The sequence below is a fragment of the Stieleria mannarensis genome, assembly GCF_014154935.1.
GTDB classification, from domain to species: Bacteria; Planctomycetota; Planctomycetia; order Pirellulales; family Pirellulaceae; genus Stieleria; species Stieleria mannarensis.
In genome coordinates, this window is record NZ_JACEHH010000029.1 from 1 (window position 1) to 57671 (window position 57671).

A 57671-nucleotide genomic window follows, 5' to 3' on the forward strand; every position below is an offset into this window, starting at 1 on the left:
ATCCGCCTGCACACGCAGGCACGGAGTCGGCGTCAATCGAAAACACAACGTCGTTCGCCGTGCCGCGGTGAACGGTGGACGTTCACGCTGCCAACCGACGCCTCGGCGCGAGCACTTCATCTTTCGTGTTTTTCGCGTCTTTCGTGGTTGCTCTCTTCTCCGCTGTTCGCATCCCGGTCCAACGCCTGGCATCCCGACTGCGATAGGTTCGCTGGAATTGCGCCCACCGGATTTCATCACGCACCTGTTTCCTGGGATTCGCTCCTGATATCGCGGCTCGATTGGTGCGCGGTCGACTCGGCCGAGGAAGACAAACCGACGCCTGAAACGGTGACCGTAGCGTGTTTGCCAAATCCAACGGGTGCGACGGATCGCATTTCGCTGGTCGGGCGATGTGTCTTAGGGACGGAGGGCCGGCAGAGTGTCTGCCGGTGGTGTCAGCCACCGGGGATTCGACCGGCCAACACGCGGTGGTGCTCGGAATCGGAAACGAAATACACGTCGTCTTGACCGGGCCGTGACAACACGGCGGTGCCGTGGGGGCGTTTCATCGGAAAGGGGATCTGCATCGTTTCGATCACGTTTCGCCCCAGGTCGACATAACGCATCGCTTGGTTCTCGGTGTCGACGACCAGCAGGTTGCCGGCCGAATCGACGGCGATGCCTTTGGGGCCGCGGAAGGTTGCCGACAATGGATCAGCCCCGTCGCCGTCGTGCCCCTTTTGCCCTGTGCCGGCGACGCGATTGATCCGATTCGTTTTGCGATCGATCTTCCAGACGCTGTTGCCTTCCCGCAGCACCAACCAAATCGCTTGTTCGTCGATGGCCAACGATCGCGGGCCGAACAGGGAGACGTCGGAAGCCGGCTTGCCCTCGACGGGCAATGCTCGCCGGCCGTCACCGGCGACGGTGGTCACGATCCGGGTTTCCAAATCGATCCGCCGCAAGCGATGATTGGTGGTGTCGGCGACCAGCAAGCCTCCGTCACCGTCGAGCACGATGCTGTGGGGCTGGCTGAAGCGTGCCTTGTCGCCGGTTTGGCCGTCGCCGCGAAACCCGTCGACGCCATCCCCGGCGATGGTCTCGATCACGCCCGTCGCCGCGTCGATCCGTCGGATGCAGTGGTTGCGGGTATCGGCGACGAACAAGTTGCCGTCGCGGTCGGCGCGGATTTCGTGCGGCGCGTTGAACGTCGCGTCGATTGCCGGCCCGCCGTCGCCGCGATGTCCTTGGTTACCGGTGCCGGCGATGCGTTGAATCTGTGTCCCGTCGTGGTCGCATTTCCAAATCGAGTGATCGTCGACCGTGCTGAAATAGATTCCGTCCGCGGTGACTTCGATCCCGTAAACGTTTTGCAGCGCGACCTGCGTGGGGGCCGATGGCTCGACAGCGATCGGTGAATCCGCTTTTCCGGTGCCGGCAAAAACGGACCAGGATCGGGCGTGGATGCCTTGGGCGTGTGTGGCAGCGATGCCGGCGGCGAGATGAATGGTGAAGGCCGATGCGAGAACAAGTGCAAGGGATGGAAAACGGTGGCGGGAGTTCACGGTGCAGCAATCCTGAACGCGGTGTGACGAATGGGGCCAAAGTGGCGACCATTCTAATCGTCCGCCGCTGCGCCGTCTTTGATCACAAATTTCGCTTTCAGCCGTGCCACTTCCTCAGCCAATCCCGCTTTGCGAACACTCCCGAGCACCTCGTCGAAATCCTTGTACGCATCGGGGGCTTCGTCGCGAGGATAAACACTGCAATTGCTGATCACGTCATGTTCTGCCAGCCCCCGATCGATCTCATCTTGCACCAGTTGCTTTTTGGCCTTGGTGCGGCTGAGCCGTCGCCCCGCGCCGTGGTTGACGCTAAAAGCGGCCGCCGAAGCGCCATCGCCGGCCACCATCACGCTGGACCCGTCGCGAGGATTTCCCGGCAACAGGATTGGATGCCCGGTCGATTCAAACCGCGTGCCGGCCAATTGCGGATGCCCAGACGGCAATGCGCGTGTGGCACCTTTGCGATGAACCCACTGGATATCCCCGTCGATCGGTTCTTGGCGGGCGATGTTGTGCGAGATGAAGTAGACCAATTCGCCACGGACACCCGGAAAGACTTCGCGAAACGCTTCCAAGACCAAGTCATTGATCAGCAGGTGATTGACGGTGGCAAAGTTGGCCCCCATCGCCATGTCACACAGGTAGTCGCGGCCTTCGGGCGAATCAACGCGGGCGTACACCAGTTGAGGATCGCCGGCGGGAAACGCCAACCCCTGTTTTTGAAACGCGGTCTTCAACGTGCGGAACTGTGCGACCGCCAAATCGTGTCCGAACCCACGCGACCCACAATGGGACAAAAAGGCCACGCAGCCATCTTTGAGTCCAAAGGCGTCTGCGATCGCACGCTGTGAGTCGAGGACGTGAACGACTTCGGCTTCACCGAAATGATTGCCGCCACCATAGCTGCCCAGCTGGCGATACTTGGATTCAATCCGATCCAATTTGTCGCGTGTCCGCCCCATCCATTCCAGCCGCGCCGCCAGGGTGTCGCTGGATCCGTCGGGCGCGGTGTGGGAGGCATCTTCGCAGGCATCGGCCCACGACTTGGGGATTCCGAGCTTCTTCAGCACCTGCTTGGATGCGCCTTCGGTCGCGATTTTAAAACCGAGCTTGCCGTCGACGCGTCGTGACTTGGGTGCGTGCCGTTGGCCGCGGCCGGCGCCGGTGGGAACGCGTTTGCAAATCGCGCGAATGATCTGTTTTCGTACGGCGAGCGCATCGATGGCTTCGGCGGGCAAGTCCGTCTGCAACAGACTCATGCTGCACTTGATGTCCACGCCGACCGGGCCGGGATAGATGTGCGTCGGTGAAACCATCACGCATCCGACCGGCGCGCCATAGCCGACATGGGCGTCGGGATTGAGCACCACACGCGAAACGCCCGGGGCGCGGCGACTGTTGATCGCCTGGGACAGCGTTTCGCCGCCGAAGGATTGACGAATCGATTCGGTTCCGATCACCGTGATCGGCGAAAGGTCCGCGCCGGCCGGCAGCGTCGCCAACGCCTCGCCGGTGACCGTCATCATCTCGTGTGTGGTGTCCAAAATTAATTCAATGGCGAAGCGTGAAGGTAGGTCGACCAGAAAAACGGCTCGTCCCCGGTCAGTGTCTCACGTTCTTGATCGGATCCGGACAGGGTAGGTTCGCCTAGCGGTGAAATTTCGCTTCGACGGAGCACGTTTTTGGCGCGGCTCAACGCAGCGGCGGCCCCCAAGAACGGCAGCTCTTGGACGTACTCACGCAACAGGATTGCCGTCGACTCTCCGCCCACCGCCCAGCGGCTGAGGATAACGTCGCGCACACCGCTGTATTGCAAGGCGGCGATCGCGTGCATGATTTCATGCCCCGAGACGCCTTGGCTGGTGTCCAGGTTGGATCGGAATCCGGCCAGGAAAACACTGCCCGGTGTGCCGGGGGGAAATCCCAACCAAGATCGCAGCCGACCTTGGCGGATCGACGCTTCATAGCCCGCTAGGGGCGAGTCGAGGACCGATGACGGGTTGGGCGTCGTCGGCTCGGCGACCACCAGATGTCCGGCGACGTTGCCGCTCTGGCTGGTCGGGATCATCGCATCGCCGGGCAGACGGACGGCGGCGCCGGCGTGGATCGAATCCAGGATCGTTTGCACCAGCATCGCGTTGCTTTCGGCCTCACGCGGTGCAAAGAACTTTCCGGCCGTCACGGCGATGGCGGGATGCGTGGTTTTGTCGGCCGTCGGGTAGATGGCGAGCGCCGGCGTCGCGGCATACACGACGTCGATGGAATCGCCCAGCAGCGGAGAGTCGCGCTCGTCGGTCGGCAACAATTCAAACGGCACGTACCAGAGCAACGCGTCGGGGATCACGATGAGCCGCTTGATACCGGCCAGGCGACCGGTCAGCAGCGCACCGGTTCCCATCGAGAGCAGACGGTCACGCAATTTCAGCGCTTCATCGCGCCAGCCGTCGTCCTCGGGCAGCCGGGCGCCGCGTGACGGGGCGGCGCCGATCCCGCGCGACAGCGCAGCGATCTCGCCGGCCACGCGACTGGCTCCCTTGATCGTCCAGTACGTCGATTTCTGCTTGGTGCACAACACCGCGTGGATCAAGCTTCCGTCTTGGCAAAACGCCAGGATGCCGGCGTCGTCCGGCAGCACCGACGCGGGTTGTTTGTCGTCCAGCGGGTGCGGCATCACGACGGGCAACTCCGTGCGATCCAGTGCGATCGCCCATGCGGCCGCCTCCAGTCGATCGATGCCGGCTTGGACCATTGCCGGATCGGCCCCGGCGGCGGGCTGGGCATCCAACTCGGCTTTGGCGGCGGTACGCAGATCGCGGATCGATTTGTCGGCGGCGTTGCGGAATTCGACGATCTTCTGTTCCAGCAATTTGCCCGGCATGCGAGCGAGGGCACGAACCTGCATCACGCGTCCGCCCATCGGCAGTTGGCTGCGAATTCGCCCTGCTTGCAGATCTTCGATCCGCGCCAGCACGTCCTGGCCGCTCTCGCGCGACGCCGCGGTTCGCAAGCGTGCCAGCCGCAACAAATCACGATCGGCGACCACGCCGGCGATCGCGTCGACCGGGTCGCGTCGCCAGACATCAATGCCCGGATCGTTCGCGTAGCCGGCCAGCAGCACGTCGGCGGATTGGCCGTCCAGATTTCGCCCCAAGGCCAAACGGACACGCTGCAATTGATACAGCCGCGGCATGGAAATCAGCGATCGTTTCCGAATCCGACTGTTGGTCGCAAAGTGAAAGATCTGGGACAGGGCGTCATCCCACGGGCCGGTCGCATTGGGGTTGCCGCCGGGGGGAGCGGTTCGGGTCGCCAGCCGTGCGGCGACATAAGCGCCATAAGCGTCCAGCCGGGGCTGCATCACATCGCGCCGCATCGCGAGCGCCTTGGCCTCGCCCAGCCGAGCCGATGCGGAGGCAAGATCGCCTGCGGTGACGGCGGCGTCGGCCGACGCGATCAAACAGTGCAACGCGGCCAGGCGGGATTTTCGCAACAGGTTGGTCGCGGCGACTTGACCGGCTTGTTGGATCACCGCCGCGTCTTTGGCGCTCGCACAACCGGCGGCCAGCTGCAACGCTTCGCCGACCCATTCAAAGTAGTCCATCGACGCGGCTTGGTTGGCCACCGCCAAGCACAGCGGGATCGCGGCGGCGGGCTTGTCCGATCCGGCCAGCGCCGACGCGGCACACAGCCCGGTGATCGGCGAGATCGGATGGACGCCGCCGTTGTACGTTGCGTTTGCCGATGCGTCGGAGACGGCGCGTTCGTCTTGCATCGCGCCGAACCGTTCGGCCGCACGCATCGCGCCGATCAGGTTTCGGGCGATCGGCAATTGCAGCCCCGCGGGGTACTTGGTGCTGTCGAGCAACTGGGTCGCCAAGGCGTCGCCTTCGGCAAGCGGCCCCAAGATGATTCGGCGGCGATACGATGCGATCGCCAGCCCACGCAGAATCTCGATCGCGTCAACGGGCTTGATGTTCAGCTCTTCGATCTGTCCGCCCTGGATCAATAGCTCCTCGGTCAGTTGTTCCCCCGAATAAAACTTGATGGTTCGAGTGACCGGCAATCGGTTGACCGCATTGGCTTCGGGCCACAAGTATTGCTTCGGTGAAAGTTTGGCCTGCGACATCAAGACTTCCGACCAAACCGGTCGCCCCAGCCAACCGCGATAGCGGATCGCAATTTTCAGCGACATGTCCAGGCTTTGCATCGCCCCTTCCAGATCGCCCAGCCGGTACTGGCATTCCCCCATCATTGCAAACACGGGAATCGCATCGATCCAGTGCCCGTTGATGTCTTTCCGCGTGCGGGCAACCGCGATGTCAAAGGCGTCCAGGGCCCTTTCCAAGTCTCCGCTGCGATACACGTCCAAGGCGAAGTAATATTCCGGTGACGGGTAGCCGCTGCCCATCGGTTCGCGGCCCAGGCTGGGACCTAAACCGGCACCCTGGCCGCGGACTGTCCCGGAATCGAACACGGACAAACCGACCAGCAATAGCAAGGGGGACAACAAACGGGGCCAAGGGGTCGCAGACGAGAATCGCGCCATCATTACGGGTGTGCCTATCGAGAGGTTGGCTGGGAGAGTTTTCGGCTCACCGATCCCAATCGGGGGCGAACCCCATTCAGCATCGGGGGGAATAGGAAAAAAGAGCCAGGTCACCGCGCGTGCGAGGCAACACGACACGAGGACCTTTAGTTTACGCCACGGTTAGGCCGCGGTCGAATCTTGGCGTGGCGGGGCAAGGACCAAGAGACGCGAAAAATGATTTGTGAAACCGGCGGGGCCCCGAAAAAATGCGGAGCGCGAAGAAAAATCCGGAGCGTTAAGAAAATGGCCCACGGATGGCAACGCGTCCCCACGGATCGTTCCTCGGACCGGCATCCGTGGATTCACGCTGCCACCCGTGGGGCTGTTTCGGCGTGGACGGCGGAGGGACGCCTGTTCCATTGCTTTCCCACATGGGTCCCTGCCCAGACCGGCGGGCGTCAGAGGGTGGGGCCGACGGTCCAGGGGACGAATTCGTGGTCCCCGAACCCGTTGCGTTCGCTGGCCGTTTTTTCTCCGCTGGCCACGCCGAGGGCGAACTCAAAGAACTCGTCACCGAGCTGCTGGATCGCTTTGCCGTCGATCGCTTGGCCGGCGTTTAGATCCATGTCGTCGCGCATCCGCTGAAACAGATCGCTGTTGGACGCGACTTTGATCACGGGCGAGGGTTTGCAACCGAAACAGCTTCCACGGCCGGTGGAAAACATCACCAGATTCGCTCCCCCGGCGACCTTGCCGGTCACACTGGCGGGGTCAAATCCGGGCGTGTCCATCACCACCAGCCCCTTGGCCGTGACCCGCTGGGCGTAATCGTAGACCGCCTCGAGCGCCGTCGAGCCGCTCTTGGAGACCGCGCCGAGAGATTTTTCGGTGATCGTGGACAGTCCCCCGGCCTTGTTGCCCACCGACGGATTGTTGTCCAGCTCGCCGCCGTAGTAGGCCACGTATTGCTGCCACCAGTGCAGCAGGTCGATCAGTTTTTGCGCCACCTCGGGCGAGCGACTGCGATCACACAACAAATGCTCCGCACCGTACAACTCGGTCGTCTCGGAGATGATCGACGTGCCCCCGCAGGCGACGATGCGATCGGAGACGACTCCGATGGCCGGATTGGCCGTGATGCCGGAGTAGCCGTCGCTGCCGCCGCATTCGACCGCCAGGCAAAGCGCCGACGCATCCGCCGTCCTGCGCGTCGCTTGGTTGGCAACGTCAAGGACCTGTTCCAGCATCCGTTCGCCGCGGGCGATGGTCGCTTGTGATCCGCCTTCGGATTGCATGGTCAGCGTGGGGATCGCATCATCGCGAGTCAGACGCTCCCCGTCGGCGGCATACAACGGGACGATGCCGTGTTGCTGGCCCAGATAGGCCGGAGTGTTTTGTTCACATCCCAGCCCGATCATCAGCCGACCGCCGACGTTGGGATGGTTGGCGTAGCCGGCCATCGTGCGTGCGAGCATCTGGTGTTTGCGGCCGTCGTATTGGAGTGCGCAACCGCCGCCGTGCGACGCGGCGAAGACACCGTCGACGTTGGGCCAGCGCCGCAGACGTTCGGCGTCGAATCGGGCAACAATCTTGTGACAAACCGTCGCGCTGCAGTTGACCGTTGACAGAACCGCGACGTAGTTGCGTGTGCCGATCCGCCCATCGGGGCGATGATAGCCCAGGAAAGATCGTCGCAGGGGCGGCGGATCTGCCGGCGGGTTGGTCGATGTGATCGTCTCGGCGACGCTGTGCTGATCGCGCAGGTTGTGGGTGTGGGCATGGCAACCGACCGCGATCGGCTGCGTCGCGATCCCGATCGGTTGTCCGTACTTCATCACCGGCGAACCGGCCGGGATTTCTCGGATCGCAACCTTGTGTCCGCTGGGAATCGGGCCGGCAACTTCGATCGGACGGCCGTCGATTTCCAAGACGGCACCGGCGGCCAGCGGCGCGGTCGCGATCGCGACATGGTCTTGAGCGTGCAGTCGAATGAAATCGGGCATGATGGAGGGGGGCTGGGGAGTTGCCGCAGGACAGATTCACGCTGCCTATGGTTCCGGCGCTAGCACTGCGGACGTATATTCGCGGACCCGTAGCCGGAGCACCAGGGTACAGCATTTGCAGGAATGTTCACCGCCGGGGCAGGCCTCCCGAAAGAAGTTCGGTTCGACATCAGCGCATCGGGCTGATCCGACGGCCAGGAGCCGGCTACATCGTCACAATCGTCTTCCACGCACGCGGATCGAAACCTCGATGAAAATCCACGAATATCAAGGCAAAGAACTTTTCCGAGAGGCCGGAGTGCCGGTCTTGGACGGCATCGTCGCCACCACGCCCGATGAAGCCGCCGCGGCGTACGAAAAACTTGGTGGTAAGATCGCCGTGGTCAAGGCACAGATCCATGCCGGCGGCCGTGGCAAGGGCACGATCATCGACAACCCCGAACAACACGGCGTGGTGCTGGCAAAAAGCGCCGACGAGGCGCGTGCGGCGGCCGAGGGATTGCTGGGCAAAAAACTGGTCACGATCCAAACCGGACCGGCCGGCCAGACCGTCGGCAAGGTGTTCGTCGAAGCCGGCTGCGATATCGCGCGTGAATTGTACCTCGGTATCGTGCTCGACCGCGCCGCCGCCAAACCGGTCCTGATGGTCAGCACCGAAGGCGGGATGGAGATCGAAACGGTCGCCGAAAAGACCCCCGAACTGATTCACAAAGAACACTTCGATCCCGCCGTCGGACTGGAAGCGTTTCAGGTCCGCAAGCTGTGCAAGAAGCTGGGCATCAGCGGTGCCGCGGCCAAGGCGGCCGCCAAATTCATGCCCGCGATGTGCCGCTTCTATGTCGATTACGACTGTGAATTGGCCGAAGTCAATCCGTTGGTGATCACCGGCGATGATCAAATGGTCGCCTTGGACGCGAAAATCAACTTCGACAACAACGCGCTGTATCGCCACCCCGGCTATGACGAGCTGCGTGATTTGGCCGAGGAGGAGGAGAGCGAGGTTCGGGCCAGTGCGGCCGGGCTGAGCTATGTCAAACTGGAAGGCAACATCGGCTGCCTGGTCAACGGCGCCGGACTGGCGATGTCGACGATGGACATCATCAAGTATCACGGCGGCCAACCGGCCAATTTCTTGGACGTCGGCGGCGGTGCCAACACCGAACAAGTCACCGAAGCGTTTCGGATCCTGTTGTCCGATCCCAATGTCAAAGGAGTGCTGGTCAACATCTTCGGCGGCATCGCCCGTTGCACGACCATCGCCGGCGCGTTGATCGAGGCCAGCAAGACGGTCGGGTTTGACGTCCCGCTGGTGGTCCGGCTGGAAGGCACCGAAGTCGAGGAAGGTCGCAAGATGTTGGCCGAAAGTGACGTCGACGTCATCACCGCCACCGACATCACCGACGCGGCCAAGAAGATCGTCGCCGCCACCGGGGTCTGATCCCGCAGAGACGACCTGGAATCTCGACGCCCCCCAAGACGCCGAGATCTAAAAAACCGAAGCGTTCACGCTTCACCATCCCCCCAACGCACACCAGACTCGACTGAGACGAACCTTCCGATGAGTATTTTGATTGACGCGAAGACAAAAGTCATCTGCCAGGGCATCACCGGCAGTGCGGGCAAGTTCCACACCCTGGGCTGTCGCGACTACGGCACCCAAATGGTCGGCGGCGTGACGCCCGGCAAAGGCGGCCAGGATGTCGAAGGCATTCCCGTGTTTGACACCGTCGAAGAAGCGGTCGCGGAAACCGGTGCCGACGCGACCATGATCTTCGTCCCCCCGCCGTTTACCGCCGACGCCATCCTGGAAGCCCTGGACGCCGGCATCAAGGTGATCGCGGCGATCACCGAAGGCGTGCCGGTCATTGATATGGTCCGGGTCTATGAAAAGATCCGCGCCAGCGATGCGGTCTTGATCGGCCCCAATTGCCCCGGCCTGATCACCCCGGGCCAATGCAAGATCGGGATCATGCCCGGCTACATCCACAACCCCGGCAAAGTCGGCGTGATGAGCCGCAGCGGCACGTTGACCTACGAAGCTGTCTGGCAAACCTCCGCACTCGGGCTCGGACAAAGCACTTGCGTGGGGCTGGGCGGCGACCCGATCGTCGGAACCAGTTTCATCGACTTGCTGAAGCTGTATCAGGCCGACGATCAAACCGAAGCGATCTTGATGATCGGTGAAATCGGCGGCTCGGCCGAAGAAGAGGCGGCTGCGTTCGTCAAGGAACACGTGACCAAACCCGTCGCCGCGTTCATCGCCGGACGCACCGCACCTCCGGGAAAACGCATGGGACACGCCGGCGCGATCATCAGCGGCGGCAAAGGCACGGCGACCGAAAAGGTGGCCGCCCTGGAAGCGGCCGGCATCACCGTCGCCCCGACCCCGGCCGACATGGGCCAAGCCGTCGTCGATGCGATGAAGGGCTAGACGCCGGCTGCAATTTAATCTCCCGGTCGCGAAACTCGCCGCGGGTTTCGCACCGGCGTGGTGACGCCGCACGGAGACCGAAAGCCTTGGCGGCTTCCGCTACGACACGAACCCGACGCCTGGCCTTGAGCGGTGCCCAAGGCCGGCGGGACCTCTGTCAAGATCAGCCCAGGATTTCGCGGCGGAGCCGGGTGAGCAACTCGATCGCGCCACCGATCTCTTGCTTTTGCCGCACCGGATCTTCGGGGATTTCGCGTTCGATCGTCAGCGGTCCCTGGTACCCGATTTCGTGCAAGGTTTCCAGGTACTTGCGCATGTCGACGTCGCCTTCGCCCAGGGGCACTTCGCAGCCCCAGGTTTCCCCCGGCTTGTCGCTCCAGGTGCCGTCCTTGCAGTGGATGCTGCGGACATGCTTGGCGACGACCTTGAGGGCTTCAATCGGTTCACCGGTGCCGTAGAGAATCATGTTGGCCGGATCGAAGTTGATTTTCAGATTCTCGCGGCCCACCGCGGCGATGAACTCCAGCAACCCTTCGGCCGTCTCCTGCCCGGTTTCCAGGTGCAGGAATTGGCCGTTGGTGGCACAGTGATCACACAGCTCGGCGGTCACCGCAACGATTTCGGCGTACTGCGGATCCGAACTGTCATGGGGGATAAAGCCCAGGTGCAGCGCGACGGCGTCGCAACCGAGCCAGTTGGCGAAATCGGCGATGTCACGCATCTCGGCCAATCGGCTTTGGCGGGTTTCTACGGGAACCAGCCCGATGGTTTTCACGACGGTCGGGATGTCGGCGTAGCTTTCGCCCTCGAATCCACCGAACACGGCCGTGCAACGCACGTTCATCGCGTCTAATTGTTTCTTGAGTTCCTCGGCGGTCGCCCGATCACGCTTGGACGGGTGCGGGGCGTGCAGCTGGATGGTGGGCAGTCCCAATTCTTTGATGACGTCCCATTTGACGCCGAGTCCGGCGTCGACGGAAGCGAACACACCGATGGGCCAAGATTCCATGTCTGATATCCGTAAAAGTGTTGGAGTGAGTTTGGTGGGAGGGGGCCGGCGGAGAGCATGTTGAGCGATCGCTCAAACGACGTAATTGCGGAGAAAGTTATAGGACTGGTTCAAGGCACGCAAACAGTCCACGTCGGAACCTTCGTAGGCGCGGTCCTCGACTTCCACGCACACCGGGCCGTTGTACCCGGTGTCCGTCAATGCCCCGAAAAACTGGCCCCAATCGACATCGCCCATGCCCGGCAATTTCGGGGAATGCCACTCGTTGGGAGCGGCCAGAACGCCGACGCGGTCAAGCTTTGCCCGGTCGACACGCACATCCTTGGCATGGACGTGGAACAGTTTATCGGCAAATTCCGCCAGTGGTGCAAGGTAGTCGATGTGCTGGAAAATCAGATGCGAGGGGTCGAAGTTCAGCCCAAAGTGGTCGCTGTCGATGTCGTCAAACATCCGTTGCCAGATGGCCGGTGAATGGGCCAGGTTCTTTCCCGCCGGCCATTCGTCGTTGGTAAAAAACATCGGACAGTTCTCGATCCCGACCCGCACGTTGTGCCTTTCGGCCAACTCGATGATCGGTTTCCAGGTCTCCAAAAAACGTGGCCAATTGTCATCGACGTTCTTGGTCCAGTCGCGACCGATGAAGGTATTCATCGTGCCGATGCCCAAGTGGGCGGCAGCGCGAATGACAGCCTGAATGTGCTCGACCGCCAACGCCGCCTCCTCGCGATCGGGGGACAGTGCGTTGGGGTAGTACCCCAAGCCGCTGATCGCGACTCCGCTGGTTTGCTGCAGATCGTGAATCGACTGGACCGCCGCGTCGTCCAGATCGTGAACATCGATGTGGGTGATGCCGGCATAACGACGCGTCGCCTTGCCCTTGGGCCAACACATCACCTCGACACAGTCGTAGCCGATTTGGGCGGCCGTTTGAAAAACTTGCTTCAAATCCGCGTCAGGAAGAATCGCGGTGACATAACCGAGTTGCATGACAGATCTATTCTTCGAGTTTGGTGTCGGGGACGGTTTCACCCGTGCCATCCCAATTGGGGGCGCGATACCGAGTCGTCGGCCGGCGGACGGTCGGTTTGTTCGTCAGCAATCGCAGCTGATCACCCGAATAAAGTTTGGGAACCAACTGATCGCCACGCCGCAATCGGTACAAGATACAGCCTTTGCGTTGGACGTAGTACATGCCCCAGACCTTTGCGACGAACCGCTCACGTTCCAGCCCCACGCCTTTGGTTTCGACTTGATCGCCGATTTCAACGCCTTCGCTGCGGACGGCCAGCCACATCGTCGGTCGCAATCGAAACCGCAGCCGACCGTAGACATAGTGGTAATAGACGCCATCAAATGAGATTCGCTTGAGCACCCGCGGGCTGGGGATCACTTGCGTCGCGATCGGGGTGTCGTCGGGATGGATGAACCCTTGGCCGTTTTCCGGCCATCTCAGAAAACATCCGTAATCGGGCAACTGTGGCCATTGCATGGGCAATTAACATTTCACGAGGCGGAAAATCGGGAAACGCTCCAATGCGTTTGACTTCGTCGAAGGACAGTGTAACCGAATCAACACCCTCCGTTTTTTGCCCCAATCCGACGGCGGTCCGACCGCATGCCGCGCCCGACCGAAGTGGCATCTTTCGTCACACCCTCGGCGTGTACAATCGGCGACGTTTGGCGTTCTTCCGACAAACTGTTCCCGGCCTCCTCCCGTTTGACCGACTCATCGTTCCTTATGCCAGATCACAAGACGCAACCTCCGGTCGGAATCGACCTCGGCACCACCTTTTCTGCGGTCGCCTACCTGGATGCCGACGGTCGGCCGGAAACGATTCGCAACTCCGAAGGCGACCTGACCACGCCCAGTGCCGTCTTTTTTGATCAGAAACGACCGATCGTGGGCATGGAAGCCGTCGAGGCGGGATTGCTGGAACCGGACCGCTTGGCCCAGTTCGCCAAACGCAACGTCGGCGAGCAGTACTATGAAAAATCAATTCGCGGCAAACACCTGCCGGCCGAAGTCATCCAGGCGCTGGTGTTGCGAAAGTTAAAAACCGACGCCGAATTAAAACTCGGCCGCATCAGCGAAGCAGTGATCACGGTCCCCGCGTTCTTTAATGAACCCTGTCGCAAAGCGACCCAGGACGCCGGACGGCTGGCCGGGCTGGACGTGCTGGACATCATCAACGAGCCCACCGCCGCGGCGATCACCTATGGCGTCCAACAAGGCTTCTTAGGGGGCGTTCGAAACGCTGAACCGCTGACCAGTCGTGGCCGCGAATTGGTGCTGGTGTATGACCTCGGCGGCGGCACCTTTGACGTCACCGTGATGGAAATTGAAAAAGGAAACTTCAACACGATCGCGACCGCCGGTGATGTTTATCTGGGAGGCATCGATTGGGACAACCGAATGGTCGACCTGATCGCCGAAGCCTTTCTTGCCCAGCACGGGCACGACCCCCGCCGGGACCCGCAGGCTGAACAGGAACTACTGCGCAAGGCCAATCAAACCAAACACGCACTGACCCAGCGTGAATCGGTCACCGTCGCCTTCGCCAGCGACGGCCGGCGGTTGCGGACCGAGATTTCCCAGCAAGCGTTTTCCCAGCGCTGCGTGGACTTGGTCGAGCGAACGATCATGACGGTGCATCTGGTGCTCGATGATGCCGGGATCGATTGGCCCGACCTGACACGATTGATCCTGGTCGGCGGTTCGACACGGATGCCGATGATTCGCGACGAACTGCAACAACTCAGCGGCATGGAACTCGATCGGTCGCTGTCGCCCGACGAGGCGGTCAGCCACGGTGCGGCGTTGTACGCCGGCATGTTGTCCGCCGGGGCGAAGGACAAAACCGGCATCTCGGTGACGAACGTCAATTCGCACGATCTGGGCGTTTTGGCCGTCGACCCCAAATCGAACAAGCCACGCCGCAAAATCATGATCCCGCGGAACAGCAAATTGCCGGCACGCAAAACGGTGCGGTTTCGCACCCACGTCAACAACCAAGCCAACGTCAAAATCCAAATCGTCGAAGGCGGGGACAAACGCGGCATCAATGCCACGCCGATCGGCAAGTGCGTCGTCGCCGACTTGCCCAAAGGCACCCCCAAAGGCACCAATGTCGACGTGCGGTTTGATTACCGCGCCGATGGGCGTCTGACAGTCCACGCCTCGCTGCCCGAAATCGAGCGGAAAATCACCATGACGCTCAATCGGGCGGCCGGATTGTCCGACCAGGAGATCGGAACGTGGACCAAACGCCTGGACGAGGGGCTGAGCGACGCCATGCTGGCCGGCATGGTCGAAGGCGACGACGGCCCGGCCGACGATTCGATTTCTGGTGCCGGCGACGTGCTGCCCGACGATGGCCCCGTCGCCGAGGACACCGCGGTCGGGAATGCCGCGGTCGGGAATGCCGCAGCGGAGAACGTTGCCGCCGAGGTCCCCGGAAACGTCCAAGGGTTCGCCGCACTGCAACACGTCGAATCCGAACCGGAACTGCCGGAAACGCCAGCCGCCCCGGTCCCACCGGCCAGCGCCGCGGCCATCCTGGGCGTGCCGGCCTCGCCATCCCCCCAGCCCTCGACGCCCCATTCGCCGGCTCCATCAGCCCCCAACACTCAGGCCCCCAACACTCAGGCGTCCAGTTCTCCTGCCCCCGGCGGTCCCGCCGAACCGGCAGGCGCGGTGCGTGAGCCGAAGCCGAAGTTTTCGGTCGATGCGGGCGATGCGATCAAGATCGAAACCGACCAGGCCGCCGCGCCGGCGGCGAAATTGTCAACCCGCGACGCCCAGAGCTTGGCCGCCGCGACCGGATCGACCAAGCCGACGATCTCCGAAAAACCGCAATTGGAACTCGACCCCAAAGACGCCGCCCCGGCGGTCAAGGCCGACGCGAACGACTTGGCGATGCTCGCCGCCTTGAGCGGAAACACTGCCTCGCCACGCAAGGGCGACGTGCCGTTGATCGTGACCGATCCGCCGGCCGGCAAAGACGCGGCGAACAAACCCGCTGAAATCAAACCCGCTCCCAAGCCGAAGAAATCCGGCGGGCTGTTCGGACGAAGGCGAAAGTGAAGTCCCGGATCAACGGCCCGTTCATTCGGGAACGCAGCACCCGTTGGTGTCTAGCCTTTAGGCGATCTCCCCGTCGCTGCGGTGCAGCGACAATGGGCGGCGAAAGCCTGCGCACCAGCGCCGGTGCCGATCGCGTGACATTTCTTTTACATTGTTTTGAGACGTTGAAGACCATTAAATCGCCGGTTCGTCGTTTACTAGGTTAGCTGCGACCTACACTCGCCCGTCGGGCGATGGGTGAATCGGCGTGTCGGCGGTTTCTGGGATCGCCTCCGAACTGCGCGGCTGCACCAGTGCCCCACTGAGGCGAGGGAATCAAAACGATGTCTGCGAACCATTGGAAAAATGCATCTGTCTTGTTGGCCGCCGGCCTGTGTTTGGCGGCGATGCTCGGCGGCGGCGAATCGACCGCGAGGGCCGAACAATTGTCGTTGGACGTCGGCGTGTCCAATCCGGCGATGCTGGCCGGGGAAAAACAGATCAACCACATCCGCATTTCGTTGACGGGGTTTGACGTCCCTCAAAACGAAGCGCGTCCGCCGGTCAACACGGCGATCGTGATCGACCAAAGTGGATCGATGGGCGGACAAAAGATCGTGCAGGCCCGCGAGGCGGCGATCGCAGCGGTCCGTCGGTTGCGTGACGACGACATCGTTTCGATCGTGCTGTACGCCGATTCGGCCACCGTTCTGGTGCCGGCCACCAAAGCGACCGATCGCAAATCGATCATCAAAAAGATCCGCTCGGTCACCGCCGGGGGAAGCACCGCATTGTTCGCCGGCGTCAGTAAAGGCGCCGCGGAAGTCCGCAAGTTTCTCGACAAGGAATCGGTCAACCGCGTCATCCTGCTGAGCGACGGCCAGGCCAACGTGGGGCCGAAGAGTCCCCGTGAACTGGAACGTCTGGGGGCCTCGCTGGTCAAGGAAGGGATCAGCGTCAGCACGCTCGGTTTGGGACTCGGTTACAACGAGGACCTGATGAGCCGTTTGGCGGCGGCCGGCAGCGGCAACCACATGTTTGTCGAACAAGCCGATGACCTGGTCGCGGTCTTTCAAACGGAATTCAATGATTTGATGAGTGTGGTGGCCAGTGACTTTCAAATCCACGCGAAAATCGGCAAAGGCATTCGCCCGGTCCGCGTCTTGAACAACAAAGCGGACATCAGCGGCCAGGACATCTATATTCCGTTGGCCCAGTTGTACGCACGGCAACAACGCTACTTTGTCATCGAAGTGGAAGTCCCCGCGGGGGAAGCCGGCAGCAAACGCCCGCTCGCTTCGGTCACCGTCCAGTATCAAAACATGCTCAGCAAGACGACCGACACGTTGACCAGCAGCATCGAGATCCGTTTCACCGACGACAAGGAAGCCGTGGCCAGAGAATGCGATCACGAAACGGCGGCTTACTGTGCGATTCAGTTGGCCAACGAAAAGAACGTCCAGGCGACCGCCCTCCGCGACGCCGGACGGGTAAAAGAGGCCAAGCAATTGCTGTTGGGAAACTCTGCCGAATTGCAAAAACTGGACGCGATGTATGGCGCGATGATCGCAGAGGAGCTCTCCAGCGAACTGAAACGCAACGCCAAGCTGAACCAGGATCAATCCGCGATCATCGAGAGTCCGTCGGCTTGGAATTCGTCGCGAAAAGCGATGCGGTATGAGCAAAGCAAGAACGCGGCGCAGCAACAAATGCGCGTGAAAGTGGCTCCGCCCTCGGATAAAAAGTAGGACCTGACGGAATGCCTCGTCGCTTGTTCCTTGCACTCCTCCTGCTCGTCGCCGCACCGCTGGTGCTGCTGGGCTGGATGAGTGCAACGGCAGTCACGGCCAGCCAGGCGGCGGCAAAGGATAACCTTGCCACGTTGCTTTCGTCCCAGCTTTATGACGCCGACATGCGGATCGTGCAACTGTTTGACAGTTATGCGATTCGCTTGGACGACCAGCTCGACGCCTCGGACTCGGTTTTCGAAGCCCTGCGGCGGATGCGTCGCCAGGAGCCGATCTTGCGGCAGGGGATCGTCGTCGACCCGGCGGGCACGATCGTCTTTCCGCGGCCGGGCGATTTGATCGGCATCGATGAAAGCGAAGTGGCCGCGGCGCTGCCCGGGTTGGTCGACGCGCGTCCGCTGCCCAGTGCGATGCGAGAGTCCCTGGTGCCTGCGACCAAAACATCGGGTCCGAAGTCAGCCGGATCGAAAGTGGCCGGGATCCAGTCCGCCCGCGGTCCGGCGGCGCCGCGGTCGGCGTTCACCGAATCGGCCTGGCAACAGTGGTACATGGCCGATGGAACCCAGGTGGTTTACTGGCGGGCCCGTCGCGACGGATCGACCGTCGGCATGCTGCTGGAACGCAGTCGCTGGATCGCGGATCTGATCGCCGTGCTGCCCGATCACCGCAGCTCCCAGGCAGCGTCCTCGCTTCGTGTGGCCGGGTCGGGTCCCACCGTGACGCCGACCGGCCAGGGTTCGGTCGGGCGGAAATTGTCCGACCTCTCACCGACCCCGATCGGCAGTCTGACCTTGGTCGATGAAGCCAAACGGCTGGTCTATCGGTGGGGAAACCGCGATGAATTTCAGCTGGTCCCCTTGGCCGCGGCGCCCCTTTCGGAGCCCCTGGCCAGCTGGCAACTGCGGCTGCACGTCGATCCCGCGCTCGTGCCTTCATCCAGCTCCGTCCCGATCTATGTGTCCTTGGCCGGCATCGCGATCCTGCTGTTGGCGGTGGGGTTCTACGTGCTGACGTCGGTCCAGCGTCAGATCAGCGAGGCCAAAAGCCGGGTCAGTTTTGCCGGCCAGGTCTCTCACGAACTGCGCACGCCGTTGACCAACATCCGGCTGTACACCGAGTTGGCGGAATCGGACCTGCGGCGGATCGGCAACAGCGACGCGGCCGATTCCCTGGCCCGGCGTCTGGAGGTGATCGACCACGAAAGCCGGCGTCTGCAGCGACTGGTGACCGGCGTGTTGGAAATGATCCGGCCCAACGGAAAACCGCTCGGCGTCCGGTGTCAGAGCACCGACGTGGGCGAGTTGATTGCGGGCATCGCGGAACAATTCATGCCCAGCTTCAAGGCGGCGGGGCTGTCGCTGGAGACAGATTGCCAGTGCCACCGATCCGTCTCGGTCGACCCCGACATCATCGAAATGGTCCTGGTCAACCTGCTCAGCAACGTCGAAAAATACGTTCCCCGCGGCGGCCACTGTATGATCCGCTGTGTGGTTTGCGGTGATCTGCCGGCCACCGAAACGCCATCGCCGCAAAAGCTGCGTGTCACCGTCAGTGATGACGGACCGGGCATCGCGGCGACGCATCAATCCAGGATTTTCCGTCCCTTTGTGCGGATCGACGACTCGATCAATGCGCCCAGCGGAACGGGAATCGGGTTGACCATCGCCCGTCGCGCCGCGGCACGCCACGGCGGCGATCTGGCGCTGACACCCGATTCCCAACTCGGCGGCGCGGCGTTCGAGTTGACCGTCCCGATCGGTGATTAAATGGCACACCAAATCTTGATCGCCGAAGACGATGCGAACACGCGAGCCGCGTTGGCGGAGGTGCTGCGCAGCGAAGGCTACGTCGTGACCGAAGCCGCCGACGGGCGACACGCCAAGGATCTGTTCGACGCCTCGCCGCCGGACATCGCCTGTCTGGATGTGATGATGCCCGGCATGAGCGGTTTTGATGTTTGCAAGTACTTTCGTCAGCAATCACCGACGATGCCGATTCTGTTCATCACGGCCAAGGCGGAAGAGATCGACAAAGTGATCGGTCTGGAACTCGGCGGCGACGACTACATCGTCAAACCCTTCGGGACCAAGGAATTGATCGCACGGATCCGCGCCGTCGCTCGCCGCAGTCTCGCAGAATCACCCGACGCCGGCGTGACGTTTTCCGACACCCCCTTTGCCATGGGGGATCTGGAGGTGTCACCGAGGGAGCTCCGTGCCCGACGCGGTGACGAAACGATCACGCTGACGCGGCGCGAGGTGTTGATCCTGCAAACGCTGGCCGCCCGCCCCGGCGAAGTCGTCAAACGTGCCGACCTGTTCCGCTCGGCCTGGGAAGACGACCACGTCCCCAACAGCCGAACCATCGACCAGACGATCAGCCAGCTAAGAAAACGCATCGAGACCGACCCCAAACACCCCCAAATCATCCAGACCGTCTATGGCGTCGGCTACCGATACGAAGCCACACCGCGCCGGTAGCGGAAGCCGCCAAGGCTTTCGGCTCGACCCTTGCGGCGTCGCCGCGGCCGCGAAAGCCTTGGCGGATTCCGCGACGAGTGGGGTTGCGCCACATTCCGGCGGATTGGTGTAGAATTGGCGACCTGAATTCAACCAACCATTTCCTCCCCACCCTTCCGCTGGATCATGACCAACCGCCGTCAATTCCTCCAATTTGCGTCCGCCTCTGCCGCGTCTCTCTCCCTCGCCCCGCTGCTTCGTGCCGCGGAGACCACCGGAGGTGGCAGTGCCCCGTTCAAAATCTCGTTGGCCCAGTGGTCGCTGCACCGCACCCTGCGAGATGAGAGCAAGGGGCTGACGAATCTGGATTTCCCCCGGGTGACCAAAGAGGAGTTCGGGATCGATGCGGTCGAGTATGTCAATCAGTTCTTCAAAGACAAAGCAAAGGATCAAAAGTACCTGAGCGAACTAAAAACCCGCTGCGACGATCTGGGTGTCAAAAGCCTGTTGATCATGTGCGACGGCGAAGGGCGTTTGGGTGACCCCGACGACGCGAAACGAACCCAGGCGGTTGAAAACCACTACCGCTGGGTCGACGCCGCGAAATTCCTGGGCTGCCACAGCATCCGCGTCAACGCGAGCAGCGCCGGCAGCTACGACGAGCAGATGAAACTGGCCGCCGACGGATTGCGTCGGCTGAGCGAATATGCCAAACCGCAAGGGTTGAACGTGATCGTCGAAAACCACGGCGGCTTGAGCAGCAACGGGGCGTGGCTGGCCGGAACGATCGCCAAAACCGAAATGGACAACTGTGGCACACTGCCCGATTTCGGCAACTTCTACCTGTCACGCGGCAAAGAACCCAAGATGTACGACCGCTACAAGGGTGTCGAAGAGTTGATGCCGTACGCCAAGGCCGTCAGTGCCAAGTCGCACGACTTCGATGAAAACGGCAACGAGGTCCACACCGATTACTTCAAGATGATGGACATCGTGCTCAGTCACGGCTACCACGGCTACGTGGGCATCGAATACGAAGGCGGCAAGGTGTCCGAGTACGAAGGGATCCGTTTGACCAAGGCCCTGCTGGAACGCGTCGCCGAGAAAGTCGCCAAGGGGTAGCGGCAAGCGATTCCAACCCTAGGTAGTGGCAGATTGATGCGGGGCAGAATGATGTTCCGTCCCGTATCAGCGTCACGCGGAAATGAGCGCCGACGTGCAGGCTTTCGCCGGACGGTGCCAAGATCGGGGAGGGATCGGCGAATTGGAATTTGAATTGCGTATGTTTGCATTCGATTGCGCACGATTGCATTCGATTGCGACCGAGCGGCTGTGGTCTGCCATGGACGTCCGCTGTCGAATTCCACGTCATCCCCTTCACCTGCAATTGCCCTGCCATGCACGCCACCACCGAGACTGACGCCCCTCAAGCCCCAACCATGACCGCTGCGATGACTCCGACCCACCCGGTGTTGATCGGGTACCTGTACTGGATTCTGGGCATCTTTGGGGCGCACCGGTTTTACTTCGGCCGGCCCGTCACCGGCGCGATCTGGTTCTTTACCGGGGGCGTGTTATTGATCGGCTGGATCGTGGACCTGTTCCTAATCCCGGCGATGGCCGAGGATGCCGCGCGTCGCTACCGGCCGGGCCGCTTCGATTACACGCTCTGCTGGGTGCTGCACACGTTCCTGGGGTTGTTCGGCGTCCACCGACTGTACATGGGCAAGATCTTCACCGGGGTGCTGTTCCTGCTGACCGGTGGCTTGCTGGGCGTCGGATTTGTGTATGACCTGCTGACGTTGAATGAGCAGGTCGATGAATTGAACTCGGCCTAGCGCCGTTCCTGTTTGACGGCGTGTTCTTGCATCAGCGCGTCGAAGCGTTTCCATCCCATCTTGCACCCGTTGGTCGTGCCCTTGGGAAACCAGACCAGCGAACCGTTGGATACCGTCAACGTGCCCAGCACGCTGCCGTCGGCCTTGACCGTAAACTCGATGTCCGCGCGACCGAGCGGGCGTTTGGGAACATCAAACTCGACTTCATGCTTTGCCATCTGGATTGTCCTTCGATGCTGGATTCGTAGCCGCCGCGGTCGGCCAAATCGGCGGTTCCGACGGGGCTCTTGTGCGGGGATGAAGTGTCACATCATACAGGACACCACAGCGGTGGGAGCCCGCAGAAGGATGGCAGAATGATACGGGGCAGAATGATGGGGAGCTGTCGCTGGCGGTCGACGTATGGTCCAACGAAGGACACAGGGAACTGAAACGGTCAAGATCCCCGACCGGCGGTTGAGAGTTGGCGCGTGATGGATCGCGAGTGCGATGTTGAGAAGATTGTGTGGATCGGTTTCTGGCAACCGCAGTCCGCCTCACTGCGTTGCCTGGTGACGGTCGGACGATGCCGTCGATTAGAGCGCGGCCTGGTCGGTTTCGTCGGTGCGAATTCGCACCACGTGTTCCAGCGGCGTGACGAAGATCTTTCCGGCACCGATGTGCCCCGTCTTGGCAGCCTTGCTAATCGCTTCGATGACCGGATCGACCAACGCGTCGTCGATCGCGACTTCCAGCTTGACCTTCGGGTTGAACTTCACGTCCACCACCGCGCCACGGTACATCTCCGTATGTCCTCGTTGATGGCCGTAACCCTTGACCTCGGTCACCGTCACTCCTTTGGCACCGATTTCGGCAAGGGCATCCCTGACCGCGTCCAGCTTCAGGGGGTTGATAATCGCACTGACAATCTTCATCGCAAAATACCTCGGGGAAAGGGGTTCCGTTTTTGTCCACGACGTATGAGTGGCAATCGGCGTGCCAACCTGCGTTTGCATCGCCCGCTGACCGCACGCCGCGCGAGTGTTGACATCGATCCCCCGGTCTCCGTCGATGGTCAGGACTAGAAAGCGCGCGTGCCGTGGTCCGATCTGGCGACCGCGCTTGCGAATCCGCACAAGCGCGCGATCTGGATCAATCAAAACAGATCGATCTGTGCGACATGGCCCGGTGCACGTCTCGCTTGTTCCGCAGCCTGATGGAAAATGCACGCCTTCGGTCAAACACCGATCACGGCTGAGGCTGATCAACCGCTGAAAAGTCTCCAACCGATGTGGCCGCCGGCAGCCCGATGCGTCGTTCGGCGGAACACGATTTGCATCGCCAGATCAAATTCCACGCTTGAAGCCGGAGCCAGCTTCTGCGCGGTTGATCGGGCTGACCGATCGCCTCGTAGGTCGGCTTCGCTCCTGCCCCACCCCGATCCCCCCTTTGATGGTTAGGAGTCTCTCATGGCCGCGTCTCCCATTGCCTCTGAAACGTCCCGTCGCCAATTCTTGCAACGCTCCGGTGCCGCGGCGGTCGGCGCGACGGTGTTGGGTCAAACCATTCCGGCGGTCCACGCGGGTGAAAACAACACGATTCGCTTGGCGTTGATCGGTTGCGGCGGACGCGGCAACGGAGCCGTCGTCAACGCGCTCAACACGGCCGACCAGGGTCCGATCGAACTGTATGCGGTGGCGGATCTGGAACAGAGCAAGATCGACAACTCGCTGAAGCCGCTGTCACGAAAGTTCCCCGAGGCCATCAATGTTTCCAAAGACCGACAGTTCTTGGGGTTCCAGGCATACAAGGCGGCGATCGATGTGCTGCGTCCCGGCGACGTCGCGCTGTGCACGACTCGCGCTTATATCCGCCCGGTGCATGTCGAGTATGCCGTCCAAAAAGGCATCAACGTGTTCATGGAGAAACCGTTCTCGCCCGACCCGGTGGGGCTGCGCCGGATGCTCAAGGCAGGTGAGATGGCCGAGCAGAACGGGGTCAAGATCGCCGCGGGGCTGCAATGCCGACATTCACCCGCACGGGCGGCGTTGATCGACAAGATCGCCAGTGGCGAAATGGGCGACCTGTCCTACATCCGCGCCAATCGGCTGACCGGTCGGCGTTGGCTGGGCGACCAACGCGAACGGTCCAACATTTTTGCCGAACAATTAAAATTCGGGAAGGCACAATTGATGTGGGTCGGGTCCGGGCACATGGTCGACAACTTGATTCACCAGATCGACGAATGCTGTTGGCTGATGGACGATTGGCCCGTCAGCTGTCACGGCATGGGTGGGCGTGAAGTCAACAGTGAAGACCGTGGACAGAACAACGACATCTACTCCATGGAATACACGTTCCCCGATGGCAGGAAAGCGTTCTGCGGTTTCCGTCGGGCCAAAAACGGCGACAACGACTTTGCCACCTACGTGCACTGCAGCAAGAAAGCGGGGCAGTTCTCCGGCAACGTGCACAAGGCGACCGTCCACATGTTCAAGGACCAGCGGATCGCCAAGGACAACATCCAGTGGTCTCCGACACCGGATGCCGAAAACCCTTGGGACTACGAATGGATCGACTTCATTCGCAGCATCCGCAACGACCTGCCCCACAACGAAGCCAAGCGTGCGGTGTACGCCGACTTTGCATCGTTGATGGGCCGCGCCGCGGCGCACCTGAATCGAACCGTGACCTGGGACGAGGTGACGAATTCGAACTTCCAATTCTGCGACTACCTGGACGATCTGACCGCAGACAGCCCGCCGCCGGTCACCGCCGACCAAAACGGATTCTTCCCGCCACCGGAAGCCGGCGAGTGGGTTGAGCTGTAAGCCTTACGCCGCCCCAAGGGCTCGCCCGCGACGCGAGCCCGACGGTGGCACACAACCCGACCGGCGTCCCCATTCTTCACCACCCCATTTTTTGACCACCCCTTTCTTGCCCCACCCATTTGCCGAACCACCCTGATGCGCCATCCGCATGCCGAATAGGGGCAAGTCGATTTCAGCCTCGCCCCGTTGATGTTTTATTGTGAAGTCCCCAGGCCTGCGATCTGGCGTGCCAACGTTGTCGCGCAGCATTCGAAGTGACCGCGGACATCGACCGCATTGTCCGCGTACGTCATCCATTCCGATTCGCTACCCGAGGGTTTCCGTAGTGCGTCGGCGGAGGCCTCCCTAGGATCAAGGGATCGAGCGGGCGGAATGTGGATTGCCCCGATCTGACTTGACCGGATTCAACTTGACCGGATTCAACTTGACCGGATTCAACTTGACCGGATTCAACTTGGCCGGATTCAACTTGGCCTGGGCGATCGTCTCAATCCTAGGGAGCCAATCATGAGCATCGGCGACGGCGATTTTTATGAAGACGCAGAGATCAGTTCTTCGGCGGACGAGGGCAGCGGTTTGGACGCACCGCCGACACCGGATGGTCCCTCGGGCAATTCGGACTCGGAATTTGATCCGCCGCCGTTTGGTGAGGAGGACGGCGGAGGCGACGAGGGTGGGTTTGAATCCAGCGCCGCCGACGATCGGATGCGCGAGGTCAAATCACAGATCGAACAGCGTTTGGCCGAGGCGGCGTCCGCCGGTGCGATGTCGCTAGCCGGCGCACGGCACATCGACAGCGCGGGGGTCCAGGGCGTCGGCATCTCCAGTGGAGTGATCCCTGGGGAGAAAAGTTTGATCGTGTATGTGGAAAGTGCTGCCGACCAGGAGCAGGTGCGTCGCGAGATCGTCGACACGATGGGGGTCAGCGCCATGTCCAGCGATGACATGCCGATGGAGATCGAGGTCACCGGGGAGATCGTGCCGTACACGACCAACCGATCCCGGTTTCGGCCGGCCCCGGCCGGTGCCTCGGTCGGTCATTTTCGCATCACCGCCGGGACGATCGGTGGTTGGGCTCGTGGTCGACGCAGCGACCGTCGGCGGCGTCTGCTGATGGTCTCCAACAACCACGTGCTGGCCAATTCCAATGACGCCCGGTTTGGCGATTCCATCATTCAACCGGGACCGGCCGATGGCGGTGTGAATCCCGCAGATCGGATTGCGATTTTGGAGCGTTTTGTGCCGATCAATTTCAGTCCCGGCGCCGTGAACTTCGTCGACGCCGCGACCGGATGGTGCTGGCCCGACCGCGTCCGCCGCGACCACGTTTACCATCGCGGCGGGACCACGGCGCGGTATTTCAAGATCGGTAATTCGGTGATCGAACCGTCGGTCAACATGGTCGTGGGCAAGACCGGGCGGACGACCGATCTGACCCAGGGCACGATTCGCGCCACCGGCGTTTCAATCAACGTCAATTACGGAACGTCCGGTGTGGGACACTTTCGTGACCAATTCTCCGTGCGTTCGACGACCGCAAGCGACTTTTCCGCCGGCGGGGACTCCGGGTCGATCGTTTGGCAGTGGCGACGGGGGCTGCCGCCGGTCGGATTGCTGTTCGCCGGCGGCGGCGGCACCACGTTCTGCAACCGAATGTCACGCGTCGTCACCGCGCTCGACATCACGCTGTACGAACTCACCTGATCGGCTCAAAACTCCCGTGGGTTCGGCTTCTCCGGTAGCGGAACTCGCCAAGAGTTTCGCCCCGGGGAGAATTGATTCCGAGCGTGGTCCGCCGTAGGATGACTCTGATCGATCTGCAGAAAATGGACCGGTCGATCCCGCAATGGCGTGCCGCACGATTGCGGTTTTGAAAACGTCGTCTGCGACACACCGACCAAGGGACTCGCGCATGAATCGAGATGAAAAGGCAGCCATGCCGTATCAGCCGGCGGACATGATGCCCGCCGCCATGACCGGAATCGAGGCCGCGTTGGCCAAGGCAGAGCAGATGTTGTCACGTCGAAAGGGTGTGAAGGGCATGGGGATGACCAAGACGCGCCGCGGCCAAGACGCGATCATCGTGTATGTCGACCAACAACAAACGATTTCACAACTGCCCAGCGATGTCGACGGCTTTCCCATCATCGGCGACGTCACCGGCCAAGTCCGCGCCTACTGAACCGAACGGACCGCATCGCTGTTTCGCTGAGGGTCACAATCACCCACGCCGGCATGCGATACAGCGCGGGACAGACGCACTCAGTCAAGAATCAACCCTCCCTCGCAGGGAGGGTCGAGCGCAGCGAGGGGAGGGTTGAATCTCGGTTCGTCGTGCACACCGCGGGAGAGAACGATGGCTCGAAAATCCAGGCCCGTCACTTCGCGTGAATACAAACTGATGCTGCGGGCAAACCGGTTTGCGGGGGACCATCAGGAGGTGCTCGCCGCTGCGGAGCACTTCCGATCCGTGTTCGTCCGCGCCATCGGCAACACGATCCTGGAGGAGACCGACGGTCCGGCGGTCCAGGGCAGCTTTGCCCCGCATCGGGACGACAAGCAGGTCACCGTGCAGTTCTTTGACACCAAAGACCGCCGTTTAAGGCACAGCAGCTTCGTCTTCCGGCAACGTCAGTCAGCCTCCGGCGGGCCGCTGGAGCTGACGTTGAAACGTCGCCATCGCGATCGGTTCTTCGTTTCGGGGTGCAAGACGGGTGGCAAGACGAAGTTCGAAGAAGACATCAAGGCGACGCGTGACGCCCCGTTTCTTTCGCTGCACAGTCTGTCGGGAAAGGTCACCGGAGTCGACGCGGAGACGGAATTCCGCACCTTGAAAGACATTCGGCGTTTTTACAAGCCATTCAAAACGCAACTCGGCGATGCCTATGACGGCAGCGTCCCACTGCTTCGCGTCTGTGATTTCATCGCCGACCAAACGGTCTTGGAAGGAGTGGACTTCCAAGTCAGCGAAGCACTTCGCGCCAAGTGCGCGTTGATCCTCTGGCATCAACAAGGATCGCACGCCAGGTCACCGGCCGTGGTCGAATTCAGTTTTCGCTATCGCGACAAGGGTCTGGGTTCCAAACAAGAACCCTTCACCACCGCAATGGCGGCGCGCTGCTACGACGTCCTGGAAGTCTTCCGCGATGACGCCTCCCCGCTCGCGTCATGGGTCGATCTCGATGGCCCCACCAAGACCGCCTACGCGTACGGGCTGACGCGAACGTAGTCTTCCGCCGCGGCTTGGTTTTCGGGGTCGTGGACAAGGCGACGAGTCCAGTCAGATTGCCAGCTGGGATGTCTTCTCGCATCGTCCACTGCCGTCTACCCGAATGTTGGGCCGGACAGTCGCCGTCCTCTCCGAGATCGGCGCGAGGCAAAGCTTCGCTTTCTGGGTGCCGAGTTCGGAGAACAAGGCGATTCTCCGAACGCAACGGCTACCTGAACAACCAAGCTGTGGCACAATACGAGAGCATCGTCGACTAGGCCATCACGCAGTTTTTTCCGCGCGCCTTGGCCCGGTACAGGGCGGCGTCGGCGGCGGTGACCAATGCGATGGAATCGGCCGCGATCTGGGGGAAACACGCCACGCCGACGCTGATCGTGGGACGCAGCGTGATGCGATCCTTTTTGAAGTTTGCCGTTTGGATCGCGCCGCGAATTTGTTCAGCGACGCGAGAGGCAGCCTGCAGGTCATGGTCGGGCAAAAACGCGCTGAACTCATCGCCCCCGAATCGGCAGGCCTGTCCATTGGAACCATGCACACTGGCAGCGAGCACGTTGGCAATCAGCCGTCCGGTTTGGCCGATCACGTAGGCGCCGTAAAGATGGCCGTGGGTGTCGTTGATCTGTTTGACGCCGTCCATGTCCATCATCAAGACGGCTAGCGGACGGCCATGTCGTCGCGAACTTTCCAGCGAGAACTCCAACGCCTCGTCGAAGCGACGTTTCGAGGGCAGATCGGTCAACGGATCCCGGCCGACCAATGCGGCGACTTCGCTATGAAAATCGATGTCGAACTTGTCCGCCAACGAAAATCGGATCACCGTTTCGCCGACAAAAATCTTGTCGCCGTCGGCGAGAAACCTGCGGCCGACGACCGGGACGCCGTCGACACGCGTTCCGTTGGTCGAATTCAGATCTTCCAAGAGGAACTGGCCGTCACCGACCGAGGTGATCGCGGCATGGTTTCCCGAGACCTTCAGATCATGCAGCGGAAACGTGCACTGCGGATTGCGTCCGATCACCGTCCGGCCGGTCAGGAAGGCATTGACGCCGATGTCCGCGCGGCTGCGGATCACATTCAGGAATGCTCGCTTGGGACTGCGGCGATCGGGCCCGATCGCCCCGTCGTCGACGCGGAGCGTTCCCGCATCGAAACATTGCGTATCGGAATACTTGGCAGACGTTCCAGACAATTCAAGACTCATGTCAATTCGGGATACTGACGCACTCATCGATACGTTTAGCAAGTCCGCCGCAGCGGTGTCACGAGCGAATTTTTTCGAGCAACACTCGCCGGGCAGCACCACTTCGGGCGGAATTGAATCGATTCCAAGCACGCAGCCCCAGCAGGAACGCAGCTGCGGCATGGACGACTAGCGACTGGTGCCTATCGCCGCGCGGTTGCCGGTGGCAACCTTTTTCCCATCGGTCTGTTGTTCCAAGTACCGCATCACGGTGTCGGTCAAATTGATCGCATCGTCTTGGTAGACAACGTTTCTCATGATTTCGCGAGCGGCCGATTCGCCATTCTGGGGGTCGACGGCGTTGCTGTTAAAACGCAGAACCAAATTGATGTGGTTGTGAACCGCCACGGCTTTGACCGCGGCACGGATCCGCTGGTAATTGTCGTAGTAGATCTTCGCCTCGGCCTCCCCCAGGTCACTGTGCCGTCGACGCATGTCCAGCCGTAGCTTGGAGTCCAGGTCCGCGACGTGTTCTTCCTGTCGGGCATATTCCGGCGTTCCGACCTTCAACGATTTCAGACGCATCGCCGCTTGATTCAATTCCTCACGTTTTTGTTTGATTTCGGCCTCATGGCGTTCCAGTTCCGCTTTGACCTTGTTGATCTGTGCCTGAATCGCGGGAAGGTTTTTGAAAACGTGGCCGACGTCGATCACCGCGACGCGATGCCCGGGGGATCCCGTCACTTGGGCTTGTTGGGCAGAAACGGTCACGGTCGTGAGGGGGCAGAGAACGAGCACGGCGGACGCGACGGCCACCCGGCCAAGCCATTGCCGCGGCGAGCGACGAGAATGTTTCCAGCGACCACCAGCTGTCGAAGATGCGGGCGTGGGGTTTTCGATGAACACGGCTAGATTCCTCCTGAATTCCGTTGCTGGGTCGATCGTGACTGGTCACACACCAAGCCACTCAAACGGCCGGCGAGTCCCTTCTCATGACCGGCATCGCGGGGCACTGCAAAACGCGTGCCAATGAAGGCCCTCGGCGTCAACGAGGCCGAAAGAACCGCAATCGACTGCAAATGCCACGCGGAATCCTGCGTCGATGCTGAACACTGACTTTGTCTCGTTCCCAAAGCATCAAACGAAAACCATCCGAACCGTCTTCGGGGATTCCCCATTTTTCAATTCGTTGAAAATCTTACACTTGACGCTCAACATCGGCGGTTTGCGGCCCGCCGAAAGTCAACAACGACAAGCCCGCAGCGCGAGCAAGGGAGCTCATCGACGCACTCGTTTGCCGGCTGTTGCTTGAGTGAGCCGACGGCACTAGCCGCGGGCCTTGGATTGTCCTTCGAGACTTGTAAGGCCCGAGGCTAGCGCCGACGGCTCAGTTTGTGATCGAAAGTAGGCGGCATTGGGCCAGCGCCATCGGCTCACGATTGTTTCAGTTGCGACTAAATCGACAGCCCGCTTGCGCTTCGTGCTTGAAGGAGCGAAAACCATGGACCTCTCCGATCTTCGACAAGACTATGCACTCCAGTCGTTGGACATCGACGATGTCGATCCCAGTCCGCTGGTGCAATTCGAGCGTTGGTATCAGCAAGCGACCGAGGCAGAGTTGCTGGAACCCAATGCGATGGTGCTGGCCACTGTCGATTCCAACGGCCAGCCGACTCAGCGGACCGTGTTGTTGAAGTACTTTGATGCCAGCGGGCTGGTGTTCTTTACCAACCATGAAAGCCGCAAGGCGCGGCAGATCGGATTGAATCCCCGTGTTTCGACCCTTTTTCAGTGGCTGCCGTTGCAAAGGCAAGTCGAAATCGGGGGGACCGCCCAGAAGGTGAGCACGGCGGAGTCGCTGAAATACTTTGTCACGCGGCCGCGGGGCAGCCGGCTCGGCGCCTGGGTTTCTCAGCAAAGCGAAATTGTGTCATCACGGTCGTTGTTGGAAGCCAAGATGCAGGAAATGAAACAGCGATTTGCGTCCAAGGAGGTACCACTGCCGAGTTTCTGGGGCGGCTATCGCATCCGGCCCACGCGGTTCGAGTTCTGGCAAGGCCGCCCGAATCGTTTGCATGACCGGATTTGCTATGAAAAAGATGACGAAGGGGAATGGCAGCGAATGCGGTTGGCGCCGTGAGCGGAGTGCGTTGTGTCAGCTGGTTTATTCGCTGTGGCTCTAAAGCACTCAAACACCACGAATCGCCCCTCCCCTCGCTACGCTCGACCCTCTCTTCCAGGGAGGGTTAATGCTTCACTTGATGCCAATGCCTCCTCCATCATTCTGCCCCGTATCATTCTGCCCCATCATTCTGCCCCCATCGTTTTGCCAACACCTCTCCTCCGTCCCGCAACCCCCGCAACCGTTGCAGCAACGCCTCGATTCCTTCCCCGGTCTTCGCGGAAACCTGCAAGGTTTCGATGCCCGGTCGAACCGACTGCAGGCTCCGATTGGCTGCGTCGGCATCGAATTCGACGGCGTCCGCCAAGTCTGACTTCGTGATCACGGCCACGTCGGCGGTGTTGAAGATCGTCGGGTACTTCAGCGGCTTGTCCTCGCCTTCGGTGACCGAGAACAGCACCAGTCGCAGCTGTTCGCCCAGGTCCCATGTCGCCGGGCAGACGAGATTGCCGACGTTTTCGATGAACAGAAAATCGAGTTCGTTGGTGTTCCAATCTTCAAGTGCCTCGGCAACCATGTCGGCTTCCAGATGGCACACCGTCCCGGTCGTGATCTGTTTCGTCGGAACTTCGGCGCGGGCCAGACGCACCGCATCGTTGTCCGTGGCCAGATCGCCGACCAACGCCGCGACGCGAAACTCTTCTCGCATGCGGCCGAGCAACACTTCCAACAACGCCGTCTTTCCCGCCCCGGGGCTGGACACCAAACTGACGACCGTCACGCCGTCACGGGCAAAGCGTTGCCGCATTTCCCTTGCCAGCACGTCGTTCTGTTTCAAGATCTTTGTGCGGACCTGCACCAGGCGGGTTTGGGTGTTCATGGTTCAGTCTCCGAGTCAGCGATTTCCAGCGCGGTGAGTTCCAATTCTCGCCCCGTGACGACGTTGCCCGACGGCGTGTGACAGACCGGACAGACGAGTTCCTGAATCGACGGGGCCGGTTGCTCGGCCGAGCACGGTTCACAGTAGATCACGATCGGCACGTCTTCCACCACCAATCGAGATTCCGGAAACGGCGAATGCTCGCGAGCGAGGTCATACGCCGAAATCAAGGCGGATTTAACGACGCCCGAAAGCGGCCCAAGTTTGATGTGGATGGCTTCGACCGAACGGATGTTCCGCCGTTGGGCTTCTTCGGCAGCCACGTCCAACAGGTTCAGTGCGATGGACAGTTCATGCATCAGCGATCACCTTGTCCGACGCGATCACCCGCAACGTCTCGGCGACCATTTCCGCGACCGCTGATTCCACCGCGGGGGTCAAACAGCAATCGCCCAGGTCGAACGTTTGGCCACGAAAGGTGATCGCGAAGGCTTCGGGGACGTGACCATACAAGTGCCGCGCCAGCCCGAGCAGCGTGCCGAGGCTCAACTGGTGCCCGAGCGTCTCGGCGGCATCGGTTTCTTGCAACCGTCGCAGCACGACTTGATCGTCCGGGCCATCGATCGATGCGTCCAAGAAGATCACGCGACGAGCATCGCTCAATTCCAGCGTCAGATCGGGCGTGGGCGCGCAGCGCTGGATGATTTTGATCACGTGTCTCTCGGTCAGTTGGTTCTGGTCAACGGCCTGCCGCACTCGATCGGCGGCGATGGGGCCGAGCGCATCGTCACCGCGAAGCGTGTTGCCGAGGCCGACGATGAGGATGGTGGAGGGGATAGGTTGCATAGGATGAATGGATGCCAGCGGGAAGCGTCAGCGAGCGGCCCGTGGTCATCCTCACGTCGGACCTATCCCTCGCGCACGATCTGATCGACCACGTTACCTTGACAATCATGCAGCTCGATTCGCAGCGGCATTTGCCCGAAGGCATGCGAGGCGCAGCTGAGACAGGGGTCGTAGCAACGGATCACGGCCTCGACTCGGTTCAACATCCCTTCCTGCAGATCGTTGCCGTCGACAAAGTATTCGGCTGCCTGCTTGATGCCTCGATTCATCGCCAGATTATTGTGTCCGGTGGCGATGATCAGGTTGGCCCACGTGATCAGTCCTTCGTCGTCGGTCTTGTAGTGGTGAATCAGTGTCCCACGCGGCGCTTCGGCGACCCCGATGCCTTCGTCGTTGTTGCCCCGCGCCCGCGCTCGCACTCGCGTGTCCAGGATGTGTGGGCTTTCCAGCAGCTCCTTCATGCGTTCGAGCCCAAAGATGATTTCCACCAGACGGGCGAAATGAAAATGAAAGCTGCTGCTGACCGGACGATCGTGTTGGAGGGCGCGAAATTCGTCCAATGCCTGATCGGCTTGCTTGGTGCCGCAGAAGTCACAGTTGTTCAGCCGTGCGAGCGGTCCGACGCGGTAGATGCCATCGGGATAACCCATCGGCAAGTAATACGGGAACTTCATGTATGAATACGGTTCAACCGCCTCGCCGATGATCCGTTGGCATTCCTCCAGCGGCACCCGGTCTTGGACGATCTTCCCTTCGGCGTCTTTGATTCGAAAGAACCCGTCGTAGTGTTCCAATCCGCCGGTAGGCGTGATCAGGCTAAGGAACATCGTGGGAAAATTGCCGAAATGGTCGATCTCTTCGGGGAATTTACCGATCAAATCCTTGAACGATTCAAACGTCCGCCCCGCGATGTCCAGCCCTTCGGGGATCATCGCCAGCATCGTTGTGCGAGATTCTTCGCTGAGCGGTCCGCTGACGCCTCCGGGCACCATCCAGCCCGGGTGGATCTTTTTGCCGCCCAGCATTTCGATGATGGTTTGGCCGATTTGCCGCAGCCGGATGCCGTCTTTGGCCAGCTGGGGATCGACTTTCAACAGCCCGAACAGGTTGCGAGATTTTGGATCCGCATCCATCCCCAGCAACAGGTCTGCCGAGGACAGGTGAAAATACGACAGCGCGTGCGACTGGATCAATTGGGCCAGGTTCATCACCCGTCGCAGGTTGGCGGCGGTCGGTGGAATCGTGACGCTGAGCAAGTGGTCACAGGCCTTGGACGACGCGACGAGGTGGCTGACCGGACAGATGCCGCAGGTCCGGGCGGTCAGCGCCGGCATTTCCGGGAACGGTCGTCCTTCGCAGAACTTTTCAAAACCGCGGAATTGTGTCAGGTGAAACTTGGCGTCGTCGATGTTGCCGGCATCGTCCAGGTGCAGCGTGATGTGCGCGTGGCCTTCGATGCGAGAAACGGGATCGATTTTAATCGTGCGTCCCATGACCGAGTTCAGGCTCCAAAGCGGGTGAATTGGGTAGGATCCGGCGTGTTGCCGGCCATCAGTTCGGTCAGCACCTGCCAAATGGTGTCGGCCGAGGGCGGGCATCCCTGGACAAACAGATCCACCTGGACGACGTGATGGATCGGCAAAACGGTTCGCAGCAACGTCGGCAAACTTTCGCTCGGCCGGCCCGGTTGGGCCTGGACGTTTTCCACGAAGGCACGGTCCAGGACATCGTCCAGGTCAAACATGTTTCTCATCGAGGGAACGTTCCCGCTGACCGCACAGTCCCCCAGACTGATCAGGAACTGACAGCGCTGGCGAAACATTCGGGCCTTGTGCAAATCCTCTTCGGTGCTGACGGCGCCTTCCAGGATGCCGACGTCGACCGCATCGGGTAATGCTTTGGTGTCGACGATCGGGCTGTAAACGACGTCGACCTTCTCGGCCAGTTCGATCAACCGCTGGTCCAAATCCAAAAACGACATGTGGCATCCGGAGCAGCCGTCCAGCCACGCGGTCGCCAGGGTGATCTTTTTTGCTTCGCTCATTGTCTCTTTCGCATCTGCGCCAGGTAGGGCACAAAGTCGTCGTGTTTTTCCATTTCGCCGGCCGCGGTGCCCTTTTTGACCAAGGCCCCGGTGGGGCAGACTTGGACGCATTTGCCGCAGGACGTACAGGACTGGCTGTCGCCCCACGGTTGATTCAAATCCGTGATGACTTGGCAATTGACGCCGCGGCCCATCACGTCCCAGGTGTGGGCGCCTTCGATTTCGTCACACACCCGGACACAGCGGGTACAGACCACACAGCGGTTGTGGTCGACACGAAACAGATCGTGGGACGAATCGATGTTGTAGGTCGCATTGCGGTAGGGAACACGAACATGGTCCATGCCGCACTCGGCGGCCAAGTCCTGCAGTTCGCAATGGCCATTGGAAACACAGACGCTGCAGACGTGATTGCGTTCGGCGAACAACAACTCCAAGATCATCCGCCGATAGCGTTTCAGTCGCTCGCTGTTGGTGGTGATCTTCATGCCTTCGCTTGCGGTGGTGGAACAGGCCGAAACCGGTTTGGAAACCCCTTCGATTTCGACCATGCACAACCGACAGGCGCCCCAGGTGCTCAGCCCGTCCAGGTAGCAAAGCGCGGGGATGCGAATGCCGTTGGCGTGCGCGATTTCCAGAATGGAATCCGTCTCGCGCGCGCCCACATCGTGATCGTCAATCTTCAGCGTGACGACACGGACCTTGGGGCCGGGATTGGATGCAACAGGTGGGTGCGTCATTTAATCGTCCAGGGTCACAATTTGCATGCGTGGCATTCGCTCCGATTCCGGCCGCAGTTTTTCTTCGTACTCGTGTCGGAAATAACGCAAGGTGCTCAGCACGGGGTTGGGCGCGGTCTGTCCCAGCCCGCACAGACTGGTCGCCTGGACGACGTCACACAATTCTTCCAGCAACTCCAGGTCGCTCGGCGTCGCCTCGCCGTCGGCGATCTTGTCCAGCAATCCGTACAATTGAACCGTTCCGGCTCGGCAGGGCACACATTTGCCACACGATTCGTCCATGCAGAATTCCATGAAATAACGCGCGACGTCGACCATCGACGAGGTTTCGTCCATCACGATCATGCCGCCCGAACCCATGATCGACCCGGCCGAACGCAAGGTGTCGTATTCGACCGGCATGTCCAGGTATTGTTCGGGCAGACATCCGCCCGAGGGGCCGCCGGTCTGGACCGCTTTGAACCGTCGCCCGTCGGGAATACCGCCGCCGATTTCATTGACGATTTCCCCCAGTGGAATTCCCATCGGGACTTCGATCAACCCGCTGTTGGCGATCCGGCCGGCCAAGGCAAACACCTTCGTCCCGGTCGACCGTTCTGTGCCGATGCTTTTAAACCAAGCACCGCCTTTGCCGACGATCGCGGGGATGTTGGCCAGCGTTTCGACGTTGTTGATCAGCGTCGGGCATTTCCAAAGGCCTTCTTCGGCCGGGTAAGGGGGACGCGGCCGCGGCTGGCCACGCTGGCCTTCGATCGACGCCATCAACGCGGTCTCCTCACCGCAGACGAACGCTCCCGCGCCCAAACGCACCTCCACTTCAAAACTGTGCGCGGTCTCACAGATCCTGCGTCCCAGCAAGCCCTTCTTGGTCGCCTGTTTGATCGCCGTTTTTAGTCGCTCGACCGCCAACGGATACTCGGCTCGGATGTAGATGTAGGCGTGTTCGGCGCCGACCGCATAGCCGGCCAACGCCATCCCCTCGAGCACCCGGTGCGGATCCGATTCCAGCACGGCACGGTCCATGAAGGCTCCCGGATCACCCTCGTCGGCGTTACAGATCACATACTTGTGCGGCTCGGGGGCCATCGCAACGGTGGCCCATTTCAGCCCCGCCGGGTAGCCGCCGCCGCCCCGGCCTCGCAAGCCGCTCTCCTTGACTTCGCGAAGCACGTCCTCGCGAGTCATCTCGGTGACCGCCCGCATCAGCGATCGGTAGCCTCCCGCGGCGATGTAGTCATCGATCTGCTCGGGATCGATGATGCCCGAGTTCCGCAACACGATCTTTTGCTGACGCGAGAAAAACGGCACATCGGTCCGGCAGCGGAGACGCTCCAGCGGATCGTCGTCCAGACTGCGATACAATTCTTCGGTGTCGTCGGCGGTGACGTCTTGGTAGAGCAATTCGGTCGCCGGCTGATCCGAGTCCACGCTGACCAGCGGGCCAGCCGAACACAGGCCCATGCACCCGACCGGTTTGATGCAAACATCGTCATCGGCGTTCTGTTTGGCCTGTGCCTGCAACCCCTCCAATACCTCGCCACTGCCGCAGGACTGACAACTCGCCGCCATGCATACACGGACGCAGTGTCGACGTGACTTGGCCGCTTCGGCGACCTCTTCGGTGATGTCCGACAGGTCTTCCAAATTCATTCAGACGACCTCCTCGATTTCGTCAATCAATTCCGCGGCGGTCAGTTGGCCGAGCACCTTGCCGTCCAGCACGACCGTCGGGGCGAGTCCACAGGAACCGATGCAGCGGGCGCTCAGCACCGACAACTCGTTACCCTTGGTCGTCTGTCCCGGTTTGACCGAATAGCGGTCTTCGATAGCGGTGGACAACTCGCGGGATCCCTTGATGTAGCAAGCCGTCCCGGTGCAAATCACACAGGTGTGTTTGCCCTGGGGTTTCAAGGTAAACAGGTGGTAGAACGTTGCGACCCCGTACACCTTGCTCAACGGCAATCCCAGCGACATCGCGACGTACCGCAGCGAGCGGTCTTCCAAGTATCCGAAACAATCCTGCACCTTGTGCAGCGTTTCAATCAGCGCGTGTCCCGAATAGCCGTTTCGCCGCATGGTGACATTGACAATCTTCCAACGCTTGTCGTCATCCGGCGGCGTGGGCGCGGCACGTCGTTCTGTATTCTGGCGTTCCATCAACATTGTTTCCGCTCGAACGGGTCGGAGGCTCAGCGCTGAACCTGCTGGCAAACGCCGTACCGAATCCGCACAGATCGACAACGGATCCCGCAAAGCACCGGTCAACGACAACGGGTTCGCCGTTGGACGAGGGTTCAGCGAACGATGAAGACCGAGGCGAAATCATTGCTTCCCCTCCACCGCGTGCTGTGATGACACACCGGCGCGCAACTGAGTCACATCCCAACCGGCCCGAAACATCAGCCTCCCCCGCATCATCCGCCCACCATCATCCGCCCACCATCATTCTGCCCCATCGTTTTGCCCCCATCGTTTTGCCCCCATCGTTTTGCCCCCATCGTTTTGCCCCCATCGTTTTGCCCCAACATCCTGCCCCAACATCATTCTGCCTTTCCTCGCTCCCGCACGCCTCTCGACGTGATCGTGGGGCGGGTGTGGTATCGGTGGCGGTTGATACACTAGGGGCACTGCGGAAAAAAGATTCAGTAACCGATTCACCCTTTCGCCCCAAGAACTCCCCCACCATGTCCGATTCCGATCAGCCCGGCGATCGCCCCCAGCCCCGTTTCCAGATCGCCATCCTTCCCGTGACGCCGCTGGAACAGAATTCGTCGATCATCTGGTCGACCGAAACCATGGAAGCCGCGATCGTCGACCCCGGCGGGGAAGCCGAGCGGATCGCCGCGGCGGTCGAGGAGTTGGGCGTTGATGTCAAGGCCGTTTGGCTGACGCACGGTCACGTCGACCACGCCGGAGCCGCCGGTGCGATCAAGCAGAAATACGGGGTGCCGATCATCGGACCGCACGAAAAAGACCAATTCCTGCTCGATGCGATCGAATCGACTTGTGCCAATTACGGGATCGACGGGGGCATGAACGTCACCCCCGATCGCTACCTGCACGAAGGCGACACGGTGGAATTGGCGGGGATCGAGTTCGACGTTTATGAATGCCCCGGGCATACCCCCGGCCACATCGTGTTGGTCCAGCCGGAAGACTCGTTCGCGTTTGTCGGCGATGTGCTGTTTCGAGGTTCGGTCGGCCGCACCGATTTTCCCTACGGCAATCACGACGACCTGATTCGGTCGGTCGTCGAAAAACTGTGGCCGCTCGGCAAGGAGATCCAATTCCTGCCCGGGCACGGTCCGACGTCGACCTTCAGCCAAGAACGGCTGGACAACGCCTTTGTTTCCGACCGGGCACTCGGCATTCAGGAGAATTGACGTTTTTGTCTGACGTGACCCGAATTCTGAACGAACTCCAACAGGGCAATCGCTCCTCGGCGAGCGAATTGATGCCCTTGGTTTATGCGGAATTGCGACGCTTGGCCGGCAACAAGATGCGTCAGGAGGCGACCGGACAGACGCTGCAGCCCACCGCGCTGGTGCACGAGGCGTTCTTGCGATTGGTCGGGGATGCCGCGATCGAGTGGGACGGGCGATCGCACTTCTTTGCCGCCGCGGCCGAAGCGATGCGGCGGATTCTGATCGAAAATGCCCGGCGCAGGAAAAGTGCCAAGCGGGGCGGCCAGGCACGTCGCCACCCGATTTCCGATGCCGACGCGATCGCCGATGCGGACAACCTGGACGACTTGCTGGACCTGGACGCCGCCTTGACCAAGTTGGCGGCCGACGAACCGGGGCTGGCAAAACTCGTCGAACTGCGTTTTTTTGCGGGGTTGACGATCGAGGAATCCGCCAAGGCACTGGGCGTTTCGGTCCGCACGGTCACCCGCAACTGGGCGTTTGTCAGGGCCTGGCTGGGCCGGGAAATGAAATCCGGTGAAAAAGAGTAGGATTGTGTGACCAGCGCGACGACGCGTTTTCGCATGACATCCTGCGATCCATCGATGGATTCGGATTCCTGGCGCCCCCCCCCTTCACCGCGTTCCCCATGGCAATTGGTCAAGAAAAGTCGATCTTTCTCGAGGCTGTCGACATCGATTCCCCCGAGGACCGTGATACGTACCTGAAACGGGCGTGTCAGGGCGATTCGCAATTGCTTGCGTCGGTCTCCGACCTGTTGCGCGAACATGCGTGTGCCGAGAATCTGGTCGATCAACCGATCGCGACCGTGCCGAAGCCCCTGCCCGACCAGACGGACATCGTCGCGGGACAGCCGATCGGCAGCGTCAGTCCCCTGCCGGGCACGATGGTCGGGCCATACAAGTTGATGGAGCAGATCGGCGAAGGCGGATTCGGGTTGGTGTTTGTCGCCGACCAGCAGCATCCGGTTCGTCGCCGCGTGGCGCTGAAAGTCATCAAACCGGGGATGGAATCGCGCGAGGTGATCGCGCGGTTCGAAGCCGAACGCCAGGCCCTTGCCCTGATGGACCATCCCAACATCGCTCGCGTTTTTGATGCCGGTGTCGCCGATTCCGGCCAACCCTACTTTGTCATGGAACTGGTCCGCGGCGTGCCGCTGAATCAATTCTGTGACAACCACAAACTTGACACCCGCGGGCGTTTGCATCTGTTCATCACGCTCTGCCACGCACTTCAACACGCGCACCAGAAGGGCATTATCCACCGTGACCTGAAACCGTCTAACATTCTGGTCACCCTGCAGGACGGCAAACCGCTGGCCAAGGTCATCGATTTCGGGGTCGCCAAAGCGATCGGACAAAGTTTGACGGGGAAAACGATCTACACCCGATTCGCGTCGATGATCGGTACGCCGGCTTACATGAGCCCCGAGCAAGCCGAGATGAGCAATGTCGACATCGACACCCGTGCGGATATCTATTCGCTCGGAGTGCTGTTATACGAATTGTTGACCGGCTCCACGCCGTTCGGCAAAGATCGTTTGGACAGCGCGGGATTCGACGAATTGCGGCGGATCATACGCGAAGAGGACCCGCCGCGGCCGAGCACCCGACTCAGTACGCTGAATCAGGAACTGTCCAACACCGTTTCGGTCAACCGGCGGATCGAACCGGCCAAACTGACTTCGATCGTCAAGGGTGACTTGGACTGGATCGTGATGAAGGCGATCGACAAGGACCGCAGTCGCCGGTACCCGACCGCGGGTGCCTTGGCCGAAGACGTCTCGCGGTTCTTGCTGCAACAACCCGTCGAAGCACGTCCTCCCTCAGCCGGCTATCGATTCTCCAAATTCGCGCGGCGCAACAAGGCCAGCCTGACCACCGCCTCCCTGGTCGTCTCGGCGCTGGTGCTGGGCACCGTGATCAGTATTTGGCAAGCCGGGATCGCGGTCCGCGAAAGCCGCGCCAAACAAATCGCACTCGATGAAAAGCAGTTGGCACTCAACAACGCCCGCGCCGCCGAAACACGGGCCACGATCGCCAATGAAGAACTGGAGCTGTTCACCCAACGGCTGAAACAGGCCAACATTTTGCTCAGCTCCGGACGGGCCCATGCCGATTCGGAGCGTTGGGCCGAAGCCCACGACGACTACAGCCGAGCGACCGAGACTCAGCCACGGTACCACCACGTCTGGATCGAGCGGGCGTCGCTGTACGTCAAACTGGGACTGTATGATCTGGCGGCCCGCGATTATCGCGAAGCCCTGGATCTGGGCGCACCGATCCGCGGTCCCGAATGGTGGGGCGTGCCGCAACTCTTCTGGCTCGCCGGCGATGATGATGCCTATCAAGAACTCTGCCGCCGCATCGTCGATCAAAACGATGCCCCGTTGTCACTCGCTGCGACACGGGGTTGCCTGGCGGGTCCGCAAGGTTATATCGCGCCGAGCGAAATGGCGGCACGGATGGAAGCGTTGATCTTGACCAACGAGATGGAGCAAGCGGAGATCGAAGCGGCGGCGGTTGAGTGTGAAACGGAGGAAGGTCAGAAAACCGAGCATCATTCCGACAATCACGGATCGCGAAAACGGAGCCGAAAGATGATGCCGATGGGCGTGCTGTGGTATATCGCCGGGTGGGCTCACCTTCGTGCCGGTCACCTCGAACAAGCGATTCTGCGATTGCAACAATCCGGATCCGACGACGCCCATTGGTTCGGCAAGGGGATCGAGGCACCGCTACTGGCCATGGCCTATCACAAATTGGGAAAGCCGGACAAAGCGATGGCCGCCCTGGAGCAATCGCAGGCCTTCCTGGACGAACAACTCAACGCAACCTTGCGTCAATCCAGGCTGACCCCTGCGTTGCCCTGGTTCGATTGGGCCGATTTCCTGATCAATCATCGCCACGCGCAAATCTTGATCACGGGAAAAACGCCGCCGGAAGACCCACGCGTCACCGAGATCCGCTCTCAGGCACTCGCGTCGATCCAGTGACGAGCGCGTCGGCGGTTGTAATTGGCAATGTTTCTCAGAATCTTTGGCCGAGTGGAAGCGTCGTTTTCGCATTGCCCTTCGTCACGAGCCACGTGTTCTTGACGCCATGCCTCGCTGTCCAGCGAGTTCGTTGTTCATCGAAGTTCAATCGAGGAAGTCCGTCCATGGGACCATTCAATCACGTTCTCGCCGCGTTGGTTCTTTCGGTCGCAGGCCTTGGTCAGCCGTCACCGTCGCTACAGGCTGCCGAACAGCCTGCTGGAGAACCGCCGCGAACGGAAACGATTGTTGTGCAAAACGCGTCACTGCAACTCGGCCGGATGAATCCCCCCTCCCTCGCCCCCTCGTCACTTCTATTTGCCCTGGACGTCGATCGAAACGGAATCCTGACCCAGGACGAAATCGCCGGCGCTTCGCTATCACTGGCCAAACTGGATACCAACCTGGACGGTCAAGTGACAACCGACGAGTGGCGTGTTGAGGAGCGTGATGCGTGGATCCGGGGACGCTGGAATCGAAACCGGGACACCGCCCCGGGCCGCAGCCCGACTGCCGAATTGATCACCGCCGATCAATTCGTCCAACAAGTCATGCGTTTGGATGTCGACCGAGACGGTGAAATCGGATCGGCGGAATTGACGAATTTCCTGCGTCCGCTGCTCCCCTTTGTGGACCAAAACGGCAACGGGGGCATCGACAGCGACGAGGCGACGACGCTGTACCACTCGCTCAAGGGCATGCCGAACCGACAACAACTGTTCGCCGCATCCCACTCCCGTGAATCCGTCGAACCGGCGTTGCTGGAGCAAACGATCTCGCTGTTGAGTGAACAACAATCCGTCGAAGTGGAGGTCCAGTCACATATCGACGGTCGAAAAACAACCCAGGCGTTGCTCTATTGGTTCACGGTGGGCGCAATGTTCCTGTCCATTTTGGGATTCGGCCATCTGTTGAACTGTCCCCCCAAAAAGCAAACCGGTTGGCGCGATGTGAGTGACGATCACTCCGCCGGACGACACGTCATCTGTTCGGTCGCCTTCATCGCCGGTCTCTCGGTGATCGATTTGGTTTGGACGATCCTCGCCAGCGGCAGTGGCCACTTCATCGAACTCAATCCGGTCGGCAGTGAGCTGTTGGGGGACTACTCGATCGCCATCTTTAAACTGCTGACCCTGGCGCTCACGATCACGCTGTTCCTGCGCCTCCGGCACTTTCGTGGCGCCCAAATCGGTTCATGGTGGATGTGTCTGGTCTGCACCCTGGTCACCTGGCGCTGGCTGGTCAGCGAATCGATGTTCATCGAGTAGTGCGACTGTTCCAGTGTAGAACCATTGTCTCAATTGTTCCCCGCAGCCGCCTGCGGCTGCACCCGCATCCCCGCGGAGGACGCTACGCTTTGGTGGGGAGAACAGCTGAGACAGCGGTTCTACAATGACGCCTCGTCACAACGAAACCGACACGGCCTAGCGGACCGCAGCAGTGTAGAACCATTGTCTCAATTGTTCCCCGCAGCCGCCTGCGGCTGCACCCCGCATCCCCGCGGAGGACGCTACGTTTGGTGGGGAGAACAGCTGAGACAGCGGTTCTACAATGACGCCTCGTCACAGCGAAACCGACACGGCCTAGCGGACCGCAGCAGTGTAGAACCATTGTCTCAATTGTTCCCCGCAGCCGCCTGCGGCTGCACCCGCATCCCCGCGGAGGACGCTACGTTTTGGTGGGGAGAACAGCTGGGACAGCGGTTCTACAATGGTTGGCAGAAAATTCTGAGTTCGTTAGCAACCACAGGGGGCTGGGCACGACAATGGTTCTTATCACCATGCCTTGTCATCGAAACATTGTGGTTGAAACCGCGTCATGTATTCCTCCTCACGTTCGCGTTTGGCGTCCATTCCGACTCGCTGGACTCTGATCCGTCGCGCCCACGCGGGCGAGAACACGCGGGCTTCGGATGCTCGGTTCGGAATCATCGATCAGTACGGTGGTGCGGCGTGGAAATACTTATTGGGGGTCGCGCGCGACGAAACGCTCGCCGAAGACTTGTTCCAGGAGTTCGTGTTGCGCGTCCTGCGTGGGGATTTGTGCCGGGCGAACCCTAAGAAAGGACGATTCCGTGATTACATCAAGTCGGTCCTGATCAATCTGGTGCGGGACCACTATCGCCAACACGAACGCCTGGCCGTCGCGCTCGGTGAAGAGCCGATTGCCAGAGCGCCGATGTGCGACGACCAGGCGGACGCGTTTGATGCCAGCTGGCGTGAAACACTGCTGCGTGACACGTGGCAGGAATTGAAACGCTGCCACCCGTCGCTCCATACCGTGCTCCGACTGCACGTCGATCGTGTGGAAGAACCGGCCGGCGAAAAAGCGAGACGACTGGGCGAAACACTCGGTCAGACGTTCACCGCGAACCGGTTTCGCGTCAGCTTGCACCGCGCCCGCGAGAGGTTTTCGAAAATCTTGAAGCGACGTTCGATCCGCAACCATTCAAAGCCGCCGTGGAGCGCCGCGGCCAATTCACCGGCGGTTTGAAAACGTCGCTCCGGATCGGGTTCCAGACAGCGACGGATGATCTGTGTCAGCGGTGCCGAAACCTGGGATTCGTCCAGCTGGCGGCAGACCTGTCCGATATCGCGTTGATGGGCAATGACTTGATCGATGTCACGGCCGTCCAGGCTGCGGTCCTTGCCCAGTTCCCGCGACGAATCAACCAGCATCTCCAGCAAGACCGCACCGAGCGAGTAGATGTCGCTGCGCGGGTCGACCAGTTCCCGCCCGCCCGGATGACTCGGGTTGAGCGCCCGAATGTGCTCCGGCGCCATGTATCCGATCGTGCCCCCGAAAACGGCCGCCCCCACACGCGCCGCCCCAGTCGTCGGCATCGAATGGCTAAAATCGGTCAGCATCGGTTGGCCGTACTGGTTCACCATCACGTTGGCCGGTTTGACGTCCAGGTGCAGGACGTTGCGGTGATGGGCATACGACAATGCCTCTGCCAGAAAGCAACCGATCCAACAAATCGCTTCGTCCAACTGACACTGTGACAATACTTCACGATAACGCAACTTCACCGGATCCAGCACCGCGCTGTGAATACTCAACTGATCCATTACCCGCAACATCGCTTGGCCGTCGCGTGCCTGGCGAGGAAGATCGCGTAACCGCCCGATCAACCGGTGCAACGTCGCCCCGGGGACGTACTGCATGCACAGCAGCCGAATGCCCAGCGATTCGTCGACGGTTTCGGAATAGACCTGGACGACGTGGGCGTGTTCCAACCGCGCCATCGTTCGCCCTTCCAACCCCAAATCCGCGGTGATCTTGACCGCCACCTCGCGGTCCAAGGAGGTTTGTCGCGCCAAAAAGACTTTGCCGAATGCGCCCTCGCCCAGCAAGCGAATGATTTCAAACTCTCCAACCGACTCGCCGATCTTGGACACCGCGGCGACGACGTGTCGGGAATGAGAAAGCAACGACGGAAAACTGGGCGCAAACTCGCTCCACTGCTGCGAATCCGCATACGAACCGGCTTCCCGCGGCGTCTCCTCCGTCACGGTTTCCTGATCGATGGGGGACGGCTCTTTCATCACTCTACGATCGCGCGGGGACTCGTGCGTTGCTTCGAATATAACATCGCCGATCGCGGATCAAACGTCGCATCGGTGGGGACTTCTGCGGAAAGAACACGAAGCGATGCAGCGATCCATGTGATGGTAATGCGCGTAATAGGGATGATCCCCATCGGCAAATGCTTGGCCGCTCAAGTTGGTGTAGGGGACCTTCTCAAACGCGTCGCTGCGCATGAACCCCGGTTGCACCAGGGTGACCGAAATGTTCCACGGTTTGACCTCGTAATAAAGTGCTGGCACCTTCGAGCGCGAACTAGGACGCGGAGTACACACTCATGGTGGGCATCGCCATCATCCCGCCGACCAATGAGATATTGATGATCTTGCCGCGTCGTTTTTCTCGCATCCCCGGCAAGACACAGCGAGTCAGTTCGAAGACGCGAGCGAACGATTCAGCCCTCGCCAAATCTTCCGACGATTCCATTTTTTGCCCAACGCATTTTTTGCCCCCGACCCTCCATGCCGCCTTCATGCCGCTTTACTCCCCGTGCAGGTAGCCTTGCGGGGAGAGCCGGAGGAATTTGCCCTCGTGTTTTCGCCACAGCCCGGTGCGTCCGACGATTTTCCCGATCGCGGTCAACGGCGCCGGCAGGTCGGCGGCCAGCAAGCGTTCGGCGTCCTCCGGCGAGACCGACAGCAGCAGTTCAAAATCTTCGCCGTCGCTCCAGGCGTGCTGGAAGGGTTCGCGGCCGGTCTTGGCGGACAGCTTGATCGCATCGGGGTGGACCGGAATGGCGTCGACATCCAATTCGACACCGTAGCCGCTGCTGGCGCACATCCGGTCCAGATCCAGGGACAACCCGTCGCTGACATCGATCGCCGCATGCACGGTCGCCAGTTTGCCGATGGCGGCGGCGAGTTCCAACCGCGGCGTCGGTCTCAAGTGCCGGCCGAGGATGCTGCCGCCGAAGCTGCCGCTGGCCAGCACGACGTCGCCTTCAAGGGCGCCGCTGCGCAACCAGGGCTGCCCTTCGGCGACGTGACCGAGCACCGTGATGCTGATCGCCAGCGGACCGTCATAGGTCGACAGGTCCCCGCCGGCGATGGCGACATCATACTGCTTGGCCGCTTCAATGATCCCCTCGTAAACCTCTCCGGCAACCTTCGTCGCATTTTGTTTCGGCAGCGTCAGCGTGACCAGGGCGCTGGTGGCGACCGCGCCCATCGCCGCGATGTCACTCAGGTTGATCGCCATCGCCTTGTAACCGACGTCCGCCAGGTCATGTTCATCGAAGGCAAAGTCGACGCCGTCGATGATCTGGTCGGTGCAGGCGACCAGGGGCCAGGCGGGGGAGCGGATGACCGCGGCATCGTCACCGATACCGACATCGACCTGGAGCAGCGACCGCGTGCGGCCTTTCAGGTAGGCGAGAAAGGATTGTTCCATGATGTGAAGTTGCGTTGGAGTGAGATTCCTGGGTGAACGGCGCCGGAGAAGGGGCGTCGCTGCCGCGATGACAGGCTGGAAGCCTATCCCACACGACTGAACCGCTTGTCGCTTATCCGATGGAAAAGCCGTTGGAGCGTTGCAGCGAATCGGTCCAGCTAAGATCACAATCGTCGATCGAACCGGCCGGTCGAGTTGCGATGCGATCGACCAGTTCCTTCAATTGGCCTTTCGCGCCGTCGGCGTCCACCAACACGCTCCCGTCGGGTTCGTTGCGGACAAACCCGTGGATGTCCAATCCCCGCGCATGAAACAGCACGGTGGCTCGAAAGCCGACGCCTTGGACGCGTCCCCGATAGCGTGCGATCAATCGGACGTTCATCGCAGTGCCGTATCGATGTCGTCGTTGCCGACCGTGTCGACCGGTCCGGGTCCCGCGGCGGCCTCCGGCGGCTGGGTCCGCTGGATCACGACCAGGCACATGTCGTCAAACGGTGGTGCGTCGCCGACGTGCTCGAGCACCGCGTCGACGATGCGGTCTTTGATGGCCCCCGCATCGCTTTCTTTGGCGGCCAGCCGGCGGATCGCTTCGATGCCGAATTCGTTGTCCTTGGCATCCATCGCCTCATTGACGCCGTCGGTGTACAGCAGCAAGACGTCACCGGGTTCGACCTGGACATTGACCGCTTCGTATTCCATTCCGGAATCGATCGCGATCGGCAACCCGGATTCCTCCCCGCCGGGCTCGGTGATTTCGCCGTTGCCTGCGTGTCGCCAGATCGGGGGCATGTGGCCGGCGTTGACGATCGTGGCTTGGCTGCTGGCCGGATCGATGACGACCAACAGGAACGTCACGAATCGATCGACGCCCAACTCGCTCATCCGGTCGTTCAGCTTTTCGATCGCCCGTGCGACGTCGGGTTCACCGGCCAGGCAGAACCGGGTCTCGGCGGACAATTTGGCCATGAACATGGCTGCCGCGACGCCGTGGCCCACGACATCGGCGACGACGATCCCGATCTTGCCGTCGCTCAACTGGATGTAATCGAAGTAGTCGCCGCCGATATGATTGGCCGCCTGGTAATAGCTTTCGACGGCATAACCGGAGGCGTCGGGCGGTTGCTGGGGCAAGAACGCCTTTTGGACGTCGGTGGCGAGCTTCAGGTCCTGTTCGACCTCGCGTTGATGCAACGCCTGTTCGTGCATCTGGGCGTTGGTGATCAGGATGCCCGCTTGGGCGGCCACACCGGACAACAGATCGATGTCTTCTTCGACGAACTGGCCGCGGCCTTGCGTCGAATCGATTTGGATCGCGCCGAATCGGTTGCCCTGGGCATCGCCCAGCGGCGCGCAAATCATGCTCTTGATCGAAAAATCGGCGATCGATTCGCTGCTGTTGAATCGGCTATCCTGCATCGCGTCGAAGGACAGCAGCGCTTCGCCGCTGGAGATCACACGGCGAATGATCGTTCGGCTGATCCGCACCGTTTCGGTTTCGTCGCGTGCCTGACGGGTTTTGATCCAACGGGTTTGCAGCCCGCCGTCTTCGGTTTCCATCACGATGAAACCGCGGTCGGCCGAAGGAAAGATTGAAAACAGGCTGTCCAAGATGCCCGGCAGCACGCTATCGAGCGACAGCGTGTTGCTGAGGTTGCGATTGATCTTGAGCAGCGCTTCGAGTTTGGCCTCCGGCGTGGCCCGCATCTTCAGGCCGTCGCCGGATTTTTCGAACTCCACCTGCGGGGCGACGACACGCGAGCTGTCCGAGTCGTCATCGACCATCACGATCCCGAAACTGGAACCGCTGAAAGTCATTTCCGCCGAACCGCCGGCGGCGAATTCGGGGACGCTGTCGCTGTGGAACACCAGCTCGATGTCGCTGATCCGGATCCGGTCTCCCTCGCGAAGGATTTGGCCGCCGGAGAGCAGTTGGCCGTTCAGGAAGGTGCCGTTTCGGCTGCCCAGATCGAACACGGTGAACTGGTCGTCCTGGCGAACGACCTTGGCGTGGTAACGGCTGACCGCCCCGGCATCGACAACGATGCTGCAATCGGGGTGGCGTCCGATCGATGTCTCTTCGTCGACCAATTCAAAGCGTTCCGGTCCGCCGCTGACTGAGCCAGCGGCGGAGTCCACGCCTGAACCGAGCGCGTTACTTCCGACACTTGTTGACAAAAACGCCATCGATCCGTTCGACTCCCATCGGTTGTCGTTGCTCGCTCACCCCGGCCGGAAATCAGTCCTTCTCTTGCTCGGACGACCCCGGCAACGGCGACTCGGGAACACGGTTGTCCTCGTACTTCGCTTCGGGGATCTCCGAGTCGAATTTCGTCGCCAGGATGCTGTGTGAAACCGGGTACGACGCGTTGGACGAATCGTCGGCGTCGGCGGAGACCTCTTCTTCGGTGACCTTGGCGTTTTCGACGACCAACTCGATCACTTTGCGTTCGACGATCTGGTTGCGCAAGGCATCCATCTGGCCGGTCTTTTCCAACCGGGCCCGGGTTCGTCGCAGACTTTGACCGGATTGCTGAGCGATCAGCATGATTTCGTTTTCGAATTCCTGCGGTTCGGCGTCCAGCGATTCCTCTTCGGCGATCTGCTCCAACACAAAGTGCTCACGCAATGCCGCTTCGGTCGACGCTCGCGCGTTTTGCTGCAACGCGTTGACGATGCCACGGATCGTCGTGTCGTCAAACCCGTTGCGACGCATTTCCAGAACTCGCCGTTGCAGTTCGCGGTTGGTTTGACGGCGGACCAGGTCTTCGGGCAATTCGAACGTGACCGATTCGGCCAACAGGTTGGTCACCTTTTGGCGAACGGCTTGTTGCGTCCGATATTCGGCTTGGCGAACCAACGAATCCTTGATGAACTCGCGGAGTTCTTCTTCGGATTCAAAATCGCCGAGTTCTTCCAGCAGGTTGCTGGTCAGTTCGACCTCTTCCAGTTTTTGAACCTCGACTAGTTCGACTTCGGCGACGATCGTGCGTTCGTCTTCGCCTTCACCGGCACCTTCCCCGAGCTTGACCGGCGTGGTGACGGTATCGCCTTCCTTTTTACCGACGACATCGGCGCCGAAGGATTCGCACACGCCGTCGCTGAGCGACAGTGCCGCGGCGAGCGTGATATTTTCCTCTTCCAGGGTCGACAGCACTTCATCGCCTTCCTTGAAGCGGATTGTCACGACCAGCTTGTCGCCCAGTTCCGCCGGTTCGTCGGTCGCCTCGAAATCGGCGCGATCCTTGAGGACACGTTGCAGTGCGGTGGTGACCGCCTCGTCGTCGATCGTTTCGACCGGCTTGGACAGTTCCAGACCCTTCCAGTTGGGCGTTTCAAACTCGGGGCGAACTTCGATCGAGAATTGGAACGAGAACGCTCCTTCGCCGGGATCGGGAATCGAGTTGTAATCAAAGTCCGGCTCGCTGATCGCCGAAAAGTCTTGGCTGTCGGTGACTTGGGACAGGGCGTCCATCAACAGCTTGCCCTTGACCTGCTCGACAACACGCTCCTTGAACTGCTTTTCAACCAAACGCCGCGGGGCGCGGCCGCTGCGGAAGCCCGGCACCTGGGCTTCGGGGACCAATTCGTCGTAGGCTTCTTTTAAATAACGTTGGACTTCGGATTCGGGGACGGTCACGACGACGTCGCGAACACACGCCTGGGGAGAGCTGACCTGGACGTCCAGCTGGAGTGGGGTCGCTTCATCGGCGTTTGCGGGAGAATCAATGGACGTGGACATCCTGTAACGCACCTTGCACGGGGACGGGGTGGAAAAATTTTATCTCGACTGCAATGCGATCATGCGATTTTTCGCTGCAGCGATCTGCTTTGTTTGCTGGAGAAGCCCGTAATCTATCGCGGTCGAGTCAAAATCGGCAAGTCGCCGCCGCGATTTTACGCCGCTTTGGGCGTTTGATGCAGATTCGAGACGATTTCCAAAAACAATCCGGCTCAAGTTCTCTGCAGGGCTTGCCGATTCTCAGAATCTGTTGATAATCTCCCCCTCATTCGAAAAGCGATGCGGCTGTAGCTCAGTTGGCAGAGCATCACGTTGCCAACGTGATTGTCGTGGGTTCGAATCCCATCAGCCGCTCTCGATAGCAAAAAAGGCACCCCGGCCCAGCCGCGGGTGCCTTTTTTCGTACCAGCCCTCGACGCCAGCCGGGAGAGAGACGCCAGCCGAGAGAAGAGGCCTCGGCTAAAAAGATCCCGCGGGCCGTGGCCGGCCGCGTTTTCCGGCGACCGCGTCAAGTTGCCCGTGGGCGAAGGGGCGATTGCAAATTGCAAAATGAACATTGCAAATTGCAAATTCCGGGGCAGCCAAAGCCGAATCCGCCCTCGTGGCCGAGAATCGCCGCCGCTAGAGAAGCCTGAGCGCCCATCACCACCGTAGGTATCAAGTTAAGACAGACCCTCCCTGGCGAGGTCGTGCGGTTTTTAACCTCTGGTTTAACAGGCGTTTGCGACTTCACCCTCCCCTTGAGAGGGGCGCGGAGGAGTGAGCGACGACGCGGGGAGGGTTGATCCGCGATTTCACAGGACCGGCGGACAAAAGCTTGTCCAGCGATTCACCGTTCGACCTCCCCTCGCTGCGCTCGACCCTCCTGCCAGGAGGGTTTCTTCCAAAAACCGCACGACCTCTGCCTGGCAGGGCAGCCCGCTGCACACACAGGGAGCTACAGCGCAACGCCCGCAGCCACGTCCTTCGAAGACGCCACTTTTCACACGAGCCCGAAGCGCAAACGAGTGGATTCGCCACGCCCCTGGCAAGACAGCGACGGCCGAGGCACAACCCTGCTACTGGCCGACTGCAACGGAAACCAATTACCAATTTGCAATGTTTATTTTGCAATTTGCAATTCACCCAGAAGGCAAGCCGGCAATAACCCGCTGCCCGGCGATAACCCGCTGCCAGGCAGCAACCGCTACAGATCCGCCTTCTCGTTGCCCTGCTCGTCGTAACGATTGAAAGCAAAATACGCGAACGGCACCGGCAAACAGGGGATTAGCAGATAAAAGAATCGCCCGACGGTGACGCCCAGGACGATGGTGAGCACCACAAAGCCGATCCACACCCACCAGGTGTCACGCCAGAGCCCGCCAAGCTGATTCACGATACATTTACTCCATCGAGGTTGTCTGAAATGCCGGCATCCCGGCCGGTCGCTCCGGCAAACGCGCATTCGCCTGATCCAGGCGGGGGCGACCAAGCCAATCTCATACCGGCCCGCGAGATGCATGTCGATTGGACAAATCGCCCAACCCCTTGGTTTTCCGCCACGCCGATCCCCAGAAAAACCCCGCAGAATCCCCCCGCAGCCAATTTCGAGAAACTTTTCAATAGTTTTCGCGAAGAGCCGTTGACGCTCACCAAGGCCGCCCCTAAATTCTCGCCCTCCCGTGAGACGAACGCCTCGCGAGTTTTGCTCGGCCACACCGCCGAGTGCCCCCTGTTCTTTGTTTCGCCACCCTTTTTACTGGAAGCGTACTGTGTCAGCCGGAGCCAACGAAGTTATTCGGATTCGTATGGAAGCATACGATCACTCCGTGCTCGATCAGAGTGCCCAGGAAATCGTGGACACGGTCAAGCGAACGCACAGCGAAGTGCACGGGCCGATCCCGTTGCCGACGCGTGTTGAGCGATACACCGTGCTTTCAAGCCCGTTTGTCAACAAGAAGGCTCGTCAGCAGTACGAGATTCGGACGCACAAGCGACTGATCGACATCGTCCAAGCAACCGCGAAGACGATTGAAGCACTGAACAAACTGAGTCTGCCTGCAGGGGTGGACATCAAAATCAAAGCTTCGGCCCGATAGTGCGAAGCGTCGCTTGTCGCGACCTTTCGTCTTGGCCTCGCTGTGCGGAGCAGTGTGGGCCGATGCCCCAAAGTTTTCAGGTCCGGTATTCCGTATGAACGGATATCGCTCCCGATAACCCTAGCTAACAGCCACCTATCCCAGGCGGCGGCATGCTTCCGGTTCGGGGCGAGAAGTTCAAAACCCAGATACGAGCGATAAATGGCTGCGGCGAAAGCCGTGGTGCTAGAGCTATGTCACCATCAATACTTGGTCGCAAGATCGGAATGACTCAGGTCTACGAAGAGGACGGCACCGTCGTCCCCGTGACCGTGATCCAGGCCGGCCCGTGTAACGTGCTCCAGATCCGCTCGATTGATCGCGACGGTTACAGTGCCGTCCAGTTGGGTTTTGAAGACAAGCCTCGCCGTCTTGCGGCTCGTGCGGAACGCGGCCACGTCGCGAAGCTTGACAGCAAGCGATCTAGAAAGCGTGCCGACGCCGGTGTCGAGCTTGTCGAAAAAGCCGGTTGCGAACCGCAGCGTTTCATTCGCGAGTTCCGCGGCGAAACGGACCTTTCGGTCGGCGGAACGGTCACCGTCGAAGTTTTCGACGGTGTCAAGCGGGTCGACGTCACCGGCACCAGCAAGGGCCGCGGCTTCTCGGGCGTCATGAAGCGGCACAACTTCGCCGGACAGCGTGCCACCCACGGCGTCAAAAAGGTCCACCGTCATGCGGGCGGCACCGGATGCAGTGCGTCGCCGAGCCGCTTGTTCAAGGGCATTCGCATGGCGGGTCAGTACGGCAACGCCAAGGTGACGACGCGAAACCTGGAATTGGTTCGCGTGATGCCGGAGGACAACTTGCTGTTGGTCCGCGGTTCTGTCCCCGGTCCGAATGGTGGCCTGGTTTCGATCCGTCAAACGAACAAGGTGGGCTAGTCCCAATGGCAACACTCTCAATCGTCAACGAGTCCGGCGAAGAAGTCGGAACCTACGAAATCGACTCCGCTCAAATTGCGGACCGGGTCAGCAAGCAGTTGCTGCACGACGCCGTGGTGATGTACCAGGCGAACACCCGCCAAGGATCCCACAACACCCGAACCCGCGGTGAAGTCAGCGGTACGAACAAGAAAATGTACCGCCAAAAGGGCACCGGGCACGCCCGGGCCGGTTCGAAGCGAACGAACGTGCGTCGCGGCGGCGGCGTGGCGCGGACGATCAAACCGCGAGACTACAGCTATCGGCTGCCCCGCAAGGCGCTGCAGCGTGCGACGCGGATGGCCATTCGCAGCAAGATCGATGACGGCGAAATGCTGGTCATCGACCAACTCAGTTACGACGCCCCCAAGACGTCGAAACTCGCCCTGACGCTGAAGAAGTTGGGGCTCGGCTCGACCACCACGCTCGTGGCGACGGCGGAAACCGATGCCGCGGTCTACAAGAGCGGCCGGAACATCCCCGGGGTCGACGTCCAGCCGGTTCGGCAATTGAATGCCCTGTCGGTGCTCAAGCCACAGCGAATGCTGGTCACCAAAGCGGCGTTGGACAAAATCAAAGATGGCTCGTTTGCCGATGGGCAGGCCGTTTAGTCCCCGACCGCACCTCACATACCAAGCCCAAGAAGAATTTGAGCGATGGCAAGAATTCAACCACCCGCCCCGCCGGAAACGAAGATCAAGCTCGAGCCGCATCAGATCCTGTTGCGTCCGCTCGTGACCGAGAAAGGCGTCCACCGCGCGACGCGGCATAACGAATACGCGTTTGAAGTGCATCGCATGGCGACCAAGCCGGAGATCAAAGCAGCCGTCGAAAAGCTGTTCGATGTCAAGGTCGACAAGGTGTGCACGCAGAACCGCAAAGGCAAGTTTCGTCGGACCCGCAACGGGCTCGGGCGGACGTCCGATTGGCGGCGAGCCATCGTCCACTTGCACGAAGACCACAAGATTGACTTCTTCTAAGCCGGCGTCACGTCGTTTTAGAGTCACCAAGAAGCTCGCCGCGAGATAGGCGAGCCGTCAGAAACCAGATCACTTCCTCCCAGCCAGACAGAACGCAGCGATGGGAATTCGCATCTACAAGCCGACCAGCCCCGGTCGCCGAAATGCATCGGTCAGCGATTTCGCTGAACTGACGCCCGGCTACAAGGTGGAAAAGGGGCTGCTGAAGCCGAAACGAAAGACCGGTGGTCGTAACAACCAGGGCAAGATCACCGCTCGGCATCGTGGCGGCGGCCACAAGCAGATGTACCGCGTGATCGACTTTCGCCGCGTCAAAGACGGCGTGCCTGCGACGGTCGATTCGGTCCAGTACGACCCCAACCGCTCCGCCCGGATCGCACTGTTGAAGTACGCCGACGGCCAGAAAACCTACGTCATCTCTCCCTCGGGATTGAAGGCGGGCGACAAGGTCCAAAACGGCCCCGAAGCCCCGCCGACGCTGGGCAACTGCTTGCCGCTGAAGCACATCCCGTTGGGCACCACCGTGTGCTGCATCGAGATGCGAATCGGTGGAGGTGCGGTGCTGTGCCGATCCGCCGGAACCGGTGCGACGTTGATGGCCCGCGAAGCCGACTGGGCTCAGTTGCAACTGCCCAGCGGTGAAGTCCGGCGTGTCCCCAGTCGCTGCCGTGCGACGGTCGGCCAGGTCGGAAACAGCGAGCACATGAACGTGGTGTTGGGCAAGGCCGGCCGAGCCCGATGGCTGGGACGCCGCCCGCACGTGCGTGGAACCGCGATGAACCCGATCGACCACCCGCACGGTGGTGGTGAAGGTCGCACCAAAGGCGGTCGTCACCCGGTCAGCCCGCAGGGCAAAAGTGCCAAGGGTGGAGCGACCCGCCAGAAACGTAAACCGAGTAACAGCTCGATCGTTCGCCGCCGCAAGAGCAAGCGATACGGTCAGTTGAAACTGCACAAGTAATCAGGTAGCTGAAGAACGATGAGCCGCAGTAGCAAAAAAGGTCCCTACGTCGACCCGAAGCTGTACTTCAAGGTGCAGAAGCAGGCCGAGGAAGGCAAGAAAACGCCGATTAAGACTTGGGCGCGTGCGTGCACGATCGTTCCCGAGTTCATCAATCTGACGTTCATGGTCCACAACGGACGGGCACATGTCCCCGTCCAGGTGACCGAAGATATGGTGGGTCACAAGTTGGGCGAATTCGCTCCGACTCGGACGTTCAAGGGTCACGGCGGCAAAAAGAAATAGGTCGATACGATGTCAACATTTGTAGCAAGCCATCGCAACGCTCGGATCAGTGCCCAGAAGGTGCGTCTGGTCGCCGACTTGGTGCGTGGCCAGTACGCCGACGAGGCACTCGATACGCTGAAGTATCAGCCGCAACGTGGTGCCCGGATGCTGGAAAAGGTGATTCGCAGTGCAGTTGCAAACGCGATGGACCCCGACCAGACCGGCGGGAGCCCGCATCGGATCGACGACCTGGTTTTGACCGATGTGCGAGTCGACGGCGGATCGATGTTCCGGCGGATGCGTCCCAAGGCACGCGGCAGTGCACACATCATCAAAAAACGCAGCAGCCACATCAGCGTCAAAGTGACGCCGATCGACGAAATTTAAGCCCCTCGGAAACAACACAATCAAAGAGTCGTAAACGATGGGACAGAAAGTCAACCCAATTGCGTTTCGAACCGGTGTCACCCGCGGCTGGTGCAGTCGATGGTACGCGTCGAAACAAGATTTTGCGGACCTGTTGGTCGAAGACCGCAAACTGCGGAACTTCATCACCAACCACCCCAAAAAGAACCAATATAAAAACGCCGGGATCGATCGCATCGAGATCGAACGAACGCGTGACGAAGTGCGAGTGATGATGTACGTCGCTCGGCCGGGATTGATCATCGGCAAAAAAGGTCAAGAGATCGAGATCTTGCAGGCAGAACTGCAGAACTTGATCGGCCGCCGGATCAATTTGAAGGTCGAAGAGGTCGGCCGGCCCGAGCTGCAGGCTCAATTGGTCGCCGAGGACATCGCACAACAGTTGCAAAAGCGGTCGAGTTTTCGGCGGACGATGAAGCGATCGCTGGAACAGACGATGGACGCCGGTGCCAAGGGCATCAAGATCCAGCTGGCCGGGCGATTGGGCGGAGCGGAAATGGCACGCCGAGAAAAACAAAGCATGGGCTCGATTCCGTTGAGCACATTGCAAGCGAAGATCGATTACGGAACGACCGAAGCGATGACGCCACAGGGGCACATCGGAGTTCAGGTCTGGATTAACCAAGGTATTTACGGAGACGACAACGATGGCGCTGATGCCCAAACGGGTCAAGCATCGAAAAAGCCAAAGAGGGCGCATAAAAGGTAGTGCGACTCGTGGCAACACGGTCGTCTTTGGTGACTACGGGATCCAGTCATTGGAACCCGGTTGGATCAAAGCGACGACGATCGAAGCAGGACGGATCGCAGCCCAGCAATACGTCCGCGGCGAAGGAAAACTGTACATCCGAATCTTCCCCGACAAGTCCGTCACCAGCACCCCGCTGGAAACACGGATGGGAAAAGGAAAGGGTGAACCGGATTTCTGGGCCGCGGTCGTCAAGCCGGGGACCGTGCTCTACGAACTCGGTGGTGTGACCGAACAGCAAGCCAAGGTTTGTTTCGCCCGATTGGCGAGCAAGCTGCCGGTGAAAGTACGCTTCGTCGAACGGCGGACGTTCTAAATCACGGACCAGAGAACGGCTCTGGTACCGACAAGACAGCGATTGAGCCGCCGGGCGAATGGAGCCGACGGACCCGACCTATCACTTTTGTTTATCGAAGGCCTGGTCATGACCAGCAACAGCGAACTGAGAGAGATGAGCGACGAACAGCTCGAAGCAACCGCGGCCGAAGCGGCTGCCGATTTGTTTCGACTGCGTTTCCAGTCTCAGTCGGAGCGTTTGAACACGCCCAGCGACATCCGCAAAAACCGACGTTTGATCGCTCGAGTCAAGACGATTCAGAC

Annotated in this window: 55 protein-coding genes, 1 tRNA gene and 1 pseudogene (1 of these 57 running past the window's edge); 30 read left to right on the plus strand and 27 right to left on the minus strand. The window is 60.6% G+C overall.

Features of this window, described 5'->3' with window-relative positions; translation table 11 throughout:
• Window positions 1-437: 437 nt before the first annotated feature.
• From H1B37_RS19410 to H1B37_RS19425, 4 genes are all read right to left on the minus strand, one after another.
• Entirely contained in the window at window positions 438-1547 is a 1110-nt protein-coding gene (locus H1B37_RS19410) for an NHL repeat-containing protein (protein WP_182868322.1), read from the minus strand.
• 53 nt (window positions 1548-1600) lie between these two features.
• A complete protein-coding gene (locus H1B37_RS19415) occupies window positions 1601-3073 on the minus strand; it encodes an RtcB family protein (RefSeq protein WP_286177925.1) in 1473 nt (490 codons plus the stop codon).
• 20 nt (window positions 3074-3093) lie between these two features.
• Window positions 3094-6054 carry a CHAT domain-containing protein gene (locus tag H1B37_RS19420; protein ID WP_182868323.1) on the minus strand — a complete coding sequence of 987 codons (2961 nt, stop codon included), beginning with the start codon at window positions 6052-6054 and terminating at the stop codon, window positions 3094-3096.
• A 479-nt stretch (window positions 6055-6533) separates the two neighbouring features.
• Window positions 6534-8078, minus strand: coding sequence for a UxaA family hydrolase (locus tag H1B37_RS19425; RefSeq protein WP_182868324.1), 1545 nt, complete (start codon window positions 8076-8078; stop codon window positions 6534-6536).
• A gap of 250 nt (window positions 8079-8328) precedes the next feature.
• Between H1B37_RS19425 and sucC the strand changes: the two genes are divergently transcribed.
• Window positions 8329-9516 (plus strand): ADP-forming succinate--CoA ligase subunit beta, encoded by a 1188-nt coding sequence (gene sucC, locus H1B37_RS19430; RefSeq protein WP_182868325.1) that lies wholly within the window; start codon window positions 8329-8331, stop codon window positions 9514-9516.
• Between the two features lie 120 nt (window positions 9517-9636).
• Window positions 9637-10509 (plus strand): succinate--CoA ligase subunit alpha, encoded by an 873-nt coding sequence (sucD, locus tag H1B37_RS19435; protein ID WP_182868326.1) that lies wholly within the window; start codon window positions 9637-9639, stop codon window positions 10507-10509.
• 163 nt (window positions 10510-10672) lie between these two features.
• On the opposite strand, the gene H1B37_RS19440 is transcribed toward sucD, so the two are convergent.
• The 3 genes from H1B37_RS19440 to H1B37_RS19450 form a co-directional block, all read right to left on the minus strand.
• Window positions 10673-11518: a sugar phosphate isomerase/epimerase family protein gene (locus tag H1B37_RS19440; RefSeq protein ID WP_182868327.1), complete on the minus strand. Its 846-nt coding sequence runs from the start codon at window positions 11516-11518 to the stop codon at window positions 10673-10675.
• Between the two features lie 72 nt (window positions 11519-11590).
• Window positions 11591-12505: a sugar phosphate isomerase/epimerase family protein gene (locus tag H1B37_RS19445; RefSeq protein ID WP_182868328.1), complete on the minus strand. Its 915-nt coding sequence runs from the start codon at window positions 12503-12505 to the stop codon at window positions 11591-11593.
• Window positions 12506-12512: 7 nt separating this feature from the next.
• The gene (locus H1B37_RS19450) at window positions 12513-13007 is read right to left on the minus strand and encodes a DUF6960 family protein (RefSeq protein ID WP_182868329.1); all 495 of its coding nucleotides are present in this window, start codon (window positions 13005-13007) and stop codon (window positions 12513-12515) included.
• A 249-nt stretch (window positions 13008-13256) separates the two neighbouring features.
• On the opposite strand from H1B37_RS19450, the gene H1B37_RS19455 reads away from it, so the two are divergent.
• The 6 genes from H1B37_RS19455 (at window position 13257) to H1B37_RS19480 (ending at window position 21626) form a co-directional block, all read left to right on the plus strand.
• A complete protein-coding gene (locus H1B37_RS19455; protein WP_182868330.1) occupies window positions 13257-15602 on the plus strand; it encodes an Hsp70 family protein in 2346 nt (781 codons plus the stop codon).
• 323 nt (window positions 15603-15925) lie between these two features.
• A complete protein-coding gene (locus tag H1B37_RS19460) occupies window positions 15926-17329 on the plus strand; it encodes a vWA domain-containing protein (RefSeq protein ID WP_286177912.1) in 1404 nt (467 codons plus the stop codon).
• Between the two features lie 11 nt (window positions 17330-17340).
• Window positions 17341-19095, plus strand: a complete 1755-nt coding sequence (locus H1B37_RS19465) for a sensor histidine kinase (protein WP_182868331.1) — start codon at window positions 17341-17343, stop codon at window positions 19093-19095.
• Complete coding sequence (locus H1B37_RS19470; RefSeq protein ID WP_182868332.1) at window positions 19096-19809, plus strand: response regulator transcription factor; 714 nt, start codon at window positions 19096-19098, stop codon at window positions 19807-19809.
• A 165-nt stretch (window positions 19810-19974) separates the two neighbouring features.
• Entirely contained in the window at window positions 19975-20910 is a 936-nt protein-coding gene (locus H1B37_RS19475; RefSeq protein WP_182868333.1) for a sugar phosphate isomerase/epimerase family protein, read from the plus strand.
• 329 nt (window positions 20911-21239) lie between these two features.
• Window positions 21240-21626, plus strand: a complete 387-nt coding sequence (locus H1B37_RS19480) for a TM2 domain-containing protein (protein WP_182868410.1) — start codon at window positions 21240-21242, stop codon at window positions 21624-21626.
• Here the strand turns inward: H1B37_RS19480 and H1B37_RS19485 are convergent.
• Together H1B37_RS19485 and H1B37_RS19490 are read right to left on the minus strand one after the other, a co-directional pair.
• Entirely contained in the window at window positions 21623-21844 is a 222-nt protein-coding gene (locus H1B37_RS19485; RefSeq protein WP_147867151.1) for a hypothetical protein, read from the minus strand. The two genes, H1B37_RS19480 and H1B37_RS19485, sit on opposite strands and share 4 nt — an antisense overlap.
• 357 nt (window positions 21845-22201) lie before the next feature.
• Window positions 22202-22540, minus strand: coding sequence for a P-II family nitrogen regulator (locus tag H1B37_RS19490; protein WP_182868334.1), 339 nt, complete (start codon window positions 22538-22540; stop codon window positions 22202-22204).
• A gap of 534 nt (window positions 22541-23074) precedes the next feature.
• On the opposite strand from H1B37_RS19490, the gene H1B37_RS19495 reads away from it, so the two are divergent.
• From H1B37_RS19495 to H1B37_RS19510, 5 genes are all read left to right on the plus strand, one after another.
• On the plus strand, window positions 23075-24436 hold the full coding sequence (locus H1B37_RS19495; RefSeq protein ID WP_182868335.1) for a Gfo/Idh/MocA family protein: 1362 nt from the start codon (window positions 23075-23077) through the stop codon (window positions 24434-24436).
• A 379-nt stretch (window positions 24437-24815) separates the two neighbouring features.
• Complete coding sequence (locus H1B37_RS33940) at window positions 24816-24947, plus strand: hypothetical protein (protein ID WP_286177914.1); 132 nt, start codon at window positions 24816-24818, stop codon at window positions 24945-24947.
• Window positions 24944-26140, plus strand: a complete 1197-nt coding sequence (locus tag H1B37_RS19500) for a chymotrypsin family serine protease (protein ID WP_182868336.1) — start codon at window positions 24944-24946, stop codon at window positions 26138-26140. Before H1B37_RS33940 ends, H1B37_RS19500 begins: the two co-directional genes overlap by 4 nt.
• Window positions 26141-26348: 208 nt before the next feature.
• Entirely contained in the window at window positions 26349-26618 is a 270-nt protein-coding gene (locus tag H1B37_RS19505; RefSeq protein WP_182868337.1) for a hypothetical protein, read from the plus strand.
• 174 nt (window positions 26619-26792) lie between these two features.
• Complete coding sequence (locus tag H1B37_RS19510; RefSeq protein WP_182868338.1) at window positions 26793-27665, plus strand: hypothetical protein; 873 nt, start codon at window positions 26793-26795, stop codon at window positions 27663-27665.
• 253 nt (window positions 27666-27918) lie between these two features.
• Here H1B37_RS19510 and H1B37_RS19515 read toward each other — a convergent pair whose 3' ends face one another.
• Together H1B37_RS19515 and H1B37_RS19520 are read right to left on the minus strand one after the other, a co-directional pair.
• Complete coding sequence (locus tag H1B37_RS19515; RefSeq protein ID WP_182868339.1) at window positions 27919-28866, minus strand: GGDEF domain-containing protein; 948 nt, start codon at window positions 28864-28866, stop codon at window positions 27919-27921.
• A 168-nt stretch (window positions 28867-29034) separates the two neighbouring features.
• Complete coding sequence (locus H1B37_RS19520) at window positions 29035-29616, minus strand: OmpH/Skp family outer membrane protein (RefSeq protein ID WP_353620868.1); 582 nt, start codon at window positions 29614-29616, stop codon at window positions 29035-29037.
• A 730-nt stretch (window positions 29617-30346) separates the two neighbouring features.
• Here H1B37_RS19520 and pdxH point away from each other — a divergent pair.
• Complete coding sequence (gene pdxH / locus H1B37_RS19525; RefSeq protein WP_182868340.1) at window positions 30347-30985, plus strand: pyridoxamine 5'-phosphate oxidase; 639 nt, start codon at window positions 30347-30349, stop codon at window positions 30983-30985.
• Window positions 30986-31139: 154 nt separating this feature from the next.
• Here pdxH and hypB read toward each other — a convergent pair whose 3' ends face one another.
• The 8 genes from hypB to hoxE all read right to left on the minus strand — a co-directional run bounded on the left by hypB (window position 31140) and on the right by hoxE (window position 37634).
• A complete protein-coding gene (gene hypB / locus H1B37_RS19530; protein ID WP_182868341.1) occupies window positions 31140-31847 on the minus strand; it encodes a hydrogenase nickel incorporation protein HypB in 708 nt (235 codons plus the stop codon).
• Window positions 31844-32206, minus strand: coding sequence for a hydrogenase maturation nickel metallochaperone HypA/HybF (locus H1B37_RS19535; protein ID WP_182868342.1), 363 nt, complete (start codon window positions 32204-32206; stop codon window positions 31844-31846). Before H1B37_RS19535 ends, hypB begins: the two co-directional genes overlap by 4 nt.
• Window positions 32199-32693: a hydrogenase maturation protease gene (locus tag H1B37_RS19540; protein ID WP_182868343.1), complete on the minus strand. Its 495-nt coding sequence runs from the start codon at window positions 32691-32693 to the stop codon at window positions 32199-32201. Before H1B37_RS19540 ends, H1B37_RS19535 begins: the two co-directional genes overlap by 8 nt.
• 62 nt (window positions 32694-32755) lie before the next feature.
• A complete protein-coding gene (locus H1B37_RS19545; protein WP_182868344.1) occupies window positions 32756-34186 on the minus strand; it encodes a Ni/Fe hydrogenase subunit alpha in 1431 nt (476 codons plus the stop codon).
• A gap of 8 nt (window positions 34187-34194) precedes the next feature.
• Window positions 34195-34737, minus strand: coding sequence for an NADH-quinone oxidoreductase subunit B family protein (locus H1B37_RS19550; RefSeq protein WP_182868345.1), 543 nt, complete (start codon window positions 34735-34737; stop codon window positions 34195-34197).
• Window positions 34734-35477, minus strand: a complete 744-nt coding sequence (gene hoxU / locus H1B37_RS19555; RefSeq protein WP_182868346.1) for a bidirectional hydrogenase complex protein HoxU — start codon at window positions 35475-35477, stop codon at window positions 34734-34736. The genes H1B37_RS19550 and hoxU overlap by 4 nt, the downstream gene beginning before the upstream one ends.
• On the minus strand, window positions 35478-37127 hold the full coding sequence (gene nuoF, locus H1B37_RS19560) for an NADH-quinone oxidoreductase subunit NuoF (protein WP_182868347.1): 1650 nt from the start codon (window positions 37125-37127) through the stop codon (window positions 35478-35480).
• Window positions 37128-37634 carry a bidirectional hydrogenase complex protein HoxE gene (gene hoxE / locus H1B37_RS19565; protein WP_182868348.1) on the minus strand — a complete coding sequence of 169 codons (507 nt, stop codon included), beginning with the start codon at window positions 37632-37634 and terminating at the stop codon, window positions 37128-37130.
• Window positions 37635-38161: 527 nt separating this feature from the next.
• Between hoxE and H1B37_RS19570 the strand changes: the two genes are divergently transcribed.
• From H1B37_RS19570 to H1B37_RS33945, 5 genes are all read left to right on the plus strand, one after another.
• Window positions 38162-38860, plus strand: a complete 699-nt coding sequence (locus H1B37_RS19570) for an MBL fold metallo-hydrolase (protein ID WP_182868349.1) — start codon at window positions 38162-38164, stop codon at window positions 38858-38860.
• Window positions 38861-38865: 5 nt separating this feature from the next.
• Entirely contained in the window at window positions 38866-39432 is a 567-nt protein-coding gene (locus H1B37_RS19575; protein WP_182868350.1) for a sigma-70 family RNA polymerase sigma factor, read from the plus strand.
• Between the two features lie 98 nt (window positions 39433-39530).
• Window positions 39531-41897, plus strand: a complete 2367-nt coding sequence (locus H1B37_RS19580) for a serine/threonine-protein kinase (protein ID WP_182868351.1) — start codon at window positions 39531-39533, stop codon at window positions 41895-41897.
• 164 nt (window positions 41898-42061) lie between these two features.
• Window positions 42062-43204 carry an EF-hand domain-containing protein gene (locus H1B37_RS19585; protein ID WP_182868352.1) on the plus strand — a complete coding sequence of 381 codons (1143 nt, stop codon included), beginning with the start codon at window positions 42062-42064 and terminating at the stop codon, window positions 43202-43204.
• A 550-nt stretch (window positions 43205-43754) separates the two neighbouring features.
• Window positions 43755-44429: an RNA polymerase sigma factor gene (locus tag H1B37_RS33945; RefSeq protein ID WP_286177915.1), complete on the plus strand. Its 675-nt coding sequence runs from the start codon at window positions 43755-43757 to the stop codon at window positions 44427-44429.
• 56 nt (window positions 44430-44485) lie between these two features.
• On the opposite strand, the pseudogene H1B37_RS19590 reads toward H1B37_RS33945, so the two are convergent.
• The 7 genes and pseudogenes from H1B37_RS19590 to tig all read right to left on the minus strand — a co-directional run.
• Window positions 44486-45484: pseudogene (locus H1B37_RS19590) on the minus strand (serine/threonine-protein kinase); the annotation flags it as partial.
• Between the two features lie 60 nt (window positions 45485-45544).
• On the minus strand, window positions 45545-45766 hold the full coding sequence (locus H1B37_RS33950; protein ID WP_286177916.1) for a Rossmann-fold NAD(P)-binding domain-containing protein: 222 nt from the start codon (window positions 45764-45766) through the stop codon (window positions 45545-45547).
• Between the two features lie 13 nt (window positions 45767-45779).
• Window positions 45780-45950: an SDR family NAD(P)-dependent oxidoreductase gene (locus tag H1B37_RS33955; RefSeq protein ID WP_286177917.1), complete on the minus strand. Its 171-nt coding sequence runs from the start codon at window positions 45948-45950 to the stop codon at window positions 45780-45782.
• A 54-nt stretch (window positions 45951-46004) separates the two neighbouring features.
• Window positions 46005-46913, minus strand: a complete 909-nt coding sequence (gene thiL / locus H1B37_RS19600; RefSeq protein WP_182868354.1) for a thiamine-phosphate kinase — start codon at window positions 46911-46913, stop codon at window positions 46005-46007.
• Window positions 46914-47025: 112 nt separating this feature from the next.
• Complete coding sequence (locus H1B37_RS19605; RefSeq protein WP_182868355.1) at window positions 47026-47295, minus strand: acylphosphatase; 270 nt, start codon at window positions 47293-47295, stop codon at window positions 47026-47028.
• On the minus strand, window positions 47292-49097 hold the full coding sequence (locus H1B37_RS19610; RefSeq protein ID WP_182868356.1) for a SpoIIE family protein phosphatase: 1806 nt from the start codon (window positions 49095-49097) through the stop codon (window positions 47292-47294). Before H1B37_RS19610 ends, H1B37_RS19605 begins: the two co-directional genes overlap by 4 nt.
• A gap of 52 nt (window positions 49098-49149) precedes the next feature.
• Window positions 49150-50652, minus strand: coding sequence for a trigger factor (gene tig / locus H1B37_RS19615; RefSeq protein ID WP_182868357.1), 1503 nt, complete (start codon window positions 50650-50652; stop codon window positions 49150-49152).
• A 281-nt stretch (window positions 50653-50933) separates the two neighbouring features.
• On the opposite strand from tig, the gene H1B37_RS19620 reads away from it, so the two are divergent.
• Window positions 50934-51006, plus strand: a tRNA-Gly gene (locus H1B37_RS19620).
• 832 nt (window positions 51007-51838) lie between these two features.
• Here H1B37_RS19620 and H1B37_RS19625 read toward each other — a convergent pair.
• Entirely contained in the window at window positions 51839-52027 is a 189-nt protein-coding gene (locus tag H1B37_RS19625; RefSeq protein WP_182868358.1) for a hypothetical protein, read from the minus strand.
• Between the two features lie 376 nt (window positions 52028-52403).
• On the opposite strand from H1B37_RS19625, the gene rpsJ reads away from it, so the two are divergent.
• From rpsJ to rpmC, 10 genes are all read left to right on the plus strand, one after another.
• On the plus strand, window positions 52404-52730 hold the full coding sequence (gene rpsJ / locus H1B37_RS19630; protein WP_147871869.1) for a 30S ribosomal protein S10: 327 nt from the start codon (window positions 52404-52406) through the stop codon (window positions 52728-52730).
• Between the two features lie 266 nt (window positions 52731-52996).
• A complete protein-coding gene (gene rplC, locus H1B37_RS19635) occupies window positions 52997-53650 on the plus strand; it encodes a 50S ribosomal protein L3 (protein ID WP_220498276.1) in 654 nt (217 codons plus the stop codon).
• Between the two features lie 5 nt (window positions 53651-53655).
• Entirely contained in the window at window positions 53656-54300 is a 645-nt protein-coding gene (gene rplD / locus H1B37_RS19640; RefSeq protein WP_182868360.1) for a 50S ribosomal protein L4, read from the plus strand.
• Between the two features lie 45 nt (window positions 54301-54345).
• Entirely contained in the window at window positions 54346-54669 is a 324-nt protein-coding gene (gene rplW, locus H1B37_RS19645; RefSeq protein WP_182868361.1) for a 50S ribosomal protein L23, read from the plus strand.
• 100 nt (window positions 54670-54769) lie between these two features.
• Window positions 54770-55630, plus strand: coding sequence for a 50S ribosomal protein L2 (gene rplB, locus H1B37_RS19650; RefSeq protein WP_182868362.1), 861 nt, complete (start codon window positions 54770-54772; stop codon window positions 55628-55630).
• Between the two features lie 18 nt (window positions 55631-55648).
• On the plus strand, window positions 55649-55915 hold the full coding sequence (rpsS, locus tag H1B37_RS19655) for a 30S ribosomal protein S19 (protein WP_147867002.1): 267 nt from the start codon (window positions 55649-55651) through the stop codon (window positions 55913-55915).
• Window positions 55916-55924: 9 nt separating this feature from the next.
• Complete coding sequence (gene rplV, locus H1B37_RS19660) at window positions 55925-56284, plus strand: 50S ribosomal protein L22 (RefSeq protein ID WP_182868363.1); 360 nt, start codon at window positions 55925-55927, stop codon at window positions 56282-56284.
• Between the two features lie 37 nt (window positions 56285-56321).
• Window positions 56322-57032: a 30S ribosomal protein S3 gene (rpsC, locus tag H1B37_RS19665; RefSeq protein WP_147867004.1), complete on the plus strand. Its 711-nt coding sequence runs from the start codon at window positions 56322-56324 to the stop codon at window positions 57030-57032.
• On the plus strand, window positions 56980-57387 hold the full coding sequence (gene rplP / locus H1B37_RS19670) for a 50S ribosomal protein L16 (RefSeq protein WP_286177921.1): 408 nt from the start codon (window positions 56980-56982) through the stop codon (window positions 57385-57387). Before rpsC ends, rplP begins: the two co-directional genes overlap by 53 nt.
• Window positions 57388-57495: 108 nt before the next feature.
• Window positions 57496-57671: the 5' portion of a 50S ribosomal protein L29 gene (rpmC, locus tag H1B37_RS19675; RefSeq protein ID WP_095738324.1), read on the plus strand. The gene runs 43 nt beyond the window's last position; only the first 176 of its 219 coding nucleotides appear in the window; the start codon lies at window positions 57496-57498; its stop codon lies beyond the right edge, outside the window.

What these genes read in the sequence shown, in the direction of transcription:
- H1B37_RS19540 (WP_182868343.1), bottom strand. Translation starts at nt 32,693, where the DNA reads ATGCAACCTATCCCCTCCACCATCCTCATCGTCGGCCTCGGCAACACG.
- H1B37_RS19535 (WP_182868342.1), bottom strand. Translation starts at nt 32,206, where the DNA reads ATGCATGAACTGTCCATCGCACTGAACCTGTTGGACGTGGCTGCCGAA.
- H1B37_RS19610 (WP_182868356.1), bottom strand. Translation starts at nt 49,097, where the DNA reads ATGGCGTTTTTGTCAACAAGTGTCGGAAGTAACGCGCTCGGTTCAGGC.
- rpsS (WP_147867002.1), top strand. Translation starts at nt 55,649, where the DNA reads ATGAGCCGCAGTAGCAAAAAAGGTCCCTACGTCGACCCGAAGCTGTAC.
- H1B37_RS19605 (WP_182868355.1), bottom strand. Translation starts at nt 47,295, where the DNA reads ATGAACGTCCGATTGATCGCACGCTATCGGGGACGCGTCCAAGGCGTC.
- rplW (WP_182868361.1), top strand. Translation starts at nt 54,346, where the DNA reads ATGGCAAGAATTCAACCACCCGCCCCGCCGGAAACGAAGATCAAGCTC.
- rplB (WP_182868362.1), top strand. Translation starts at nt 54,770, where the DNA reads ATGGGAATTCGCATCTACAAGCCGACCAGCCCCGGTCGCCGAAATGCA.
- sucC (WP_182868325.1), top strand. Translation starts at nt 8,329, where the DNA reads ATGAAAATCCACGAATATCAAGGCAAAGAACTTTTCCGAGAGGCCGGA.
- nuoF (WP_182868347.1), bottom strand. Translation starts at nt 37,127, where the DNA reads ATGAATTTGGAAGACCTGTCGGACATCACCGAAGAGGTCGCCGAAGCG.
- H1B37_RS19515 (WP_182868339.1), bottom strand. Translation starts at nt 28,866, where the DNA reads ATGAGTCTTGAATTGTCTGGAACGTCTGCCAAGTATTCCGATACGCAA.
- H1B37_RS19480 (WP_182868410.1), top strand. Translation starts at nt 21,240, where the DNA reads ATGACTCCGACCCACCCGGTGTTGATCGGGTACCTGTACTGGATTCTG.
- H1B37_RS33945 (WP_286177915.1), top strand. Translation starts at nt 43,755, where the DNA reads ATGTATTCCTCCTCACGTTCGCGTTTGGCGTCCATTCCGACTCGCTGG.
- rplV (WP_182868363.1), top strand. Translation starts at nt 55,925, where the DNA reads ATGTCAACATTTGTAGCAAGCCATCGCAACGCTCGGATCAGTGCCCAG.
- H1B37_RS19455 (WP_182868330.1), top strand. Translation starts at nt 13,257, where the DNA reads ATGCCAGATCACAAGACGCAACCTCCGGTCGGAATCGACCTCGGCACC.
- H1B37_RS19460 (WP_286177912.1), top strand. Translation starts at nt 15,926, where the DNA reads ATGTCTGCGAACCATTGGAAAAATGCATCTGTCTTGTTGGCCGCCGGC.
- H1B37_RS19490 (WP_182868334.1), bottom strand. Translation starts at nt 22,540, where the DNA reads ATGAAGATTGTCAGTGCGATTATCAACCCCCTGAAGCTGGACGCGGTC.
- hoxU (WP_182868346.1), bottom strand. Translation starts at nt 35,477, where the DNA reads ATGACGCACCCACCTGTTGCATCCAATCCCGGCCCCAAGGTCCGTGTC.
- H1B37_RS19415 (WP_286177925.1), bottom strand. Translation starts at nt 3,073, where the DNA reads ATGATGACGGTCACCGGCGAGGCGTTGGCGACGCTGCCGGCCGGCGCG.
- pdxH (WP_182868340.1), top strand. Translation starts at nt 30,347, where the DNA reads ATGGACCTCTCCGATCTTCGACAAGACTATGCACTCCAGTCGTTGGAC.
- H1B37_RS19495 (WP_182868335.1), top strand. Translation starts at nt 23,075, where the DNA reads ATGGCCGCGTCTCCCATTGCCTCTGAAACGTCCCGTCGCCAATTCTTG.
- H1B37_RS19500 (WP_182868336.1), top strand. Translation starts at nt 24,944, where the DNA reads ATGAGCATCGGCGACGGCGATTTTTATGAAGACGCAGAGATCAGTTCT.
- H1B37_RS19510 (WP_182868338.1), top strand. Translation starts at nt 26,793, where the DNA reads ATGGCTCGAAAATCCAGGCCCGTCACTTCGCGTGAATACAAACTGATG.
- H1B37_RS19485 (WP_147867151.1), bottom strand. Translation starts at nt 21,844, where the DNA reads ATGGCAAAGCATGAAGTCGAGTTTGATGTTCCCAAACGCCCGCTCGGT.
- H1B37_RS33955 (WP_286177917.1), bottom strand. Translation starts at nt 45,950, where the DNA reads ATGGAATCGTCGGAAGATTTGGCGAGGGCTGAATCGTTCGCTCGCGTC.
- H1B37_RS19465 (WP_182868331.1), top strand. Translation starts at nt 17,341, where the DNA reads ATGCCTCGTCGCTTGTTCCTTGCACTCCTCCTGCTCGTCGCCGCACCG.
- H1B37_RS19550 (WP_182868345.1), bottom strand. Translation starts at nt 34,737, where the DNA reads ATGAGCGAAGCAAAAAAGATCACCCTGGCGACCGCGTGGCTGGACGGC.
- H1B37_RS19470 (WP_182868332.1), top strand. Translation starts at nt 19,096, where the DNA reads ATGGCACACCAAATCTTGATCGCCGAAGACGATGCGAACACGCGAGCC.
- H1B37_RS19580 (WP_182868351.1), top strand. Translation starts at nt 39,531, where the DNA reads ATGGCAATTGGTCAAGAAAAGTCGATCTTTCTCGAGGCTGTCGACATC.
- H1B37_RS19450 (WP_182868329.1), bottom strand. Translation starts at nt 13,007, where the DNA reads ATGCAATGGCCACAGTTGCCCGATTACGGATGTTTTCTGAGATGGCCG.
- hoxE (WP_182868348.1), bottom strand. Translation starts at nt 37,634, where the DNA reads ATGGAACGCCAGAATACAGAACGACGTGCCGCGCCCACGCCGCCGGAT.
- H1B37_RS19475 (WP_182868333.1), top strand. Translation starts at nt 19,975, where the DNA reads ATGACCAACCGCCGTCAATTCCTCCAATTTGCGTCCGCCTCTGCCGCG.
- rplD (WP_182868360.1), top strand. Translation starts at nt 53,656, where the DNA reads ATGGCAACACTCTCAATCGTCAACGAGTCCGGCGAAGAAGTCGGAACC.
- rplP (WP_286177921.1), top strand. Translation starts at nt 56,980, where the DNA reads ATGCCCAAACGGGTCAAGCATCGAAAAAGCCAAAGAGGGCGCATAAAA.
- H1B37_RS19505 (WP_182868337.1), top strand. Translation starts at nt 26,349, where the DNA reads ATGAATCGAGATGAAAAGGCAGCCATGCCGTATCAGCCGGCGGACATG.
- tig (WP_182868357.1), bottom strand. Translation starts at nt 50,652, where the DNA reads ATGTCCACGTCCATTGATTCTCCCGCAAACGCCGATGAAGCGACCCCA.
- hypB (WP_182868341.1), bottom strand. Translation starts at nt 31,847, where the DNA reads ATGAACACCCAAACCCGCCTGGTGCAGGTCCGCACAAAGATCTTGAAA.
- H1B37_RS19445 (WP_182868328.1), bottom strand. Translation starts at nt 12,505, where the DNA reads ATGCAACTCGGTTATGTCACCGCGATTCTTCCTGACGCGGATTTGAAG.
- H1B37_RS19425 (WP_182868324.1), bottom strand. Translation starts at nt 8,078, where the DNA reads ATGCCCGATTTCATTCGACTGCACGCTCAAGACCATGTCGCGATCGCG.
- thiL (WP_182868354.1), bottom strand. Translation starts at nt 46,913, where the DNA reads ATGGAACAATCCTTTCTCGCCTACCTGAAAGGCCGCACGCGGTCGCTG.
- rplC (WP_220498276.1), top strand. Translation starts at nt 52,997, where the DNA reads ATGACTCAGGTCTACGAAGAGGACGGCACCGTCGTCCCCGTGACCGTG.
- H1B37_RS19440 (WP_182868327.1), bottom strand. Translation starts at nt 11,518, where the DNA reads ATGGAATCTTGGCCCATCGGTGTGTTCGCTTCCGTCGACGCCGGACTC.
- sucD (WP_182868326.1), top strand. Translation starts at nt 9,637, where the DNA reads ATGAGTATTTTGATTGACGCGAAGACAAAAGTCATCTGCCAGGGCATC.
- H1B37_RS19570 (WP_182868349.1), top strand. Translation starts at nt 38,162, where the DNA reads ATGTCCGATTCCGATCAGCCCGGCGATCGCCCCCAGCCCCGTTTCCAG.
- H1B37_RS19585 (WP_182868352.1), top strand. Translation starts at nt 42,062, where the DNA reads ATGGGACCATTCAATCACGTTCTCGCCGCGTTGGTTCTTTCGGTCGCA.
- H1B37_RS19545 (WP_182868344.1), bottom strand. Translation starts at nt 34,186, where the DNA reads ATGGGACGCACGATTAAAATCGATCCCGTTTCTCGCATCGAAGGCCAC.
- rpsC (WP_147867004.1), top strand. Translation starts at nt 56,322, where the DNA reads ATGGGACAGAAAGTCAACCCAATTGCGTTTCGAACCGGTGTCACCCGC.